This window comes from Clostridium puniceum (assembly GCF_002006345.1).
GTDB lineage: Bacteria > Bacillota > Clostridia > Clostridiales > Clostridiaceae > Clostridium > Clostridium puniceum.
In genome coordinates this window covers 1-57671 of the sequence record NZ_LZZM01000022.1, presented here as the reverse complement: position 1 = coordinate 57671, position 57671 = coordinate 1, and the positions used below count along the sequence as shown (strand labels likewise).

Sequence of the window (57671 nt, the reverse complement as noted above, 5' to 3'; positions counted from 1 at the left end):
AAAATACTTCATATTACAGGAGTATTTCCATCAATAACTAAAAACAATCAAGATATTATACTAGAAGCAGTAAAATTAGCGAAAAAACATAATTTAACCGTATCTTTTGATCCAAATATAAGATTAAAAATGTGGACTAAAGAAGAAGCAAAATCATATATAGAAAAAATATTACCAGATGTTAATGTTATTTTAATCGGTGATGAAGAAATAGAAATTTTACTGGGAGAAACAACTATAGAAGCTGCAATAGAAACCTTCCATGGCTATGGAATAGAAAAAGTTGTTGTTAAAAAAGGCGCTAAAGGAGCTTTAGGTTCAGATGGTAAAAATGTTTATGAAGTAGAGGCTATAAAACCAAAAGCTTTAGTAGATACAGTAGGTGCTGGAGATGGATTTGCTGCAGGCTTTTTAACTGAATTGGTTAAAGGTAAAAGTTTAGAAGAATGCGTTAGATTTGCAAATGCAGTTGGTTCATTAGTAGTTGGTGTTGAAGGTGATAATGAAGGATTACCTTATTATGATGATGTTTTGGTACATTTAGGACAAGCTAAAAAAGTAGAGCGTTAAAATTGCACATATATATAAAAAGCATGAAGTGAAAGTAAAATATTTTCACATATAAAAAGTGAGAAGCGTTATAAGAAACTTATTAAGCACAACTAAAAACTTTTGAACATTCAAAATCCAAATTATTTATTCATTTGTGATAAAATAGGAGGCTGGATGAAAATTAAGTTATTAAAAAAATATATATAATAAATGAGGTTTAAAAATGTTTAAAAAAGTTTATGATATTTTAAAAAAAGAAAAAGCAGTAGCTGTTATTAGAACTAAAACCTATGAAGACGCAAGAGAAATCAGTATAGCAGCTATTGAAGGTGGAATGAATATTATAGAAGTAACTATGAGTGTTCCAAATGCACCAAAGTTAATAAAGGAATTAAAGAATGAATATAAAGATGCGTGTGTTGGAGCTGGAACTGTTTTAACCAGAGATGCTGTAGATGAATGTATTGAAAATAATGCTGACTTTATTGTTTCACCATGCATTGATGAAGAAATAATAAGTTATGCAAATCAAAGAAAAGCATTAATAATTCCAGGACTTATGACAATGTCAGAATTAAATAAAGTATATAAGATGGGGGTAAGGTTTATAAAAGTATTCCCAGGAAACGTTGTTGGAAAAGGATTTATAGGAGCTGCAAAATCTATATTCCCAGATATTAATATAATGCCTACAGGTGGAGTAAATAAAGATAATATAGGTGAATGGATACAAAATGGAGCTGATTGCAGCGGTATCGGCAGCGATTTAAATAAAGTGTATAAAAGTAATGGAACTGTAGGTGTAAAAGAATATTGCAGTGAAGTTATTAAAAATGTACACTTCTAAAAAAAGCGCGAAGCGCAATTAAGAACTTAAACACATATAAAAGAGTGCAAAACATAATATAGAACTTATTAACCACAACCAAGAATTTTAAAAATATAAAATATATAAGTTCTAATTATTTGCTATATTAAAAACTAAAGGAAATTAATGAATAAGTTAAAGTAGATATTTTAAATAATAATTCTTATTAAAATATACTTGATTTAAGAAATTAATAAATTTAGTTTTTTGTTATTTTAATGAATGGTAACTATGCACATTAAAAATATATATAAATATGGACGTAAATAAATATGTAGCTATGAACATTTAAATTTAAAGTATATAATATGGGAGTGTTAATAATATGAATAAATATAAAAAAATGAAATATCAATTAATAGCTAAAGAAATGGTAGAAGTATTAAGTGAAAAGGGTTATGTAAGTTATTATGCTGAAGATAAGGAAGAAGCCAAAAAGAAAATTTTAAGTTTAATACCAGAGGGAGCGAGCATATCTGTAGGTGGATCAGAAACTCTTGGAGCTATGAACATGACAGAAGAATTTAGAAGTGAAAAGTATAAATTTTTTGATAGATTTCAGCCTAAACCATATGAAGAGATTTATGAAATTTATAGGCAATCATTGCTCTCTGATTACTTTATCTCAAGTACTAATGCGATAACTAGGAAAGGACAGCTAGTTAATACAGATGCATCAGGAAATAGAGTTGCATCCATGATTATTGGTCCTAAAAAAGTAATTATAGTAGCAGGAGCTAATAAGATAGTTGATGATTTAGATGAAGCTTTTAAAAGAATAAAAAAAATTGCACCAATGAATGCCACAAGAGTTAGACATGAAACTCCGTGTGTTAAAACTGGAAGGTGTATGGAATGTGAAATAGAAGCTTCAGTATGCAATTACACAGGAATAATAGAAAATGGACGTAAAGAACCAGGAAGAATAACTATTATTATGGTTGCTGAGGAGTTAGGATTTTAAAAATATTATTTTATTATATATTATAATTTTGATTGTTAAACAAAATTAAAACACCTTAACTAATTTAATGAGAATTACTTTTTGCAATATAAATTCCAATAAATAAATTACATATATTTAGTTACTTTAAAGCAGTTTAATATAGCAAATTAATTAATACTTATATATTTACTATATGTAATTGATAATGCTTTATAAAAAAATACAGGAAATCATAAGAAAGTGTATGTTATTAAAAGAATTAAAGGTTTTATGAAAATGTTTACTTTAACATTAACAAAAAGTGAAGGAAATAAAAAGAAAGTCTATTTATATTAAATTGGTATTTGAATAGAATTAAATTGTAATGTAGCTTTTATTGAATATTATTATAAGAAGTAAAGGAAATTTTATTATAGTGATAAGATGAAGTTGAGCGTTATTATTTTTCTAAAAATTTAGGAGGGAGAAATATTTAACCATGAAAGAATATTTTCATAAAGAAATAAGACGGAACACTGTTAGAGCACCATTAATGGATCAAATTGAAGCTTATGTAAAGGTTATAATAAAGGGAAATATACCACAAGTGTCTTATAGTACTTATGTAGATTTTTATAAAAGTGGAAGCAGAAAAGAGTTTGAAGAGTCATATTTTGAAAGAAGAAAGCAATTAACTGCTTTAGGATTGTATTTACAATGGAATAATTCAAAAGATGCTATAGATTATTTTCAAGAACTTTTATGGACAATATCTAATGAATTCAGCTGGTGCTTGGCTGCACATTTACAATATGGAGAAGACACTTTTGGAGATAATCCAGCGAAGGTAATAGATCTATTTTCAGCAGAAACAGCACAAACTCTAAGTGAAATTATAATTATTCATAAAAATAAAATAGATTTATTATTATGCAATCATATTAAGAAACAAATTAAGGATAGAGTTATAAATCCTTTTATAAATAAAAATTGGGAATGGGAAAGCGCTACTCATAATTGGAGTGCAGTTTGTGGTGGATGTATTGGAATAACTGCTTTGCTTATGGAAAAGGAAGAAAAGCAAAAATTAATATTAAATAAGGTTGAAAGAGCCTTAGAATGCTATATTAGTGGTTTTGGTGATGATGGAGTAACTTTGGAGGGTATAGGCTACTGGTCTTATGGCTTTGGATATTATATATACTATAAAGCATTGAAAAATGAAATATATTTACAAGATAATAAAGAAGAAAGTAGTAAAACTGAAGCTATAGCAAATTTTCCACAGAGTATTCAAATTTCAGAAAAAGTATTTTTACCTTTTTCTGATGTGCCACCTAATATTACTTTACCATCTGGATTACTATCATATTTGCAGAATAAATTCAAGATAAAAGTGCCATTAATAGAAAAAATTAGTCCTTTTGACTTTGATCATTGTTATAGATGGGGCCATGTAAGCAGAAATTTATGGTGGACAAGTGGAGAAATATTAAATAAGGAATTAGAAAACTGTTCTATTTATTTTCAAGATGCTAAATGGATGGTTCATAGAAAAGATAAGTTGTTTTTTGCTATAAAGGGAGGCAGCAACCATGAACCTCATAATCATAATGATGTTGGAAGCTTTGTTGCAGCTATAGATGGAGAAATAATCTTAACGGATTTAGGGGCAGGAGCATATACAAAAGGATACTTTGGAAGTGAAAGATATACTTATAATCACACAAGATCATATTGGCATTCAGTACCATTTATAAATAATTGTGAGCAAGAAGAAGGCGCTATAGAAAGCACCATTGTAAAACAGGATATTAATAGTAATTATATAGAATTTAATTTAGAATTGTCTCAAGTCTACCCAGCTGCAAAAATAAAGAACTTTTATAGAAAAGCAAGATTTGAAAATAATAAAACAATGTTGACTATAGAAGATTCAATTTTTGGTAAAGCTACAACTAAAGTAAATGAAGGTTTTATAAGCTATATAAAACCAGAGCTTATTAAAAATGGAGAGATTATTTGGAAAGGAACAAAAGGAAATATAATAATCAAATATGACTGCAACATATTTGATTATTATATAGAAAAAGAAAAAGTAACTGATCATTATAATCAAGTTGTAATCATATATAGACTTGGATTAATAACAAATAAGGAAAATAAAGAATTGATTACGGAATTTAAATTTTATTATGAAATAAGATAGAAAGTTAATTATTTGAAGGTAGTTAATAATTGATTATTTAGGAGGTATTAAAATGTATAATAGCTGGAAAGAAGAAGCATGGGCATTTATAGAAGAAAAAACTAAATTAAATAATGAGAGAATAGGAAGTAACTTTCCTCATTCAGCACCAAATAAAAAATATCAATTAGAAAATGAACAGTGGTGGACAGCGGGATTTTGGCCAGGAATATTGTGGAGAGTTTATCTAGAAAATAAAGATGAAAAATTAAGAAAAAATGCAGAATCTTGCGAAGAAAAAATGAATCATTTGCTTAGTGATACTGAAGCAATAGACCATGATTTAGGGTTTATGTGGACATTATCAAGTTTAGCTAATTATAAAATAACCCAAAGTAAGCAGGCGAGAAAAAGAGCTTTACTTGCAGCTAATTTACTAATGGCAAGGTTTAATTCAAAGGGAAATTATATTCGTGCATGGAATGCTTGGAGTGGACGTAAAGATAATAGTGGAGTTGTAATTATTGATTGTTTAATGAATTTACCTATATTATATTGGGCATCAGAAGAAATTGGAGACGCTAGATTTAAGCAAGTTGCAGAAAAACATGTAGAAATGGTATTAAATCATTTTATAAGACCAGATGGTTCAGTACAACATATGGTAATATTTGATTCGTCTACAGGAGAAGTGATAGAAAAATGCGGTGGACAAGGGTTTGCTGAAAATAGCGCATGGGCAAGAGGTTGTGCATGGGCCGTTTATGGACTTACTCTTTCTTATAAATATACTAAAAATGAAGAAATATTAGATGCAGCTAAAAAAACAGCTCATTATTTTATAGCTAATGTTAAAGGTGAAAAGTATCCAGTATGGGATTTTAGAGTACCAGAGGATACAGAAGCTAAAAAATATAAATATCCAGATTCTTCAGCAGGTGCAATAGCTGCATGTGGATTATTACTTTTATCAGAATGTGTGAAAGATGTAGAAAAAGCTTTATATTTAAATGCAGGAGAAGGCATATTGAAAAATTTATATTTTGAATGTGGAACAATGAATAATATAGAGGAAGAAGGTTTAATTAAACATGGTACAGGACATTTTCCAGAGCAAAAGAATTTAGATGTACCACTAATATATGGAGATTATTTCTTTGTAGAAGGTATTTCAATATTAAAGGGTGAAAAGCTATTATTTTGGTAAGTGAGATAAGTGAGAGTCCAAATCTATGATTTGGGTCCTCGAACTTAGTTAAATTGCACATGCAATTTAACTTTATTCTTGCATTTCGTTCTTCGAACTTTCTCCTTGGAGCTTTTATATTTGGTTCATGGAACTTACTCAGCGAACAAAGTGAGTCGAGTTTCATTTTTTCATAGCTAAAAGTGATATAAAGATATTAATTACAATGAATATAGTTACATAAGGTGAAAAAGATTTTTGAAAAATAATGACAATTTTCAGTAGTCTAATTTAGAAATTGGGTATAAATGTGTTATAAAATAATTAATAAGGTTGTGAAAATGTATGACAAAGTATGAGTTTTTTAATCAAAAGAATAAGAAATTTTTTATTGATGATATAAAGAAGATTGCAGAATATGTAAAAGCAAATTGCTTAGAAGAAGCTGAAAAAATTATAAAAGTTGCCGATGATATTGTGAATCAAAAATTTTTATTTGAACTACGTTGGGATATGGAAAGAACTCATATTCCTGAAATATTTGAAGAAGAAATAAATTGGATGTATATACCAGCAGATGATCCAGAATGGATTTATCAATTTAATAGACACCGTTTTTGGATATGCCTTGGACAAGCTTATGCTTTAACTAGTGACGAGAAATATGCTGAAGCCTTTGTAGCTCAAATGACTCACTGGGTAAAAAATGTTAGGTTAGAAGATCCTAAAAATCAACTTGCTTGGCGTACTATTGAAGCAGGTTTACGTCTTGAATATTGGTTAAAAGCTTTTTGCTACTTTGAGGAAAGCCATGCACTTACAGATGAAGTTTGCGAAATCTTTGAAAAATCTATAATTGAACATGCTGAATATTTAATGGATATTTATGATACCTTTAGACTTGTAAGTAATTGGGGAGTTCTTCAAAACCATGGATTATTTATAGCTGGTGTTATGCTACCGGAAACAGCACGTACTATAGAATATTGCAATGAAGCGCTTAAGCGTTTGGAAGAAGAAATAACAATACAAGTTTATGGTGATGGAGTTCATTGGGAGCAGTCTCCTATGTATCACAATGAAGTTACTCATTGTTATTTAGATGTAAAGATTTTATCAGATAGAAATAATATAATTTTACCTAAAATAATCGATGAAAATCTTTATAAAATGTGTTATGCAAGTATGTATCACAAAAAACCAAATCATTTTGAACTTCTAATGGGAGACAGTGATGATATAGATGTAAGAGATATAATTTCAAAAGGTGCGTATTTATATAAAGATCCAGTTCTTAAATTTGGAGGATATGAAGCTTTTGATTTTGACTGTATATGGGATTTAGGCTTTAAGGCTAGTGAAGAATATTCTAATCTTGAAGCTGTGGAGCCACATAAAACTGCTATTGAATTAAAAGAAAGTGGTAATTATTATCTTCATTCAGATTGGAGTGAAAAACAAAACTTTTTCCATTTCCATTGTGGAACGCTGGGAGCAGGACATGGACACTCTGATAAGCTTCATATTGATTTATTTTCTAATGGGGAGGATATATTAGTTGATGCAGGAAGGTATACCTATGTAGATAAACCGGAGAGATACGAATTTAAAGATCCATCAGCACATAATACAATAACAGTTGATGATAAAGATTTTATTGTCTGCAAGGATTCTTGGGAATGTAGTAAGCTTGCAAGAGGTATAAATCAAAAAATGATATCAAGTGAAGAATATGATTATTTAGAGGGGGGAAATTTAGGTTATTATGATATAGACATGGGAAGTGTCTATATAAATCGTCGTATTTTATATATTAAACCAGATATTTATATAATAGTTGATGAATTCTATGGAAATTCAGCTCACAAATATAATCAATATTTCCACTTTAATAATGAAGGCAAGGTTGATGAAGAAAAAGATGGAAAAGTAACGTATACAAGTGATAAAAATAAAGTAGAACTTTGCTTCATATCAGATGGTTTAACAAAAGAAATTGTTGCTTCAAAATATTCAAAACATTACAATGAATTTGAGGAAAATAAAGCAATAAAAACTGAGCTTTCAGCAAATGGTTTTGCAGCAGTAATAACAGTCATATCAACAAATGAATTAGATAAAACAGAAAGCATTAATATAGAAAAAGTACCAGTATATTCTAATTTTAAAAATATAATTTTTGAAGATAAATTAATTGAAGCTATTAAAATTACAAAGGGAGAAAGAAGTTATACGGCAGTATTTGCTCATCAAGATTATGCATCTCCAACAGATAGTTTTAAAGCCAATAACTGCATAGGTTTTGGACAAGTGGTTGTATTTAACAATGGAAAAGGTGAGAAGAGAATAGGAAAAGTCCTTGTATGGTAATTTAATATTTAATATAATAAATGTTAGCATTGCTGCAGATTAAAAATTTTTTAGCAGCAATGCTAAGAAATTTTAGTGAAAGTAAAGGTATACAATGGGTGATATGAAGAGATTTTTTCCAAAGACAATAAAAACTCGTATGACTATAATCATAATGACATCAACAATTATGACAACCATATTAATATCTTATTTTTGTTTTTCTACCTTTCAATATTTATTACGAAAAAATCTAATCCAATCAACAGGTTCTAATCTTCAATTAGTTATGAAAAATATTGAAAATAATATAGATAATATTGAAAATTTAGCTAAGTGGTGTAGCACTAATACTCAAATTTCTTCTTATGTTTCAAATGCACCCAATCATATTTCCAGTACTGAAACACTAAATACATATTATAGACTTCAAGAAGAACTGCTTAATTCAAGAGCTAGTAATTTTGTTGGACGATTAATAATAAGCAATCCTAAAAATGCTTTATTGCAAAACTTAGATGGTTCCAGTGAAGGGTTTCTTACAGATGGGAAAACAAGCAGACAGTTACCTTATTTTGAGGAATTAATACAAGCTAAAGATTTTAAATGGATTGGTTTAAAAAAAGATCCATTTCAATCTAAAGGTAATTCACTTATAATACCAATTATTCGACCTGTATATAGTTCCTTTGATTCCTCTGTGGATGGATGGGTATATATTTCAGTGAATACAAGTATTATAACAAATTATTTGGAAAATTATATTCAAGAAGCAGATTCAGAGCTATACATTATAATTAATGATATTATTTATTTATATAAAAACAAAGAATTAAAAGAAATATCATCAAAATTCTCAATAATAAAAAGTGATACGGCTGAATATAATAACGATATTACATATTATACAATAAAAGATGAAAAAGGATTAACTAGAACAATTGTCTGTTACGCTTCTAATTTAAAAGGCTGGTATATTGCGCAAAGCCTATCTAGTGAGCAGCTTATATTTCAAAAAGAGGCATATTTTCCTTTATTTTTATTTATTATAGGATTACTGCTTTCACTTGGTTTTATATTAACATATACCTTTAATAGAATGATTAATAAACCTATTAGGAAAATTAATAAAAAAATTTTTGAGATTTCAGCTGGTGATTTTTCAAAAAATCCTTCAATAGAAAGTTCAGATGAAATTGGAGCTATAGGCAAAGGAATTAATATTTTATCACAAGATGTTTTAGATCTTATAGAATCAAGAGTTGCAGATGAAAAGCAAAAAAAGGAATTAGAGTTTAAAATGCTTCAAAGTCAAATAAATCCACATTTCCTCTACAACACTTTAAATTCAATTAAGTGGATGGCAACAATACAAAATGCATCTGGAATACCAGAAATGACAACGTCTCTTGCCAGATTATTAAGGAATATTGCTAAAGGAACTAGTCAATTAATTACAATAAAAGAGGAACTAGATTTACTAAAGGATTATATAACAATTCAACAATATAGGTATGGAGGAATTATTACTGTAAATTATAATATTAGGTCAGAAGATTTATATGATTGCCATATTATTAAATTTACACTACAGCCAATAGTTGAAAATGCAATCTTTCATGGAATTGAACCTAAGGCAATTGAAGGAATTATTGATATTAATATTAGCAGCACTCAGAAAAATATAATTAATATTGAAATTATAGATAATGGTGTTGGAATTAATGAAGATAAAATTAAAGAATTGCTTACTTCAAAGGAAACTACTAGTAAAACTTCTTTTAATAATATTGGCGTTAGTAATGTAAATGAAAGAATTAAATTAACCTTTGGAAATGAATATGGATTAAATATTAAGAGCGAAATTAATGAATATACAAATATGATAATTACAATTCCTTATCAATAGGAGTTAGGAGAGCAAAGGAACTACTTTACAAAAAGGAGATAATGTTTATGTATAAATTATTAATTGTTGACGATGAACCGTTAGTTCAAATTGGTGTAAAGTCTATGTTAAATTGGGTAGATTATGAAATTGAAGTCATTGGCTCTGCAGCTAATGGTAAACAAGCTCTTGATGTAATAGAAAGTAACATGCCTGACATTGTAATAACTGATATTAAAATGCCAATTATGGATGGATTAGAATTAACTAAGTACTGCATGGATAATTTTGAAAAACCTCCTATCTTTATAATTTTAACAAGTTATGAAGAATTTGAACTTGCTAAAAGAGCCATAAAGTATAATGTAATAGATTATTTAATTAAATTAGAATTAGATGCAAATCTTTTAAAAGAATCTATAGAAAAAGTATTAATTAAAGTTAAAAAGAACTATGAGCAAAAGGAAAATTTGCAGAATGTACCTAAAGGCGATTCTATGGCGCATATTTTTGAAGAAAAGTTTTTTGTAAAATTATTATATAATTTATTTGAAAACGAAGAACAGATAAATATGCAACTAAATGATTTAAAATTAGATTTGGCAGGAGATAGATTTTTAGCTTGTTTTTGTGAAATAAGCGGTAATAATGAAGATACCTTATCTAATGAACAAATTTTAAATCAATATATCTGTACATTAAATATGGTAAGAGAAATTGCAGTAAAGTATTTAAAATGTTTTATTATTTCTCTTGATTATAAGCACTTTGTAATTATTTGTTGCTTTGAAAAGGATCAAATAGAAAATATTAATAAAGTAGTATCTACATCACTTGAAAAAGTTTCTTTGATGATATGCAAGTATTTTAATGTACAAATAAAAATAGGAATAGGAAATTCTTATGATAAATTAAAATCTATAGATGCTTCCTTTGAGGAAGCAAGGCATTGCTTTAATTCAAGTGATAATGAAGAAAGGATATCCTTTTATTGTGATTTAAAGAAAACTAGTTATGTAGAAGAGACTTTTGATATATCATTTTTTAAGGAAGATCTAGTGAAAGCCTTTGAGGAATATGATACAGAAGAAATTTATAGAATATTTTCACAAATTATAAAGGTGTTTAATGAACAGCCTACTAAGTATTTACAAGCTATTGATTGTGCCTGTAACATTTTATATCTTTGCTTAAATTTATTACCATATGGGGAAAATTGTATTAGTGAAATATTTTCTAATGAAATAGATGGATATAAAAGTATATATGCAAAAAAGAATGTTGAACAAATAAATTGCTGGGTTGCATTACTTAGGGATAAGTTATGTGAATATTTAGAAGAACGCAAAAAGGATTATAAGCATAACATAATAAATCATGTTAAAAAATATATTAATGAGCATTTGGAAGATAAATTATCATTAAATGAAATTGCATCCTTATATAGTATTAGTCCAAGTTACTTAAGTGCATTATTTAAAAAATATTGTGATATAGGTTTTTCAGAGTACATTACACATATGAAAATTAATAAAGCAAAGGAGTTATTGTTAAAAGAAAATTATAAAGTATATGAGGTTTCAGATATGCTTGGTTTTGAAAGTGCCTTTTATTTTAGTAAAGTATTTAAAAAAGTTACAGGATATTCACCTAAGGAGTATACACAAAAACAAGCTTGATTTATTTATTATTTAAATAGCTGCAAATTCTATTATGTAGTAATAGAGCTGCAGCTTTTATATTTAAAGAAAACCTGTGTTTTTTAACTTTAATAATCTATTGAAAAATGTAAATTTAGACTACAAAGTCTAAGAAACAAATTTTATTGTAAAATAGTTATTAAAATAATAAAAAAGTATATGTTTTTTCATAAAGAAAATACACTATGAAAAGGTTATCAAAAAAGTGAATGAAATAGAAAAAAAGTCTATTTTTATACAGGTGAGTGTTAGATATAATAAGTTTGTAAACAAATACATGACTTATTTAAAAGCAAGGGGAAATGAAAAATGAAAATGAAAAAATTGATTAGTATGGTTTTAGCCTTTACATTAACTGCAACAGTTTTAATTGGATGTGGAAATAGTTCTTCAGATAATAAGGCTCAAGGAGGAACTGATTCTTCTGGAAAAGTCACTTTAAAAATGGCAGTATGGGATAAAGATAAAACAGCATATTTAAAACCTGTAATTGATGAATATAAAGCTAAAAATTCTAATGTTGATATTGAATTATTGGATATTTCATCAGCAGAATATCAAGATAAACTTTCAGTTATGCTATCAGGAGGATCAGATGATATCGATATTATTACAGTAAAAGATACTCCAGGGTATTCATCTATGGTAAATAAAAATCAATTAGAGCCACTTGATTCTTATATTTCAAAAGACAGCGTAAAGTTAGATTCATATTCTGGAACAGCAGAACAGTTGAAGGTTAAGGATAAATTATACGCACTACCATTTAGAAGTGATTTTTGGCTTTTATATTACAACAAGGATGTTTTTGATAAAGCAAAGATAGCATATCCTACCAATGATATGACTTGGGCTCAATATGAAGAACTTGCTAAAAAAATTGCATCAGGAGATGGAACAAATAGAATTTATGGTACTCACGATCATACTTGGAGATCAACAGTTCAATTACCAGCTGTATTAGATGGTAAAAATCAAATAATTCAAAAAGATTATTCATTCCTAAAACCATATTATGAAATGGCTTTAAGGATGCAAAAGGATAAGATAATGATGGACTATGCATCTTTAAAAACAGGAAGCATACATTATTCAGGAGTATTTGAAAATAATCAAACTGCAATGTTACCGATGGGTTCATGGTTTATGGGACAACTTATGGCCGATAAAGAAAAAGGTACAGCTAATATGAATTGGGGAGTTGTAAAATACCCTCATGCAGATGATGTTAAACCGGGAACTACAATAGGTACTATTACATCCCTTGCAATTAATTCAAAATCTTCAAAGAAGGATAAAGCTTGGGATTTTGTTAAATTTTTCACTGGAGAACAAGGGGCTGCTATAATAGCTAAAGCTGGAACTATACCTGCAATTAAAAGTGATGATGTTATAAAAACAATTACATCACAAAAAGGATTTCCAACAGATGAAGAGAGTAAAAAAGCTTTAGAAACTGTAAAGACTTATCTTGAAATGCCTGTAAATGCAAAGAGTGCAGCAATTGAAGTTATATTAAATGAAGAACATGACCTTATTATGACAGGAAGTATTAATGTTGATGACGGATTAAAAGAAATGGGCAAACGTGTTTCAGAAGAATTAGAAAAATAGAATATACTATACAAATATAAAATAGAGGGGTCAAAAATCATGGCCCCTTAATTAAAAACAAAGATGATATTATACTTTTAAAAATTAACTGAGATTTTTCTTATTAAAGGAACTTAATTTTAAACAAAAGACATATTACACAAAAAAGGGGGGATATGCTTAGCTTAAGCTAAGCTAATTGTTATGGAAATAAAAGCTGATATAGATATAAAAGAAAAAAAAACATTTACTAAAATGTCAAAAAAAGAATTGAAAAAAAATCTGATTGCATATTCCTTTATACTTCCTAATTTCCTGGGATTTGCAATTTTTACATTAATACCTATGATTTTTGCACTTGCATTAGCTTTCCTTAATTGGGACGGTTCAAATGCTATCACCTTTGCTGGATTAGATAATTTTAAGCATTTATTTAAAGATTCAACCTTTCAAATTTCAATAGTAAATACAATATATTATTCTATTGGAACTGTGCCACTTACACTAGTAGCATCCCTTGGAATTGCGATATTACTAAATAAAAAGATTTTTGCAAGAAATTTCTTTAGAACAGTTTTCTTTTTCCCGTACGTAGCATCATTAGTAGCTGTAGCTGTAGTATGGAATATGATTTTTAATCCAACAATGGGTATTGTAAATAGTTTTTTAACATCAATAGGGGTTGTGAATCCTCCAGGATGGACATCTTCTACAACATGGGCAATGCCAGTAATTATATTCGTAAGTGTTTGGAAAAACATGGGGTATTATATGGTTATATATTTAGCTGCTCTTCAAGGGATTCCAACAGATTTATATGAAGCAGCAAGTTTAGATGGAGCAAGTGCATGGCAAAAATTTAAAAATGTTACTTTACCTATGTTAACACCAACAACCTTCTTTGTTAGTATTATGCTTACAATTTCTTGTTTTAAAGTATTTGATCTGGTTTATATGATGACTCAAGGCGGACCAGGACGTTCTACAATGGTTTTAGTAACACACATCTATAACACTGCTTTTAAAGAATTTGCCTATGGATATTCTAGTGCAATTTCTATGGTATTATTTGCAATTGTATTAATAATTACTATATTCCAATTTAGAGCAGAGAAAAAATGGGTTAGTTATATGTAATAAAATTATAGAAGAACAGGAGGCCAGCTTATAATGAATAAAAAGAAAAAAGAATTGATCTCAAAAATTTTAGTATATATAATGCTCATAGCACTTACTATACTAATGTTAGTACCTTTTGTATGGATGTTATCTGCGTCATTACAATTAAATAAAGATGTTTTTAAATACCCTTTTGAATGGATACCAAGTAAGCCAGTTTGGCAGAACTATGTGGACATATGGACTAAGATTCCATTGGCAACTTTCATTTTTAATACTACAAAATTAACCGTTATTATTACCTTTTTACAATTGTTTACTAGTAGTTTTGCGGCATATGCATTTTCAAAATTAGACTTTAAATTTAAGGATGTTTTATTCTTATCTTATATTGCAACTATAGCTATACCTTGGCAAGTATATATGGTACCACAATTTATAATGATGAGAGGATTACACTTAAATGATACCCATTTATCATTAATTTTACTGCAAGCTTTTTCAGCTTTTGGTGTATTCTTAATAAGGCAATTTTATATGTCAATACCAAATTCATTAATTGAAGCAGCTAGAATTGACGGGTATAGTGAATATAAAATTTATAGAAGCATAATGTTACCACTTGCAAAACCAGCATTATCTACATTAACAATATTTACATTTGTAGGTGTATGGAACGATTTTATGGGGCCATTAATTTATATTAATTCTGAAAAATTGAAAACTATACAAATTGGACTTAGAATGTTTATTTCTCAATATTCAGCAGAATATTCATTAATAATGGCAGCTTCATTATTAGCATTGATTCCAGTACTTATCATATTTTTATCATTACAAAGATTCTTTGTAGAAGGTGTTGCAGCAACAGGAATAAAAGGTTAGTGGTAAAGCTACATAAGTTTTACCCTATCCTAAACAAAGACAAAAAGGGAGGCTTACTTTAATATGAATAGATTATTTAATGTAGATAATTTATTATTCCGCTTTATGGGGAGAATTTCAGATTTAATGATTTTAAACTTTCTTTGGATAATTTGCAGTCTTCCAATTATAACTATTGGAGCTTCAACGACTGCTTTATATGAAGTAACCTTAAAACTTGTTAATGAAGAAGAAGGTTATTTATTTAAGGGATTCTTTAAAGCCTTTAAAGAAAATTTAAAAAAAGCAACAATTATTTGGATTATTATTTTATTTGTGTTTTTTATAATTGGAGTAAATCTAACCTTTTGGATAAAATATAAATCTATTGCAGGCTATATTCCAATGAGTATTATTTTATTTATTTTGTTTCTATTTTTACCCACTGAAATTTATATTTTTCCTATTTTGTCAAATTTTAAGAAAACAATTAAAGAATCAATTAAATATGCTTTTATAATTTCTATTAAATATTTACCTTATAGTTTAATGATTATATTAATTAGCTTAATATTTATATTTGTAACTGTAGTGTTCCCTTTTACAATTTTATTTATGATCTTTGTTGGATTTGCTTTTTTTGCATATATTAATTCATATTTATTTAAAATAATATTTAAGAAATGTACCCCTTATTTAGAAGAAGTATGAATAAGTAAATGAAAATTAGAATTTTATTAATAGATTTCTTAAAAATAAAATAAATTTCATAAAAATACATGAAAATTACTTGGATATTGTGGCTAGAAAAGGAGCGATAAAATGAAATTAAGAAAATGTTTTAAAATGAAAATTTACGATGGTTTTGAAGATGAATATAAAAAGAGACATGAAAATCTATGGGAAGAAATGAAAAATATGATTCATGAGTATGGAGGAAGCAATTATTCAATCTATTTAGATAAAGAAACTAAATATTTATATGGATTTATAGAATTGGAAGATGAAACTTTATGGAATAAAAGCTCAGAAACTGAAATTTGTAAAAGATGGTGGAAGTATATGGCCGATATAATGGAAACTAATGAAGATAATAGTCCAGTTTCAATTGATTTGGATCCTATGTTTTATTTGAAATAAGAAAATTTAAAACTAATTAAAAAGTGGAAACTAAATTTAAAATTCTAATCTTTTGGTTTCAATTTTTTATGGAATAGCTGAGGAATTTAAATGTCTAATTATTAACAATGAAGACCATAATAGCTCAGTATATGAAAGAATTTATAATATTTTTTTTAAAAATAAGAAAATTAATACGTTTACAGAAAGAGGGAAAAAACGTTAATAGATGCTATATTTGTATAAAAAATATAATAGAAAAGTTCCTAATTTAACCAGTAGTTGCTTGAATTAGGAACTTCTTTATTATATGGAAAGTTATAGAATTTTTTGAAAAGTGAAAACCTTATCAAATAACATTGTTAAAAAAATAGCTATCCTTTAAAACCAAAGATTAGAAGTTTATAATAGAAGAGAAGTACTAAATACGACCTTAACTTGTAATATCTTACAGTAACTATTCTATACAAGTGGAATAAGTTTAAGAATGGTTTTAAGGAGATTGATAAAAATGAAAACAGAACAAGGTATAGTGATTGAGGCAAGTGATAATGTCGCTAAAATCAAAGTAGGCAGACATAATGACTGCAGTAACTGTGGTGCTTGTCCAGGTAATGACAGTGTTATTATAAGCGCAAATAATAAAATTGGAGCAATAGTAGGACAGCGTGTAGTTTTTGATGTTAAGGAGGTGAATGTTTTAAGAGGTGCTTTTGTTGTTTTTATTCTACCATTAATTGCTATATTTGTTGGTGTGTTGGTAGGGGGTGAGATAGGCAGATATATTGGAGCTGACACACATATTTTTCAAATAGCAGGTGGAATAATTACTTTCTTATTATCTATAATATTTGTAAAATTATTCGATAAAGCAGCTACTGCAAGTGAAAAATCAAAGCCGGAAATTATTCGTATTTTATAGTAATTACAGTTTATTTTAGAGTAATTGCTAGTATTTTTTATGTACAAATTCTAATTTATGAAATTTATTATTTAAAGAAAAGTTATTTATAATTAATAAAAGTCAAAATCAAACTTATAGGACTCAATTTTTTAGAATGGTTACATAGTTAATTAAATTATTTATATATTTTTATAAACTTAAGAGGTGATTGTAATGTTAAAACATTTTCTCGGAGGGATTCATCCTAAAGACAGCAAAGGGTATACCTCTAGTCAAGCAATTGAAATTCCACCATTGCCTTCCACTGTAATTATTCCAGTGAGCCAGCATATAGGAGCTCATTGTGAAACTATAGTTAAGGTTGGTGACAAGGTAAAAAAGGGACAAATTATAGCTAAAAGTGAAGCGTTTATGCATAGTCCAATACATGCGTCAATTTCTGGAGAGGTTGTTAGTATTACAGAAATGCCACATGCTTCATTAGTTAAATGCTTATCCGTTGTTATTAAAAATGATGGATTAGATGAATGGGTTGAAGGGCTTCCAGTAAATCGTGAATGGCAAAATTTAAATGCAGATGAAATTAGAAATATTATTAAAGAAGCAGGGATAGTTGGACTTGGCGGGGCTACTTTTCCTACTCATATTAAGCTGTCTCCTAATAAGGATAAAAAAATTGATACTTTTATTGTAAATGCGGCAGAGTGTGAGCCTTACTTAACAGCAGATTATAGAATGATGCTTGAGTATACTGAACGTATGGTTACTGGAGTTAAAATAGTAATGAAATTACTTGGTGTTAATAAATGCTTTGTAGGAATAGAAGATAATAAACCAGAAGCTGTAAAAGTAATGACAGAGGCTTTTAAAGGAACTTCTGTTGAAGTAGTAGCTTTACCTACAAAATATCCTCAAGGTGCAGAAAAAATGCTGATAAAAGTACTTACTGATCGCGAAGTTCCATCGGGTGGACTACCTATGGACGTTGGGGTTGTAGTGCAAAATGTTGGTACTACAATTGCAATTTATGATGCTGTAGTTAAAGGAATTCCATTAATAGAAAGAGTTACTACAGTTTCAGGAGATGCAATTAAGGAACCTAAAAATTTATTGTTAAGAATTGGAACAAGCTTCAAGGAAGCAATAGATTATTGTGGAGGGTTTAGTAAAACTCCTGAAAAAATAATTATGGGAGGGCCAATGATGGGATTTGCTCAATTTACCTTAGACGTACCTATAATGAAAGGTGTATCTGGTATATTGGGTTTAAGTAGCGAGGTTGTAAATTCAGGTGAAGAAGGTCCTTGCATTAGATGTGGAAGATGTGTTAATGCATGTCCTATGGGGTTAGTACCAAGTATGTTAAGCATATTAGGAGAACGTCATAGATATAAGGAAGCTAAAGAAGAATACGATTTATTAAGTTGTATAGAATGCGGAAGCTGTGTTTATACGTGTCCAGCAAAACGTAATATTGTACAATATATAAAATATTCAAAAGCACAAAATGCAAAATTAGCAAAGAAATAGGAGAGAAGGGATAAAAATGAGTTCTGAAAATATAATACAGGAAAACAAAGTCCAAGACAGCAAAGTACAAAACATTAAATCTAAGGGAATTGATGTTAACCAAAGTACTTTTACTGTTTCAGCCTCACCACATATCCGCTGTGATGAATCAATTTCAAAGATAATGTGGAATGTAAATATAGCACTAGCGCCAGCAGCTATTTTTTCTATATTTTATTTTGGTTTTCCTGCTTTAATAAATATAGTATTAGGCGTAGTATCAGCAGTTGGAGCGGAATATTTAGTTCAAAAGGTTCAGAAAAAAAAGATTACAGCATTTGATGGAAGTGCATTTTTAACAGGTCTTTTATTAGCCATGTCAGTTTCACCAAGCCTTCCACCTTATATGATAGTAATTGGTTCATTTATAGCAATTGTAATAGCTAAACATTCTATGGGAGGACTTGGATTTAACATTTTTAATCCTGCTCATATTGGAAGAGCAGCATTAATGGTGTCTTGGCCAGTTGCCATGACAACTTGGACAAGCTTAAAAACCTCAGTAGACGTTGTGACTAGTGCAACACCATTAAACATATTAAAGCAGCAAGGGTATGAAAAATTAGTTGAGACTTTTGGAAGTAATGTAGAAATGTACAAGGCAATGTTTATTGGAACAAGAAATGGGAGTTTAGGAGAAACTTCAACTATATTACTTATTATTGGAGGAGCATATCTTTTATATAAGAGATATATAAATTGGCAGATTCCTGTTTTAATGATTGGAACAGTAGGAGTACTTACTTGGATTTTTGGACCAGCAGGTTTATTTAGTGGAGATCCATTATTTCATATGATGGCTGGTGGTTTAATACTTGGAGCCTTTTTTATGGCAACAGATATGGTAACAATTCCTATAACAATGAAAGGGCAAGTAATTTTCGCAGTAGGAGCTGGAATAATAACTGTAATAATTAGATTAAAAGGTGGATATCCAGAAGGTGTTTGTTATTCAATTTTATTAATGAATGCTGTAACACCACTAATAGACCGTCTAATAAAACCAAAGAGATTTGGGGCAAGGGGGTAATAAAATGTCAGATACACATGCACACGTTAATAAAGAGGAATCTATTTTTAAAGTAGCAGTAAATTTAATATTAGCTTGTTTAGTTTCTGGAGTAATAATAGGACTAGTATATTTTGTGACAGCACCTATTGCAGTAGAAAAAAATGAAATGACAAAACAACAAGCGATGAAGGAATTAGTAACTGATGCAGAATCATTTAAAGAGGTACAAGGTAAATCAGAGTGGTTTGCAGCGGAAAAAGGCGGTAAAGTGATAGCTTATGTAGTTCCTAGTGAAACTAAGGGATATGGTGGAGCCATTAAAATGCTTGTAGCTGCTACACCAGATGGAAAGATAATTGATTATAATATATTATCTGCTAATGAGACGCCAGGTCTTGGAGATAATGCTGCAAAGGAACCTTTTAAAAGCCAATTTAAAGGGAAAAAGATAGATGATTTAATAGTAGTAAAAGACCCTTCAAATAAAGAAAATATTCAAGCAATGACAGGAGCAACTATTTCATCTAGAGCTGTAACCAAAGGTATTAAAGAAGCAGCAGAAACAGTAGTGCAGTTTACAGGAGGTAAATAATATGAAGGAATTATGGAAAATTTTTTATAAAGGTTTATTTGATGAAAATCCAATATTTATATTATCTTTAAGTCTTTGTCCAGCTTTAGCTGTTACAACCTCAGTTAAAACTGCATTAACCATGGGTTTATCAGTATTATTTGTTATTACAGCTAATAATGTAGTTGTATCTTTAACTAGAAAGCTTGTAAATGAGAAGGTTAGAGTACCAGTTTATATAACTTCAATTGCAACTATAGTAACAGTTGTAGAGCTTGTATTAAAAGCTTTTGCACCAGCGTTATATAAAGAGTTAGGGTTATATTTATCATTAATAGTAGTATTTGCAATAATACTAGCAAGAGCAGAAGTATTTGCATCAAAGAACAAGATTGTTCCATCATTTTTTGATGGACTTGGTATGGGATGTGGCTTTACTATAGCTATGGTTTCTATAGGTCTTATAAGAGAAATCCTTGGTAACGGAACAATTTTAGGATTTCAAGTATTAGGCAGTTGGTATAACCCAGCCTTAATTATGATTTTGCCTCCAGGTGCATTTATTTTAATTGGCTATATGATGGGAGCTATTAAACTTTATAATACGCGTAAGGAAGGTAAACAATTAGAAAGGAGTGAATCATAATGACTGGAATTCAAGAATATTTAACACTGTTTATAGGTTCGGTAATCGTAAATAACTTTGTATTAACAAGATTTTTAGGTCTTTGCATATTTTTTGGAGTCTCTAAAAGTCTAAATGCATCTTTAGGAATGGGGATGGCAGTTACTTCTGTTATAACACTTAGTTCAATACTTGCATGGGTAGTATATTATTTTATACTTGTGCCATTTGGATTGACATTCTTAAAAACAATAGTTTTTGTAGTTCTTATAGCAAGTTTTGTGCAGTTATTGGAGCTTATAATAAAGAAACAAGCACCTGCATTATATAATATGTGGGGAATATATCTTGTTTTAATTGCAACAAATTGTATAGTATTATCAGTTCCGATCTTAAGCGTGGAATCTAATTATCCATTTGGAATGAGTATAGTTTTTGCAATAGGGTCTGGTATGGGATTTGCACTTGCTTTAATACTTATGGCAAGTTTAAGAGAAAAATTAGCATATGCCAATGTACCTAAGGCTTTACAAGGAACTGGAGTGGCATTTATTGTAGCAGGGATGTTATCATTAGCATTTCTTGGATTTTCAGGAATGATATAATAAGTGATGTTTTAATTTAGAATGATAAGTTTTAGGCTCATTAAAAATTAAAAATGTCAAATATGGAGCATAGGAGTTTTATTTTGAATATGCTTAATTAAGGAGATGGATTAAATTATGTATACCGCGATAATGATTTTGGTGGTAATGGCAGGAATTGGAACAGTTTTTGGCTTTATTCTTGCATATGCAAATAAAAAGTTTTCAATAGAAGTAAATCCACTTATCCATGTTGTTGAGGATGTTCTTCCTAAGGGACAATGTGGTGCTTGTGGTTATGCAGGATGTGCAGCTTATGCAGAAGCTGTAGTTTTAAATCCAGAAGTTCCACCTAATTTATGTGTGCCTGGTAAAGATGCTATTGCAAAAGCAGTGGCAGAAATTACAGGAAAAGTAGCAGAGCAGGTAGAACCAAGAATAGCTCATGTTAGATGTAAAGGATCAATAGATAAAGCTGTTTTAAGTTATGAGTACAAGGGAATAAAAGATTGTACAGCAGCAAGTTTGATTCAAGGTGGTCCTAAAGGCTGTAAAAATGGATGTGTTGGTTTTGGTAATTGTGTAAATGTCTGTAATTTTGGTGCCATGACTATGGGGGAAAATGGATTACCAATTGTTAATGAGAAAAAGTGTACTGGCTGTGGAGCCTGTGAAGGTGCATGTCCAAAGATGGTAATACAAATGATGCCAGCCAATGCAATGGTAAGAGTGAATTGTAATTCTAAAGATAAAGGAGCAATTGCAAGAAAACTTTGCACCGCAGCTTGCATAGGTTGTGGTATCTGTGGAAAGAATTGTTCTTATGGAGCTATTGAAATTAAAAATAATCTTGCAGTAGTGAATACAAAGATATGTAGTGAAAAATGTCATGAAGCAACATGTTTAGCAAAATGTCCAACAGGGGCAATTAAAATGGCTGCGCAGAAACAAGCTCATGGAAATGCAATTAATTTAAAGGCTACTGTTTAATGGACAGGATTTAAATTTATATATGTTGCAATTTTAATTCTTCAAAAAATCTAAACGACTATACTTAGTTTTTATGTAATTATTTTTGCAACATATATATTATTAAATTAATGGAAATTAGGTTGTAATTTTAAATATTTATAATAGGAAAATAATAAATCTAAAAGATTACTTACCCTAAGTAATTAGCGATTTAATAACTATATTACAGGGAAAATCTTTTAGATTTATTTTTTATTTCTAAAAGATTGGAGTGAACGTATGAAAAAGATTATTTATCTATTAATAGGGTGTATTTCAATTATTCTAATTTGCATTTCATGCACAAACAGTAAAAATCAATACTATGAAAAAACTAATATAGTAATGGATACGGCAGTAACATTAAATGCTTATGGAGAAAATTCAAAGGAAGCAGTAGAAGAGAGTTTCAAAAAATTAGATGAACTTGATGAGATGGCAAGTGCAAATATCAGCACTAGTGATGTTTTTAAAATAAATGATGCTTCAGGAAAGAGTTATGTAAAAGTTCATCCTGAAATTTTAAAGATGATAAAAGCTTCGATAGAGTATTCTAAAATAAGTAATGGAGCCTTTGATATTACCTTAGGTCCAATAATGAATTTATGGGGAATAGGTACAGAAAATGAAAGATTACCTTCAGATGAAGAAATTAAAGAGAAACTTCCACTCGTAGGATATGATAAAATTAGTGTTAATGAAAATGACAGTAGTATTATGCTTCAAAAGGAAGGTATGGCCATAGATTTAGGTGGAGTAGCTAAGGGGTTAGCTGCTGATGAAGTATTAAAAATTTATAAAAAGTATAAAATTGAAAATGGACTTATTAATTTAGGATCAAGTTCTATTTATGCTATTGGAAAAAATAAAGATAAGAATGATTGGGCAGTTGGAATTAAACATCCTAGAAATGAAGATCCTAATGAATATATGGGGATAATTAAGCTATCAAATGAATCATTATCTACCTCTGGTGATTATGAAAGATGCTTTATAAAAGACAATAAAAGATATCATCATATTATAGATCCAAAGACAGGTTATCCAGTAGACAATGGTGTTATGAGTGACACTATAGTAATAGATGGAGAACTTGAAGATAATGGAATGTTGGCGGATATTCTTACTACAACAGTTTTTACACTGGGACCAGAGAAGGGATTAAAATTAATCAATAGTATGTATAAAGTGTCTTGCGAAATTACAACAGCAGACCATAAGGTTTATACATCAGATGGTTTTAAGGATAGGATTACAAAACTAAATAAAGATTTTGATTTTGCAAATTAGAAGTACCTAGGAGAAATTTATACTTAGGTAATATTTATCTCTCGATAAGACTTGATTTAATATTTTTCGTAAATAAAACCTCGCTGTAAATTTAATTTATAGTGAGGTTTTAAATTATTTTGCATTATTTTTAAAGTTTAATTCACTTATATTTAAATTCCTAAAGTAATGTAATTTAGAAAGATGTCTAACTATAAAATTTGCTGTAATGCCAATAAAAATTCCTGTCCCGATACCTGCAATTGATAAGAGAGGTAAATAAAGCATTATAGCAATATTTTCAACCATAGCAGAAGCTATAATTAATTGTCCAACATTATGAAAGAAAGCACCAGCTGCACTTACGCCTATTATACTTACCTTATCTTTAAAAAGCTCCTTAACAAGTATCATTGCACAATAACTGAGAATTGCACCAGCAACACTGTACATAAAAGTAGAGAGGCTTCCACCTATCATAGTTGCTAAGAAAAGTCTTAGTATTATCACTAAAAAAACATCTTTTTTGTTATCTAGTGTATATAATGCTACAATTGTAATTAAATTTGCTAATCCAAGCTTTGCGCCAGGTGCAATAAATGGTACAGGAATCATACTTTCAACTGAATAAAGAGCTAAAGCTTGTGATACTAAAAGACCTATAAAGACTATTCGAAATGTTTTTTTCATTTAATTCACCTCAATGTACTGGAATAATATCAATATCTTTTTCATTATTGTTACTTTTAATTTCAATCACTAATTTATGTGGAAGACAAACTAAAAGGTCACCAGGTTTTGATATAAAGCCTGATTTTACACAAATTTCATCAGGGCAGTCTGAATCTATTATTCTAATGGAAGTATCTTTTAGCTCAATTGTATTATATCCATATTTTGTTTTAACTTCTATCTCTTCTTCTCCTCTATGCTCTGATAAGAGTATTTTTTTATAAGGTTTACCGTCCAAGGTTACTTCTGCATAAGTTCCATTGTAATTTTTGCCCATCATAACTCCAAAAACTAATTCAGGAGTAAAAGATAAACATATTAATGAAATGATTATAATTATATCCCACTTTTTAAACATATTAGTTCCTTCTTTTATCTTAATTTTTATACTATATATAAATTCTAATTAATTTGCTGCATCAAAGGTGTATACAGTAAATGGTATATGTAGTTTGTTTATTGAAAAAAAATATATATTATAATTTTAATAAATAAACAAAATTAAATGACAATAATAAGTTTTAAGGTAGACTATTTTTGCACATATATAATTAAATAGTATCATTACATAAAATTAAGCGCAATAAATATATACCAAAGAAATCCAAATTAATGATATAGACTAAAAAATATATATATTATACTATATAACTTTAATTTATAACTTTTATATATTAAAATTTGCAATGTTGTGATTTAATATAAATGAAATAAACAAATTAGTGATGTATTTACATATTAACGTTGTAAGAAAGAGGGGTAGAAATGAAAGGCATAGGAGTTTTTGATATTTTAGGACCTATTATGATAGGTCCGTCAAGTTCACATACAGCGGGAGCAGCAAGGCTTGGAAAAATTGCAGGGAGTATAGCGGGCGGAAACATAGTAGAGGTAACTTTTTTACTTCATGGTTCCTTTGCAAAAACATATAAGGGGCATGGAACAGATAGAGCTTTAGTAGCTGGAATTTTAGGCATGGAACCCAGCGATGAAAGATTAAGAGATTCTCTAGATATAGCAAAAAAATCGAATATTAAATTTTTGTTTAAGGAAGCTGATTTGGGAGATGTTCATCCTAATACTGTGAAATTTGTTATGAGAACAATAGATAACAAATATTGTGAGGTAATGGGTTCATCTATTGGCGGAGGGAGTATTCAAATTATAGAAGTTAATGATAATGAAGTTGATTTCACTGGAATATATGAAACTTTAATAGTAACTCATAAAGATGCTCCAGGTGTTATTAATAGTGTAACAAGTATTCTTTATAGTGAAAATATAAATGTAGCATTTATGAGAGTTTTTAGAAATCATAAAGGGCAAGAAGCTACAATGATTTTTGAAATGGATAATAAGGTTAATGATGAAATAATAGAAAATATTAAAAAATTAGGATTGGTATATAATGTGATTTCAATAAGTCCAGCTAAAATCAGTTAATAAGTGCAAAATATATTTATGGGTGGAAAGAACAGTTTTAACAGTTGAATTTGAATTGAGAATACTAATAAGTTAATTGTTAATCAATAAGAGTTAGGAAAGGTGGAATAGTGTTTATGTTAGCAAAAACTGGAGTAGAATTATTAGAAATATGTAAAAAACATAAAATTTCATTAAGTGAATATGCAATAAGATGTGAAGTAGAGGAAAAAGGCTTAACAAGAGATGAAGTTATAGAAAAGATGAAAAAAATTTTAAAAGTTATGATTTCAGCAGCAAATGAAGGAATGGAAAAAGAGGTTTATTCTGTTAGTGGATTAATAGGTGGAGATGCTTTTAAATTATATAATTATGCTAAAGAAGGAAAAACTCTAACAGGTGATGTAACAAACCTTGCGATGGCAATGGCACTTTCCTCATCAGAAGTTAATGCTTCTATGGGAAAGATAGTGGCATGTCCAACAGCTGGTTCATGTGGTATATTGCCAGCGGTCATTTTATCAGTTGGAAAAAAACTTGAATTAGATGAAGCTGGTCTTTTAAAGGGATTATTAGCAGCTTCAGCTGTTGGAATTATTATTGGGTTAAATGCTACATTATCTGGGGCAGAAGGTGGATGTCAGGCAGAATGTGGATCAGCTTCAGCCATGGGAGCAGCAGCAGCCGTTGAAATGATGGGAGGAACTCCTGAAATGAGTTTAGATGCAGCAGCAATAATACTTAAAAATGTTTTAGGCCTTGTATGCGACCCTGTTGCAGGACTTGTTGAAATACCTTGTGCTAAGAGAAATGCCCAAGGAGCTATAACTGCTCTTTGTGCAGTTGATATGGTAATGGCAGGTGTTGCATCTAAGATTCCATTTGATGATGCCGTAAGTGCAATGTATAAGGTAGGGAAATGCTTGCCACCATCACTTAGGGAAACAGCCTTAGGAGGAGTAGCAACAACCAAGGAAGGTTTAAAACTTAAGGAAAAGGTTTTTGGAAAATAAGAACTTTGATATTAAATATTATAGTTAGAATAAACGAGGTGCAAAAAAAAATATATGATAGATTTTTTAGAGGAGAAGCACATAGATCTAGGGAGCAGGGATGTTATGGATTAGGGCTTTCTATAGTAAAATCAATAATAGATAGTAATAGTGGTAAAATTCATGTAGAAAGTGAAGTGAATGTTGGAACAACATTTTTTCTATATCTAAAATTAGCAAAGTAATTTTTAGTAGAGATTATTTCAGTAAATGAGATGGTCTCTTTTAATTTTATCTATTTTCTCAGCAAATTCTAAGCTTAAGTTAAGGGTGTATTCAGAATCACTTGTTATAATTCAAACAGTGGATTTATAAGCATATATTTTTTGGAGGTGATTAATATAAGTGCTATAAGCATTCAATTATTAATAATCACAATTATAGTAGGAATGATTTTAATTTTTATATTTATTAGTGGAAAGCGTGAAAAAATAGAAGCTGCAAAAAGCAGTTATGTTTTAGGAACAGTAATAAATTTAAAGGCATTTGGAAATAAGGCTGAGAAGGCAATAAATAAAGCAATTGAAAGATTAAATAACATTGATAATAAAATGTCGGTATTTAAAGAGAAAAGTTATATATCAAAAATAAATTCTAAGGCAGGATTTGGTATAGAATCTGTAAGTAAAGATACTTATTTTGTAGTAAAAAAGGCAGTTGAATATAGCAGAATATTAGAGGGAGCTTTTGACCCAACAATAAGACCTTTAGTAAAGCTTTGGAATATAGGTGCTAATAAAGAAATAGTTCCTGAGAAACTTAAAATAGAAGAAGCTTTAAGGTATGTAAATTATAATGATGTTATTTTGGATGAAAGTAATCATAAAATAATGCTAAAAAATAAAAATCAGGCATTGGATGTTGGAGGAATAGCTAAAGGATTTGCAGCTGATGAAGTAAGAGATATTTTCTATAAATATAATATAAAAAGTGCTCTAATTGATCTTGGTGGTAATATTTTTGCTCTTGGAAGTAAGGAAGATGGAACTCCTTGGAGAATTGGCATTCAAAATCCATTTGAATCTAGAGGAGAATTCGTTGGAATATTAAGTGTAAAAAATAAATCAGTAGTTACATCAGGAAATTATGAAAGATATTTTATTAAAGATGGAGAAAGATTTCACCATATAATAGATCCTCAAACAGGATATCCATCACAAAGTAAAATTATAAGTGCAACTATTATATCAGATAATTCAATTGATGGAGATGGATTATCAACAGGAGCATATATTCTTGACATAGATAAATCCTTGAAAATTATAGAAGAAATAGAAGGAATAGATGCAATATTTATAACTGAAGATAAAAATGTATATACAACATCAGGGATTGATAAAAATATTTTTACATTAACAGATGAGGAATTCACTTCAGTTAACAGTTAAGATATTAAGGCAGAAGCTGAATATTATATAAGGATAAAGTCTTACTTTCACATAGATTAGTTAAGCTTTGGAAAACAAATATGATGTTTATATTCCGTCCGACATACGAATTTTTATTTTAAGATTTTTTATAATTTAACGATTAAAAAGGAGCAATAAAGATGAATAAGAAAATAAAAAAATCACAGGTTTTGAGGCATGTTATACAATTTATTTTGTTTTTAACATTACCTGGATTATATGCAATGACTTTTAGTGAAGTAAAAACAGTTTATCAAATTATCATTAAAGGGAATTTTAACTTTATTCAGGCATTTCCAAGTTTAGTGGAATTTACAGCAGTTATGGTTTTAACAATAGTAATGGGAAGATGGTTTTGTGGATGGTTATGTGCATTTGGAGCATATAATGATTTAGTGTATTTTATATCAAAAAAAATATTTAAGAGCAAATTCAAAGTAGATGAAAAAGTTGACTCAATATTAAAATATGCAAAATATGTAATATTAGTACTTATAATAATTATTTCTTGGACAATAGGAAGCAGTATTTTAGAGAGTACAAGTCCATGGGATGCTTTTGGACAAATAACTGATATATCTAATATTTTTTCTAGTTTGCTTATTGGATTAATACTTTTAGTTTTAATTACTATAGGAGCTGCTTTCATTGAAAGATTTTTCTGTAGATATTTATGTCCTTTAGGAGCAATATTTTCTATAATTTCAAAGATTGGAATAGTAAAAATTAATAAGCCTAAAGCTGATTGTGGAAAATGTAGAGCTTGTACAATAAATTGTTCAATGGGATTAAACCTATATAAAGTAGATGAAGTTCGTGGTGGAGATTGTATAAACTGTTTAAAATGTACAGAAGTATGTCCTAGAAGTAATGCTAATGTAAATATACTTGGACAAGATGTAAATCAAAATCTAGCAGGTTCTGTAGCAATGGCTACAATACTTGGAGTTTATGGATTATCAAATTTTGGTGCAAATGCTTTAACTAATTCAGGTGTAATTTCAAACCAAACTGGCATTTCTAGCAGTACAGCTCTAAACAGTGCAGCAGAGTATAAAGATGGAACCTATACAGGAAGCGGTATAGGGTTTAAAGGAAGAACAACAAAAGTTTCAGTTACTATAGCTGATGGAAAAATAATTAAGATAGAAACTTTATCATATGGAGATGATCGTCAATATTATGAAAAAGCAGGAGATGGTGTAACAAAAAGCATAATTTCAAAACAATCAACATTAGTGGATACAGTTTCAGGAGCTACTTATAGTTCAAAGGGAATAATGAGTGCAGTAGCAAATGCTTTAAATCAAGCAAAATAATAAAACTCTTTAAGATAATCACTTTACAATGAGATAGATTCATTGAAAGTGGTTGTTTTTTATACCTTAAATTAAATTAAAGTAATTTAAAGAGAACATTTGTAGAATTTGTTAATATAATAATTTAAAGATTTATAATATTACAGGAGTATGAGATAAATGCCAAGCAAAAATAAAACTAGAAGTAAAGCTAATTCAAATTATAAGACAACAATAATTCCGGTAAAGAGAGTTAAAGCAAAGAAAGATAATATTTTAATCGAAGTTGCTAAAGATCAAATCATAGGAGAATTTATTAATGGTTTTCAAGTAATAAAACCTGTCAAAAGATATGGTAAATATTATGTGTTAGTGAAAAATAAGTAGAAAATACAATTTTAATAAAATGCGTATAAGTTAGAATCTTAAGTTAAAAAGTAAGGAATAAGTAAAAAAAGGTGAATTTTATATTTTTTTACACATTGAAATTATTATTACAAAAATATATAATAATTGAATCATATAAAATATATAACAGAGGTGTAAAATGAATAAAATCACGAGTAATTTAAAGTTTAGAATGAACAAATTAACATTATTTTTAGTTTGTATGGTGTTATATTTAGGAATTATACCTACAATATATGCATATGCATATGAAACTAAGCTTATAAAAACACATAATGGAATCATAAATACTAGACAAATTGGAGAAAATGGACCTTCAGTAGTTTTTGAAACTGGATATGAAGATGCACTTGTATCAGAGGAAAATCAGGATACTTGGAATGGCATTCAAGATGCAGCTGCTAAGTATGCAACAACAATCGCATATGATAGATTCGGTCTTGGGAAAAGTAGTGATATAGGAAATATGCCAAGCTTAACTAAGGAACAGGAGCAGACAGTTCTTGATGGAGGTAATATAAAATATAATCAAAACTGTTTTAATGGACAATATAAAACTCCTAGAGACAAAGCAATAAATTTACATGATCTATTAAGAGAAGCTAAATTTAAAAAGCCTTATGTATTAGTAGCACATTCTGTAGGTAGTTTCACAGCAATAGAATTTGCAAAAATGTATAAGGCGGAGTTAGCTGGAATTATAATGTTAGATGGAACATTTCCAGCGTTAAATAGAGAGTTATATAAGTGGGAAAAAGATAACATGCCAGATTTAGCAAAAAACTATACGGATCAATTTAGTGACCCTGATGGGAATGCAGATGAAATATTAATTGGTGGATTACAATGTGAAAAAGATTTGAAAAGTTTAAATAATATTCCAATTTTATATTTGCAAGCTTCTGAAACAGAAATGGGCAAAGAAGTTGATCAAATATGGGAAAATGGTGTTATTAATATGATTTCTAATAGTAAATTTTCCCAAAGAGTTGTTGTTCCAAATTCAACACATTATGTTTACAGAAGTAATCCTGAATTTGTAAATAATCAAATTAAGAATTTTATTAATAAAATCAATATAAAGTAGTTAATCAAATTATGAAATTATATTTTAATTAAAATTATGTTATCCTTGACGGTTTAAAATTAATGTTATATTCTTAATATTATAAAAGATAAATTTAAAATTGAATAACTAGGGGAGCTAATATTTTGGCTGAGATTGGAAAGATTGATTTCCTAGACTCTTATAACCTGATTTGGTTAATACCAACGTAGGGAAGTATATTAATATCGTTTTATTGTTTATGCATGATTTATTGATGTATCCCTTAGGGATACATTTTTTTGCGTAAAAATAATTTAATTTTAACTTTTTAAACCTAGTCAGGTTATAATTTCGCAAGTCAAGGCAGTAGTTATTCTATTAATTTTAAGGGGGAAGACTTTAAATGAAAGAGAAAAGTAAAGCACAAAAAATCGCACTAAGCGGTGTATTAATTGGTATTGCAGTTATTTTTGGAACATTTTCAATACCAATTGGAGGAGCAAAAATATCACCAATACAACATTTTGTGAATGTAGTAGGGGCAATAACACTTGGACCAGTCTATGCAGTTTTAAATGCATTAGCTACATCAATTATAAGAAATATTATGGGAACAGGAAGTTTATTAGCATTTCCAGGAAGTATGGCAGGTGCACTTGTGGCAGGAATTCTTTATAGGAAAATTAGAAAGCCAATAATAGCTGTATTAGGTGAAGTGATTGGAACAGGGGTACTTGGAGCATTACTGGCTTATCCAGTAGCAACACTACTTTTAGGTAAAGAAGTAGCATTTGTTGCATACATAATTCCATTTACAATGAGTTGCAGTTTTGGAGCCGTTATAGCATATTTCTTTGTGAAAATTCCTATAATAACGAAGACATTAATAAATAATGAGTCGCCTATTAATGATAAAGATTCTAAAAATACTAACACAATTTAAATATGAAGATTGGATTATATATTATTAAGAAATAAGCAAACTATATGTATTCAAATGTAAAAATAATAATACATAATAACGAGAACTACCAGAAACTATTAATAAATATATTTATATATTAAAGATTAAATTTTATTGTATATATGTTGCAATTAGAAATTTAGATGGACTTAAGTACTTTGGTAAAAAATTTATGAAAGTATAATTTTGCAACATATATGTTAGGAAGAAAGGATGATTTTATGTTTAGAGCATTAACTATCGCAGGATCAGATACTTGTGGGGGTGCGGGAATCCAAGCTGATTTAAAGTCTTTTTCAGCTAATGGAGTTTATGGAATGAGTGTTATCACAGCTGTAACGGTTCAAAATACTATTGGAGTTTTTGGAATTCAAGATATAAATCCAGAAATAATTGAGGGACAAATTGATGTTATTTTTGAAGATATTAGAGTTGATGCTATTAAAATAGGCATGGTATCACAAATTTCATCTATTAAAGCAATAGCAAAAGCTTTAAAAAAAGTTGAAAAACTGCCTCAAATAGTTTTAGATCCAGTTATGATCTCAAAAAGTGGATTTAATTTATTATCAAAGGATGCAAAGGATACTTTAGTGAATGAATTATTTCCTTTAGCGACATTAATCACTCCTAATTTACCAGAAGCAGAAGAAATCTTAGGAATAGAAATAAAAACTCTAGAGGAAATGAAAGAGGCTTCATTAAAGCTTAAAGATCTTGGTCCCAAGGCTGTTTTAATTAAAGGTGGTCATTTAGAGGGCGAAGCTACAGATTTATTGTTTGATGGTAAAGAATTTATAGTATTACCACAAGAAAGAATTAATACAACTCATACTCATGGAACAGGATGTACTTTATCATCTGCTATAGCAGCTAATCTTGCTAAAAATATGAGTATGGAAGAAGCGGTGAGAGAGGGGAAGAGATATATAACTATTGCGATTGAACATGGTTTTAATCTTGGAAAAGGTGTTGGACCTACTAATCATTTTTATGAGCTTTATAAGAAAGCAGGAATTTAAAATAGTTAACAATTAAGAATTAAAGCAAAAAAAGCAAGGCTTTTCTTAAAAAAAGATGTTTTTGAAAAATATCTAGTGATAAGAGAAAAATCTAATTTTATATTTTGATACAAAAATGGGGGAAGAAAGAAATGAATTATAAAACACAAATAGAAGCAGCTAAAAAAGGTGTAGTTACTAAAGAAATGAAAGTAGTAGCTAAGAAAGAAAATATTTCAGAAGAAAAATTAATGAAACTTGTAGCAGAAGGTAAGGTAGTTATTCCAGCCAATATTAATCATAAATCACTTAGTCCAGAAGGTATTGGTGATGGACTTAAAACAAAGATAAATGTAAACTTAGGTATTTCAGGAGATTCTGTTGACTATTGCAGAGAAATGGAAAAAGTAAAAATGGCAATTGATTTTGGGGCTGAGGCCATAATGGATTTAAGTAATTATGGAAAGACTCAAGAGTTTAGAGAAAAGCTTATAGAATATTCTCCAGCTATTATAGGTACGGTTCCAATGTATGATGCAATAGGGTATCTTGAAAAAGATCTTTTAAATATAAAGGCAGAAGACTTTCTTGATGTGGTTAGAGCTCATGCTAAAGTTGGAGTTGATTTTGTCACTATTCATGCTGGAATAAATAAAAGAACAGTTGAATTATTTAAAGAAGATAAGAGAAGATTAAATATTGTATCTCGTGGAGGATCGTTATTATTTGCATGGATGGAAATGACAGGAAATGAAAATCCATTTTATGAATATTATGATGAATTACTTGAAATCCTAAGAGAATGCGATGTGACAATAAGTCTTGGAGATGCAATGAGACCAGGTTGTATTGATGATTCAACTGATGCGGGTCAAATTACAGAACTTATAGAATTAGGTTTACTCACAAAGAGGGCTTGGGCAAAGGATGTTCAAGTTATGATTGAAGGACCTGGACATATGGCTATGAATGAAATTGCTGCTAACATGCAAATTGAAAAAAGATTATGCCATGGTGCGCCATTTTATGTATTAGGACCTTTAGTTACTGACATTGCTCCAGGATATGATCATATTACCTCAGCTATTGGTGGAGCTATTGCAGCAACACATGGAGCAAATTTCCTTTGTTATGTAACACCAGCTGAACATTTAAGACTTCCAGATTTATCAGATGTTAAAGAAGGGATTATAGCATCAAAGATTGCAGCACATGCAGCAGATATAGCTAATGGACTTCCAGGAGCAAGAGATAGAGACAATGCTATGGCAGATGCTCGTCAAAAACTTGATTGGGAAGAAATGTTCAACATTGCTATTGATGGTAAGAAAGCTAGAGAATATTTTGAAAGTATACCACCAGAAGATCAACATAGCTGTTCTATGTGTGGAAAAATGTGTGCAGTAAGAACAACTAATAGAATATTAAAAGGTGAAAAAGTAGAGTTATTGGAACAAGAAGTAAAAGAAGGTTTATTTTAAAATGCTTAGAAAGTAATCAAAGAAATGTCTATAGCTTTTCAAAAAATAGAAAGCTATAAGCTTTCAACTTTATATTGTAAAGTGTAAAATTTTCAATCTTGGAGATTTTACATCTAAAGAAAGGAATGGATATAATTATGGAAAAGGAAATAGTTATAAAGATAAGCAATTTACTAAATGAGGTTAGGAATAAGAAGCCACTTGTACATAATATAACAAATTATGTTACTGTTAATGATTGCGCAAATATATTACTTGCTTTAGGAGCATCACCAATTATGGCTGATGATATTAAGGAAGCAGCAGATATTACTAAAATTTCATCTGCTCTTGTAATAAATATTGGTACTTTAAATGAAAGAACAATTGAATCTATGATTGCATCAGGAAAGATGGCAAATGAATTAAACCTTCCAGTTGTATTTGATCCAGTAGGAGCAGGAGCATCAGAGTTTAGAAATGCAACTACTAAAAGGATATTAGAAGAAGTTAAAATAAATGTTTTACGCGGAAATATGTCTGAAATTAAATTTATAAGTGGTTTAGAAGTTTCAACTAAAGGAGTTGATGCATCTGAAAGTGATCTTAAAAGTGGAAATGATGAAGGTATTAAAATATGCAAAAACTTAGCTGATAAGCTTAAGTGTACAGTTGCAATTACTGGTGCAACTGATATTGTTTCAGATGGAAAAAGGGTAGCTATACTTGAAAATGGAACTAAGATGCTTGCAAATGTTACAGGAACAGGGTGTATGACAACCTCCTTAATAGCAGCATTTTGTGGTGCGGGATTGGATTATTTTATAGGAGCAGTTTCTGGCATTACTGCTATGGGTGTTTCTGGGGAAATTGCTTTTGAAAAAGCAGGAGAAATAGGAACAGGAAGTTTTCATATAGCAATTATAGATGCTATAAGTAATTTGAATTCTGAGATAATTAAAAATATGGCTAAGGTTCAATTTTACAGCTAATTTGAGGAGGAAAATTTAATGAAGGTTAAAATAGATTATAGTATCTATCTTGTAACAGATAGAGATTTAATGAGTACTAAAACTTTAGAAGAAGCTGTAGAACAAGCACTAATTGGAGGCTGTACTTTAGTCCAATTAAGAGAAAAAGATTGTTCATCTCTTGATTTTTATAATACTGCAGTAAAGGTGAAAAAAATAACAGATAAATATGATGTACCATTATTAATAAATGATAGATTAGATATTGCTCTTGCAGTTGATGCGGCTGGAGTTCATGTAGGTCAAAGTGATCTTCCGGTTCCAGTAGTTAGAAAAATCATTGGAGAAGATAAGATTATTGGAATTTCAACAGGGACTCTTGAAGAAGCTCTTCAGGGACAAAAAGATGGAGCTGATTATTTAGGCGTTGGTGCAATGTATGCAACTGGGACTAAAAAGGATGCCAATCTAACTTCAATAGAAGAGTTAAAAAAAATAAGAGAAAATATATCTTTGCCTATAGTTGTAATAGGAGGAATCAATAAAGAAAGAATTAAGGATTTTGAAGGCTCTGGTATTGATGGACTTGCAATAGTTTCTGCTATTATTGCTCAAAAGGATATTGTTGAAGCTGCAAGGGAATTTAAAACCATATTTACGAGTATGTATAAGAATATTCACATTGAAGATTAATTGTGTTAGAATAGGGATAGCAAACAGGAAGTATAGCAATATGTTTATACTTCTTTTATTTTAAGTGATTTGCTATTTTCTTTCATATACCTTATGCATTAAATAGTTATTATTTAATTGTATTAGGATAATTTAATTGTGAAATAATTTACATAGTATAAAGATTGGCGCACAAAAGTGTGCGTTTAAGGAGGAAATATATTAATGAATAAAATTTCAGATGATATTTTATTTAAGGTAGAGAAGCCAAGTAGATATACTGGAGGGGAATTAAATGAAATAGTTAAAAACCTAAGTGAAGTTAACATAAGATTTGCATTTTGTTTTCCAGATGTTTATGAGGTAGGAATGTCTCATTTAGGAAGCAGAATACTTTATCATACTATAAATCAAAGATTAGATACATATTGTGAAAGAGCATTTGCACCATGGCCAGATATGGAAGAACAGCTTAGAAAAAATAATATTCCATTATTTACGTTAGAAACTAAGGATTCCTTGAAGGAATTTGATATTTTAGGGTTCACGCTTCAATATGAAATGAGTTTTACTAATATTTTAAATATGCTGGATATGTCTGGTATTACTATAAGGGCATCAGAAAGAGGCGAAGATGAACCTATAGTTATGGCAGGTGGGCCTTGTGCATATAATCCAGAACCTTTATATGATATAGTAGATTTCTTTGAAATTGGTGAAGGCGAAGAAATGATGAATGATGTTTTGGATGTTTATAAAAAGTATAAGGGTAAAGGAAAGAAAAAAGAATTTTTAAGAGAAATATCTAAAATTCAAGGAATATACGTGCCTTCATTGTATGATGTTATTTATAATGAAGATAATACTATAAAGGAATTTAAACCAAAGTATGATGATGTTCCGAGTACTATTAAAAAGAGAATAATTAATAATTTTACAAAAGTTGATTTTCCCAAGGACATAATTGTTCCTTATTCAGAAATTGTTCATGACAGAATTGTTTTAGAATTATTTAGAGGATGTACAAATGGATGTAGATTCTGTCAGGCAGGAATGCTTTATAGACCAGTTAGGGAAAAGAAAAAAGAAGATCTTTTAGAATTAGCTAGAGAATTAGTTAAAAGCACTGGATATGAAGAAATTTCTCTTTCATCATTAAGTACCTGTGATTATTCTGATATAAAGGGCTTGATTACAGATTTAATTGAAGAACATGAAGAAGATAGAGTTGGAATAGCACTTCCTTCAATTAGAGTTGATGCTTTTTCAGTTGATTTGCTTAAGGATATTCAAAAGGTTAGAAAGACTGGATTAACCTTTGCGCCAGAAGCTGGTTCTCAAAGAATGAGAGATATAATAAATAAAGGTCTTACTGAAGAGAGAATTTTAGATGCAGCCACAAGTGCTTTTGAAGCAGGCTGGAAGACTTTAAAGCTTTACTTTATGGTTGGTCTTCCTTATGAAGAATTAGAGGATTGCGAAGGCATTGGTCAATTAGCTGAAAAAATTGTATATAGATATAAGCAAGTGCCTAATAAAATAAATAATAATAAGGGGTTAAGACTTACAGTAAGTACATCAATACTTATACCTAAGCCATTTACACCATTTCAATGGGCACCAATGGCAAAGTTTGAAGATGTTACAGAAAAAATTAAAGCTGTTAAATCGTCGATTAAATCTAAATGTATAGTTTATAATTATCACGAACAAAAAACGTCTGTAATGGAATCTATTTTTGCAAGAGGAGATAGAAGATTATGTGATGTTTTAATTAAAGCCTTTGAAAAAGGTGCTAGATTTGACGGATGGGATCAACATTTTAAATTTGATGTATGGATGAAAGCTATGGAAGAGTGCAATTTACCTGTAGATTTTTATGCATATAGAGAAAGAAGCTATGACGAAGTGTTACCTTGGGACTTTATTGATATTGGAGTAAATAGAAAATATTTAGAAATAGAAAATGAAAAAGCTAAAAAGGCTGAATTAACACAAAACTGTAGAGAAGGATGTACAGGGTGTGGAGTTGATGTAAACTTTAAAGATGGGGAGTGTTTTGAAGGTGCGATACTTAACTAAATTTACTAAAGAAGAAAATATTAAATTCATTTCTCATTTGGATGTACTTAAAACTATTCAAAAAAATATTAGAAGAGCTGGACTTCCAATAGAATTTTCACAAGGGTTTAATCCTCATATGAATACTTCAATAGCACAGCCTTTATCTGTTGGAGTATATTCAAGTGGAGAATATATGGATATGGTGTTAACAACTGAAGTGGATGAGCAAGAAATTGTGGATAAATTAAATGCAACTGCACCAAGTGGAATAAAATATATAAATGCAACAGCAGTTCCTTATACACAAGGTGAAAAGAAAGTGCCTCAAGCTATGGCATTAATTGATGCTGCAAGATATACTATAAAAGTTAAATATTCTGATGTTTCAGCTTTAGAAGAAGAGATGAATAAGCTTTTAGAAGTGAAAGAATGGAATACTATAAAGAAAAGCAAAAAAGGTGAGAAGGAAGTTAATTTAAGAACCTTCGTAAAAGAATTTAGCTTTTGGATTAAAGATAAATATTTAGTGCTGAATGTATTAATAAGTACAGGGAGCAGAGAACATTTAAGTGCAGATTTATTAGTAAGCTATATTCAAGAAAAAACTTCGAATTCAGTTTTAGATGCTTTTGTTAATATAAAAAGAGAAGAAATGTATTTTTATAAAAATCAAAAACTTGTACCACTATATAAATGTATATAACAATTGACAAGGAATAATTGGAAGTTAAAGGAGAAAAGCAAATAGATTTTCCTAAATTATAGAAATCTCTTTTGGAGATTTCATACAGCTAATTAAAAATATAAGATTAGTTATATAAAATTTAATAAATTATGAAGTGATTTCATCCAAAACTGTTAACTGCTCATTGGCAATTGTTAACTGAACAAGAGGTGTTTATATGAAAGAGATTTTTATTGAGAGAAGAGAAAAGCTTTTAAGAATTGCTGTGAAATATAATAATGAATTAATGGAAAGCATTGTAGAAGAGCAAAAAAATGAGCCAATAATAGGAGAAATTTATAAGGGAAGGATTAAAAATATTCTTCCTTCAATAAATTCTATATTTGTTGATTTAGGTTTAGATAAAGAAGGTTACATGTACTACAGTGATGAACTAAAGGAAAAGGGCATAAAAAAAGGTGAAGAAATATTAGTGGAAGTTATAAAAGAGCCTATTAATGATAAAGGGGCGAAATTATCTGCTAAGGTTTCTATTCCAGGAAAATATATTGTATTAAATTGCTATGAAGAAGGTATTGAATTCTCTAAAAGAATAGAGGATAAGTTAAAAAAGAAAGAAATATTAGAAAATATCGATCCTTTAAAGGAGGTAGCTATAACAGTAAGAACAGAAGCTGCTGACGTAAGCTTAGAAGTACTTAAAAATGAAATAAATAAACTTTATGAGGAATTTAAGACTATAGATAAAAAGATGAAACATTCCTTAGGTTTAAAGAAGCTTTATGGAGAAGATTTAAGTTTAACTAAGCTTTTAATAAATTCTAACTACGAAGAAGTAACAAAAATTTATGTGGATAATGAAATGGATCTTGAGAAAATATCAAATTTCATTAAAGGTGAAGAGAATTTTAAATTAGAGAAATATGAGGGATATAGAAACCTTTTTGATTTCTATGGTTTGGAAAAGGAATTATTAAAACTAAGACACAATAAAGTTAAGCTTCCATGTGGAGGTTATATAGTAATAGATAAAACAGAAGCAATGTATGTTATTGATGTTAATAGCGGAAAAAATATAAAAGAAAACAGCTTTAATAAAACTATTTTAGAGACTAATTTAGAAGCAGCAAAAGAAATTGGAAAACAAATAAGACTTAGAAATTTAAGTGGAATTATAGTTATAGATTTTATAGATATGAGAGACAAGAATCAAAAAGAAATTGTGATGAACGCACTTAAAGAAAGCTTAAAACTAGATAAAGGTAATGTGAGGATTTTTCCATTCACTCAATTGGATTTAGTCCAAATTGCAAGGAAAAGACAAGGCAAGAGCATATATGAGTATATGGAGGAAGATTGTAGCCTATGCAAAGGCAGGGGAATAATTTTAAAGCTGTCATATATTGAAGGACTCATTAAAAATGAAATAATAAGAATGGGAGAAGAAAATTCAATAAACTGCTTTCATATACAGATTGATAGTGTTTATAAAGAAAGGATTAAAGAAGATATTTTTGATTTTATAAAACAAATTAACGGATTAGATAAAGAAATATATTTAAATTATGTGGAGGGAATAGAAGGCTATAAAATTGAACCTCTTATATTCCAAGGGCAAAAAGATAATTTAAAGGATTATAAGGTTACGGTTATAGAAAAAATTTAATTAAAGAAATTAAAACTCAAAATTATATTTGGATAAGTCCATTTATAATTTTGAGTTTTCTTAATTATATATCTAAATTTATTACATTTTTTTATTATAGTATTTATATGCAATTACATAAGTTAATAAAAATATACAAACTATAAAAGAAAGAACATTAAATAATATTGGATAAAATATGCCACCAATAAGCCCAACAATATATAGGGAAATAATCATTACGTAAGTAGCTATGCTAAGTGCCTTATGTGAAATTTCTTGATTTCTTTCATCAGTATTATTTAAGCGGCTTTCTCTTAATTTTTCTTCATTATTAAGAATTAATTTATTTTTAATCCATAAAACTAAACCAGCTGCGAAAAGGCTTGAACCAAGACCAGTATATACACCTAAGGTTTTATCACTAAGCGGTGCTTTAAAATAAAATTCTCCTAAAAGACCAGCTAATGCTGTAATAATACCAATTACCATAAATATTACCATAATTTTCATGCGATTTTTTATAACATTTTTATATTCTTCATTAGTCTTTGCTGTAGTTGTACAGAAAATATTTTTCATAGATTTTCCTCCTCTAAATTAAAAATAAATACTTCTTCAATGGTTGTATTAAAGAACTGTGCAATTTTATGTGCTAATATCAATGAGGCATTGTATTTTCCGTTTTCGAGAGAAATAATTGTCTGCCTTGTTACATCAACAGCATTTGCAAGTTCGCTTTGAGTTATTTTTTTTACTTTACGCAAATCTTGAATTCTATTTTGCAAATTTTCACGACCTTTCAATAAGTACAGTTCACTTTACATTTTTAGTATAGTATACTTTACATTTGCTGTCAAGCATGCTTTACATTATTGATTTTAAAATAATAAACATATAGATTGAAATTACTATTTAATCTTATTTATTACTTTTTATCTAATCAACAACATCTAATTCGAATATTTACCAATTTAAATTAGAACTTATATATTTAGATTTTCTAATTTGGAAAACTAACTATAATATATACAAACTTTAATTAACACAAAAAATTAAATTTTATTGCTGATAAATGAAGAAGGTGCTTTACAAACTACAAAAAATATGATAAACTGGCTTTTGTAAACCGCGCACGTAAGGTTTTGTAAAACAAAGTTAAATCTTTGTACCAAAAGTGGCGAGACCGTTATGAGGAGGTGTTTTAATGTACGCAGTATTAGCAACAGGTGGGAAGCAATACAGAGTTCAAGAAGGAGACGTAATATACGTTGAAAAACTTATCGCTGATGTTGATTCAACAGTTGAATTAAACGAAGTTTTAGCTGTAGGAACTGAAGATGGTATCAAAGTTGGTACTCCAGTAGTTGAAGGAGCTAAAGTTGTAGCTAAGGTTGCAGCACAAGGTAAGGCAAAGAAGGTTATAGTTTTCAAATATAAGTCTAAAAAAGACTATAGAAGAAAAAATGGACACAGACAACCTTACACTAAGCTAGTAATCGAAAAGATCGAAGCTTAATAAATTATGGTTAAAGTAAAAATCAAACAACATAATGAAAATATTGTTGGATTTGTAATGAGTGGTCATGCATTGAGTGATGACAGAGATTTTTCAAGTGAACCTGCACTTGTAGGAGAAGCTTTTGATTTAATTTGTAATTCTGTTTCAGTATTAGCTCAAAGTGTAATCATTGGACTGGATGAAGTTTTAAAACTTAATTCAACTTACGAAATCAATGATGGATACTTAAAATTAGATCTTCAAGATTTTAATCAAGAAGAACTAAGTCAGGCTCAAGTTTTATTAAAAACTTTTGAAAAGAGCTTGGAAAGTGTAATTTTAGGATTTGATCAAATTGTTGGCAAAAAGAAATGTAGAGAATATATAACATTAATAAAAGAGGAGGTGTAGTCACATGCTAATCATGAACCTTCAATTATTCGCTCACAAAAAGGGAGTTGGTAGTTCTAAGAATGGTAGAGATTCAGCTGCACAAAGATTAGGAGCTAAATCTGCTGACGGAGAATTTGTTCTTGCTGGAAACATTCTTTATAGACAAAGAGGAACTAAGATCCACCCAGGTGAAAATGTTGGAAGAGGTAAAGATGACACTTTATATGCTAAGATCGATGGAATCGTTAGATTCGAAAGACTTGGTAGAGATAAGAAGAAAGCAAGTGTTTACCCAGTAAACGTTGAAGCAATAGCTGAATAATTACTTTAGAAATAAAGCACTCTTAGTTTAAGAGTGCTTTTTTAAGGCATTGGAAGAAAATAAAGAGTCAAGGATCAATTGATATTTACTGGCTTGTTATTTTTTGAATGTGCCTAATGTATGCAAAATAAGGCATATTCAAAAACTAATAAGTCGCTATATATTGAATTTAAACCATAGAATAAATAGTATATATAATAAAGCAAGATTTTTTAGGGAAGAATAGTTTATATTGTAACTTTATAAAGTATACTAAAAATAAAAATACACAAGGAAAGGTGATTATATGTTTATAGATAAAGCGAAGATCTTCGTTAAATCTGGTAATGGTGGTGATGGTGCTATTACTTTTAGAAGAGAAAAGTATGTACCATTAGGTGGACCAGATGGAGGAGATGGTGGAAAAGGTGGAAGCATTATTTTCCAAGTAGAAACAGGTATAACTACTTTGTTAGATTTTAAATATAAAAAGAGATTTATTGCAGAAGCTGGTGGTAACGGTAGTGGAGCTAAGTGTTATGGAAAAGATGGTCAAAATCTTGTTATAAAAGTACCTATGGGAACAATTATAAGAGAAGCAGTAAGTAACAAAATAGTTGCAGACCTTTCACATAAAGGGCAAGAATTAGTATTATTAAAAGGTGGAAAAGGTGGGAAGGGTAATGTAAAATTTGCTACTGCTACAAAACAAGCACCTCATTATGCTGAACCAGGAATGCCAGGAGATGAATTAAATTTAATACTAGAATTAAAATTACTTGCAGATGTTGGATTATTAGGATTCCCTAATGTAGGAAAATCAACATTACTTTCTATGACAACAAAGGCAAAACCAAAGATTGCAAATTATCATTTTACTACTTTAAAACCTAATTTAGGTGTTGTTGCAGTAGATGGGATTGAACCATTTGTTATGGCAGACATTCCAGGAATAATTGAAGGTGCAGCTGAAGGTGTTGGTCTGGGAATACAATTTTTAAGACATATTGAAAGAACTAGACTTTTAATTCACATAGTAGATATTTCAGGTGTTGAAGGTAGAGAGCCTTTTGAAGATTTTGTTAAAATCAATGAAGAATTAAAGAAATATTCTGTTAAGCTTTGGGATAGACCGCAAATTGTAGTAGCTAACAAAACTGATATGCTTTATGATGATAGCATTTTTGAAGATTTCAAGAAAAAAGTTCAAGAAATGGGCTTTGATAAGGTATTTAAAATGTCAGCAGCTACTAATGATGGTGTTGATGCTGTAATGAAGGAAGCAGCAAGAATGCTTAAGGAAATTCCTATTACAGAATTAGAAATTTCAGAAGACGAAATGTATATACCAGAAGAAAAGAAATTTACTTATGAAATTAAGGTTGAACATAATAAAGATGAAGAAGAAGAATATGATGTTTACATTGTTGAAGGTACATTTGTAGATAGATTATTAAGTGCTGTTAATGTAAATGATGCAGATTCTTTAAGATATTTCCATAAGGTTCTTAGAAACAAAGGTATCTTTGATGAAATTAGAGAAATGGGAATTAAAGATGGAGACATGGTAAGATTAAACGACTTTGAATTTGAATATGTTCTTTAGGAGGAAAATAAAATGATAACAGGAAAACAAAGAGCTTATTTAAGAGGCTTAGCTAATAATCTTTCGCCAATATTCCAAATTGGCAAAAATGGTGTTGAAGAAAACTTTTTAATACAAGTTTCACAAGCTTTAGAAGCTAGAGAATTAATTAAAATAAAAGTCTTAGAAAACAGTGGTTTAGAATCAAGAGAAACTTCAGACGTGATATGTAAGGCACTTAAATGTGAAGGCGTTCAAGCAATTGGAAATAAAATAGTTTTATACAAACAATCAAAGAATCTTAAAAAGAGAAAAATAGAATTACCTACTAAATAGAAATTAAAAATTATATAAATTAAAATGAATTTGTAGTTAATGAGACAATTTAAAAATTACCCTGTAGGAATAAACACAAAAATAAAGTGTATATTTACAGGGTATTTTTATGTTTGAAATAAGTTTTATTTATAAAAAGTTAATGTATATGTAAGAGAAGGATTTGAATTATAAGGAAGATAAGAGTTTTAACTTACAATAATTTAAAAAATGGGTATATGAGATAAAATGGTGAAGGAAATTAATATTCTTAAGACGAAATTATATAAAGTAAGGTAATTTTAATTTCTTTTATCAAAAATTAAGATATTTAAAATAATATTTAATATCACTTCGTGATATAATATTTAAATAACTATTTTACTTTGGAGGAAAGCTTATGAAACGTTATGGTATAATAGGAGGGACATTTGACCCTATTCATTATGCACATTTATATATAGCCTATGAAGCTAAGGAACAATTAAATTTAGATGAAGTTATATTTATGCCAGCTGGCAAGCAGCCATTTAAGGTTAATAAGGAAGTGACAGAGTCTAAATTGAGATATGATATGGTAAAAACTGCAATAGAATCTTATGCTGAATTTTCTGTTTCAAATTATGAAATAGAAAAAGGTGGGCTTAGTTTTACATATGAAACTTTAGAATATTTTAAAAATAAAAGCACTGAAGATATGGAGTTGTTTTTTATAACAGGTGCAGATTGTTTAATAACTTTAGAACAATGGCAAGGAATTGAAAAGATTTTTTCATTAGCTACACTTGTAGTATTCCCTAGAGAGGGAATAAATAATAAACAAATGATAGAAAAAAAGCAAGAAATAGAAGAAAAATATAATGGGAAGATTATTGTTTTGGATTTAAAGAAACTTGAAATATCTTCAACATATATAAGAGAGAGAGTAAATAGAAAACAAAGAATAGATTTCTTTGTACCACAAATGGTTATAGATATTATATATAAGAATGGATTATATATTGATAAATAAAAAATATTCTTATAAAATTTTAAATATAAAATTATCGTGGTTAAACTGTTAAATCTTGATTGTTAACTGATTAAAAGGGAGGAAAGAATTTTGTTATCTATAGAAGAGATTGATTTATATCTTAAAGAAAATCTAATGGAAAACCGTTATATTCATACATTAGGTGTTGCAGAAACAGCTAAAAAGTTAGCTAAAATAAATGGTATTTCACAAGAAAAAGCTGAAATTGCAGGACTTGCACATGATGTGGCTAAAAATTTATCTAAAGATAAAATGAAAGAAATAATGGAAGAAAACAATATTAAGATTTCAGCATTAGAAGAGAATAATTCTAATTTGTGGCATAGTATTATTGCACCTATAGAAGCTAAGGCGAAACTTGGAATTGAGGACGAAGAAATATTAGATTCAATAAGATGGCATACTACAGGGAAAGAAAATATGTCTATTTTAACAAAGATTATTTATATTGCAGATATGATAGAGCCAAGCAGAAATTTTAATGGAATTGAAGACATAAGAAAAGTTACTTTTGATAATTTAGATGCAGGAGTATACTCAGGATTAACTCATAATATAGAATTTTTATTGACTAAAAATTTACTTATTGATGAAAATACTATAAAAGCTAGAAATTACTTTTTGTTTGATTCTAAATTTAAGAGATAATTTTTATTGAGATTATATAATTTGATATGTCTCAAAATACAAGAGGTGGATATATGGGGAGACGAGCAGAGAAAAAAAAGAAGAGCAAAATATTTTCACGAATTTTTAGGCGAAACGATAATTCCACTACAATACTTGAAAAATTGATTTTAGGAGCAATTGCATTTGTATTGACATTTATTGTAGTTTCAACTATATATGGAGTTTCTGCTTTAATGAAGATTGGAAGTAAATCAATGATAACCGGTATTGATGTATCTTCAAATGAACCAGTAAATATACTAGTGCTTGGAATGGATATTGGAGATCCGAAACAAGTAGACAATCAATCAATTAAAAGAACAGATACAATAATGGTGTTAAATTATAATCCTTCAAATAAGAAGTTTACAGTTGTATCGATTCCAAGGGATACCTTAATAAATGTTAATGATAGAAATGTTAAAATAAATTCAGCTTATGCAATTGGTGGATATCCTAAAATAAAATCAGAAACTGAAAGTTTATTAAATATAAAAATAAATTATATAGTTAAAATTGATTATAATGCATTTAGAGAAATCATTGATGCTTTAGGTGGAATTGAAATGAAGATTGAAAGAAATATGATTTATGATGATGAAGGTCAAAATCTTCATATTAATTTCAAAGCTGGAGAAACAGTAACTTTAGATGGTAAAAAAGCTGAAGAATTTTTTAGATGGAGAAAAAATAATGATGGAAGTGGATTTGCAAATGGTGATTTAGACAGAATTGAAAATCAACAAAAATTCATATCAAAGGTTGTTGATAAATGTACAAGTCCTCTTATATTATTTAGAATTTCTAAGATAATGTCAGCTTTAGGTGAGAACATAGAAACAAATATGTCAGCTACTAAAATTTTAAGCTACGGATTAAAATTTATGAATTCCAAAAAGGAAAATATGACAATGGCAATAGCAGCAGGAATACCTAAAACTATAAATGGAGAGTCATTTTTAGTTTTTGATAAAAATGCAAATAAGGATGTAATATCATCACTTAGTTCAGCAGCAGTTTCTAAAAGTTTGCCAGTAAATATGTCAAAAAATGATATTAAAATTAAAGTATTAAATGGAACTAAAATTAATGGATTAGCAGCTAAAGCAATGAAACAGTTAAAGGATGCTGGATATTCAAAAATTGATACAGGAAATGCTGAAGTTACTGAAAAAAGTATAATCCTTTCTAATGATGAGGATAAACTAAAAACTGTTAATCAAGATTTAAATATTAAAAATAATGATAAAAAAGATAGTAGAACAGAATATAAAGATTTTGATGTGATCATAATTTTAGGTAAGGATTTTGCTAGTTTTGGTGAATAATTTGTGGATAAGATTGGAACGTATACCAAAAAAATTTTGGGGTTTTATATGTTCTTAATTAAGTTATATGAGGAGTAGATTAATCACATGAGTATTTTAGAAAAAAATGTTACTAATATAGAAGAAGGTACTAAAATCAGGGAATATCTAAAAACAGAACTTGGACTATCAACAAGATTAATAAGAAGTGCCTCTATCAATAAAAAAATATTTGTTAATGGTCAAGTAGTTAAAATGAATAGGGTACTGACTTTGGGGGAGATTATAAAAATTGATTTAGAAAAAGATGAAAGTCAGGATATAGCTCCAGAAAAGATGGATATAGATGTAGTTTATGAAGATGAGGATATATTAGTAGTTAATAAGAAACCTTTTATGGTAGTTCATCCAACTAAAAGTTATCAAAGCGGTACTCTTGCTAACGGCGTAATAAATTATTTTATGGAAAGCAAGCAAAATTGTATTGTAAGATTAGTTTCAAGATTAGATATGAATACTTCCGGGCTTATTATAATTGCTAAAAACCAATTTTCACATGGAATGTTATCAAAAGAAATGAGTGAAAATAAGGTTGAAAAAAGATATTTAGCAATAGTTCATGGAATTATGGAAGAAAAACAGGGAACTATTGATTTGCCAATATATAAACCAGAAGGTGTTGAAAATGGAACTAAGAGAATAATAGATGAAAGAGGCCAAAGAAGTATAACTCATTATAAAGTTGTGGAAGAATTTAATGAAGCAAGTTTAGTAGAATGTAAATTAGAAACTGGGAGAACTCATCAAATAAGAGTACACTTAAATCATTTAGGACATCCGATATATGGGGACACCTTATATGGTAATGGAGAAGAGGAAGAAGAGTTAATAAAGAGGCAAGCACTTCATGCTTATGGCTTAAATTTTAAATCTCCAAGAACGGGGGAAGAACTTGCACTTAGAGCAGAACTTCCAGAGGATATGAAGGAATTGATAAATAAATTAAAATAACTGAATTAAGATTTAAGATATAAAAGTTCAAGTAATTGGGTTGAAGTTGCTAAATTAAAATCAGTTAATAAGAATAATTTATAGGCTAGGGAGTTTTTTTGATTTCCTTAGCCTTATTTATGATTATGTGCTATTTTCAAGGAGATTCATTGTTCATTTTAAATATTCCATAAATTTTCTTGATAATTTAAGGAATTCTCTAAGTGCAGGAGAAATCCATTTATCCTTATGATAAAGCACTTGAGATATTATTTGAAAATCAGGACCAGCCCAATTTAAAGGAATAAGTTTTCCGCTGCTTATTTCATCTTCTACAGCAACTTTTGGAAGTAGCGTTATTCCAAGACCACTCATAGTAAATTGCTGGAAGAAGATTATGCAAAGCATGAAACACCTGTTATTTCTAATAATTCAGCAAATAGAAATGTAGAAGATGTGCCAGTTTTAATTCCTGAAATAAATGGAGTTCATGCACAAATTATTGAAAGTCAAAAGAAACGATTAGGAACTAAAAGAGGATTTATAGTAGTAAAGCCTAACTGCTCAATTCAAAGTTATGTACCACCTATAAATGCTCTTATGGAATATGAACCACAAACTATATTAGCGTGTACTTATCAAGCTATTTCAGGATCTGGTAAGACTTTTTCTGAATGTCCAGAGATTCTTGATAATGTTATCCCATTTATAGAAGGAGAAGAAGAAAAAAGTGAAAATGAACCATTGAAAATATGGGGAAAAATAGAGCGTGGTAAAATTGTAAATGCTAAAAATCCTATTATTACAACTCAATGTATAAGAGTACCTGTAACAAATGGACATTTAGCAGCAGTTTATGTGAACTTTAAGAATAAGTCTTCAAAAGAAGAAATAATAAATTTATGGGAGAATTTTAAAGCACCAGAAATAGTTTTGAACTTGCCAAGTGCACCAAAGAAATTTTTACAATATTTCAAAGAAGATAATAGACCACAGACTAATTTAGATAGAGATTATGAAAATGGAATGGGAATATCTATGGGAAGGTTAAGAGAAGATAAAGTATTTGATTATAAATTTGTATGCCTTTCTCATAATACCTTAAGAGGGGCAGCAGGTGGAGGTGTTTTATCTGCTGAATATTTAACAGCAAAATAGTATAATAACTTTATATATTAAGTAAGAACTGTGTGATAAATTTAAAATATACAATATTTAAATTTTAAAGAGCACTTATTATAATGCATTTTGAAAAATACATTATAATAAGTGCTCTTTATATAATAGTCTTATCATATATTCTTTTTGAATTTGTTTTTAATGAATTTTTTTAAACCAAATCCTCCAGCTAAAAGTGCAACACCAGCGGCTCCAGCATAAATTGGAAAGTTAGGTGTTTTAGATAAGGCTTTAACAGCTGAAATTGGAGATTCATAATGTCTAGAAGTTCCAGCAACCAAATCAATCGTTAAATATTCTTTACCATTAACATAGATTGTTCCTTTTAAGATATTTTCATCTCTATTAAAGGATTTTTTACTCAAATCTTTGTTTTCCACTTTAAGTTCTGAAGAAATTGAATGCTCACTTCCTTTAGGAACAACATAATCTATATCTTTTTTTACTTCAAGTGGTACTGTAAGTTCATCGTTTATTTTATATTCTGAAACTTGTGTATCTTTTTTATAAAGATGTACCAGTGAATAATTATCAAAGCCATAGTTAAAAACAGTCTGCATATCATAAAAATTTTGATCCTTGTCTAATGCATTTAAAAAAGCAGCTATAAGTACATGTCCATCTTTCTCGGCAGAAGCTACATAAGTATGATTTGATTTTGTTGTATATCCATTTTTGCCACAGATGGCAAAAGGATAGTAATATTTAGAGTTTTTATTAATCATATAGTTTTTATTATTTATTACAATGCTCTTTGAAGGATTGTTTTTTAAGGTTATTGTATAGAAAGGAGTTTTAGAAATTTCCATATAATCCTCATTGTTTATAGCTTCTTTTAAAAATAATACCAAATCATGTGCAGTTGTTGTATGTTCAGGATCAGGGAGTCCGCTTGGATTTTTAAAGTTTGTATGCAGAGCACCAAGTTCTTTTGCTTTAGTATTCATAAGTTTAGCAAATTCAGTTGTATTTTCTGAAATGTGATCAGCTAAAGCATTTGCACAATCGTTCCCAGACTCTAGAATAAGTCCTAGTAGCAAATCTTTTACAGTTACTACATCACCTTTTAAAAGTCCAATAGCAGTTCCATCTATTTTAGTAAAATCTTCTTTAACAGTGACTAAATCATCTAATTTACATTTTTCTAAAGTTATAAGTGCAGTCATAACCTTCGTAGTTGAAGCGGGTTCCAAAACTTTTTCTTCATTTTTTCCATACAATATTTGCCCTGTGGAGGCATCAATTAAGATGCTGGCATCAGCATTAATTTGTGGCTGAGCAGGCTCGGCCTGTGCACTAGTATATGTAAAGCAAAATAAAAACAAAAATACTATGTTAAATATTTTTAAAATTCTTTTCATAAAATTCTCCATGTTATATATTTTGAAATATAAAATTTAAACTAAAAATAAAAAAGCCTAAAATCTTTATTTATTTTTAGTCATACTTCCAATATATTTTACCAAAAAAATTAGAATTATGCTATATAAAGTTTAGAATGCTTCCAATTAATGGTCTAAACTACAAATAATGTGGAAATGATATACATAAGATAAGATTTATAAAAAAGCAAGTAAGGAGAGAAAAGTATGATACAAGAATTCCTAAAAGATAAGAAAAAAGTGGGGATATTAATTATATTATCTATTGTATTAATTTCATTTGGATTTTTGTATGTAAAGTCTGGATTTAAAGAATTAAAGAAAAATGATACAGAAAGTATTTTTGTAGATGATTCGGAAAATAATGAAGCAATAAATGAAAATAAAAGTAGTAATAATAAAAATAGTAATAGTAATAGCAAAATTAGTAGTACTAAAAAGGACAATAGTGACATACTGAATAAAGCAGCAACTGTTTCAGCACAAGATAAAACCATAATTGTAGAAATTAAAGGAGAAGTAAAAAAACCAGATGTGTATACATTAAATGAAAATGCCATAGTAAAGGAGCTTATAGAAGTAGCGGGAGGTCTTACTGAAAATGCAGAATTAAGTAATATAAATAGAGCAAAAAAGCTGCAAAATCACGAATTAGTTTATATTGCAAATAAAAATGATGTAAATAAAGAAGGTAAAAATACAAATTCTCAGATAGCTACTAGTCAAAATCAAGGGCAAGGAGTATCTAATAAGAAGGTAAATATAAATAGTGCAGTTTTAGAAGATTTAAAAACATTAAATGGAATAGGAGATTCGAAGGCTAAGAGTATAATTGAATATAGAGAGCAAAATGGAGGTTTTAAATCAATAGAAGATATAAAAAATGTAACTGGAATTGGAGAAAAGATGTTTGAAAGAATTAAAGACCAAATTGAAATTTAAAAATTTTAATTTAGATAAATTAAAATTTTATTAAAAAAAGATAACGAAAAACCATAACAGTTTGCACGTAAGCACAAAAGAATATATAATAGACATGCATATTAAATTAAAATTAGTTATGAAAAGGTTCTAATTTAATTTGTAAAATAAATAATAAATTTATAAAAAACCAAAAAAAGTATAATATTGACACAAAATTGTAATACAAAGATGATAAAATTGTATTATTGATTTGCCTTGAGTAATTGCTCAAGGAATTTAATTGTTTTATATAAGATTGAACTGAAATTAAACATCTATTAGTTATTATTAAGCAATTAATATTTTAATTATTATACTTAAAAATACATGATAAACAAATGTTTAGGTAAAATAAGGAGGAGAAATTCTTGTCTAAGAAAATTATAAGTGTAATAATGAGTTTAATAGTAGTTACTTCATTAATAGGATGCCAAAATTCAGATGGCACTACAGAAAAGAAAGCTGAAAAGACAATAGCAACAGAAGATAAAGCAAGTGACGAGGATGAAAATTTAGAAGGTAAGTGGGCTGAAAAATATACCTTAGAAGAAACACAAAAGCTTTTTAAAGAAGAATTGGCTAAGATGGAAACTGTAACAAAAGAATTAGGTATAAAATACAGCAAAGATGAAAAAATAAAAGAAGAAAATAAAGTATCTGTAAATGATAATTCAATATACTATGATAATGAAAAACCAGAAGCAAATAAAATTGAAAGTATGTATTTTGGAATGAAGACATATGGAGAAAATTTAGAATCTGGTGATATAAGCCTAAAATTAAGTTTAAATTTTGATGGTGAAAAGGCTATAAAAGATAATAATTTTGATTTAGGAAAAACATCTTTTAAGAAGTACATAGAAGCATTTACGGGAAAAGAGAATAGAGATTATTCAGACATAAATAAACAATTAATTGAAAAATTAAAAAATGGAGAGACAGTTGAGATAAATAACACAATAGATGGCTTGAAAGAAGAAATTAGAGCTACTAAAACGTGTATTATATATAAATTATCTACGAAAAAGTACAAATTTGCTGATGCAGAAATGAGCATGAAGTAGATTATAAGGGGGAAACTTTGTTGGAAAATGACAATATGAAAGAAAATGAAATTATGAATGAAGTAGAAGAAAATGAAGTGAGAGCTTCAAATGTAGAAACTACTGAAACAAAAGCAAAAAATGAAAAAGTTATGGAGGAAAATGTAAATACTGAAATTCATAACTTAGTTAATGAAAATACGAAAAAAAATGAAAAATCATGCAGTAAGGGTATTTTAGCCAATATTATTGATCAAGCATTATTAATTGCATCTTCTGCAGTACTAGTAATCTTATGTGATCAAATATTAAAATTATTTGGATATATGTTTGTAAAAGGAACAGGAGCAATAATATTAGCAGCGGGAATCATATATTTCATTTTAAATTGCCTTTATGCTCCAATAATGGAAAAGAGTAAGGCGAAAGCTACTATTGCAAGCAAGATATTAAGTATAAACTAATTTTTAATGAACTCATTTGGAAGAGGATAGAATATAAAAATATTTTTATATCGTTCTCTTTCTTATTGTGTAGTAAAAAATATATATGTTTCAGCAAATAAACTACATATACTTAATTTATTGTATATGGTCTTAATAGAGCAAATTAATTAGAATTTATATAAAATATTATAAACGTATAGCCTGTAAATAATATTGATTACAGGCTATAATAGTACTAGAGAAAAAATTAATAGATAATATAATATAGGAGTAAACAATGAGAAGAGGAAGCGATCTAAGCGTTAAAATAGAAAAATCACAATTTCCGTCAACAGGAATAGGATATTCAGAAGGAAAAACAATATATGTTAAAAATGCTTTTCCAGGTCAAACGATAACAGGAAGAGTGAAAAAGAAAAGGGAAGATCATGCAGATCTTAAATTGCTAAGTGTAGATGAAAAAGCAGATTACGAAATTGAAGCAAAATGTTCTCATTTTGGTGTTTGTGGAGGCTGTTCATCACAAAGTATACCTTACGAAAAACAACTAGAATTTTTAAGTGAAGAAGTTAAAGCTTTATTTGAAGAAGTTGGTGTTACAACAGGAGAATATTTGGGAATTCAAGGAAGCGCAGAACAATGGGAATACAGAAATAAGATGGAGTTTACTTTTGGTGATGAGGCTAAAGGTGCACCACTTTCTATTGGAATGCATATGAGAGGAAAATCTTTTGGAATATTAACAGTAGACAACTGCAACCTTGTTGATGAAGATTATAGAACAATTATTAGATTAACTGCAGATTACTTTGACAAGCAAGATTTACCGTACTATAGAATAATGAAGGCAGAAGGATACTTAAGACATTTAGTTATCAGAAAAGCTCAAAATACAGGAGAAATATTAGTAAATTTAGTTACTACGACTCAAGTAGATTTTGACTTAAGCGAATATGTTAAGTTATTAAGAAGCCAAAATTATAAAGGGAATTTAGTATCAATAATACATACAGAAAATGATTCATTATCTGATGCAGTAATACCTGAAAAGGTTAATATATTATTTGGGAAAGATTATATTAGAGAAACACTGCTTGGACTACAATTTAATATATCACCATTTTCATTCTTCCAAACTAATACAAAAGGTGCTGAAAGTCTTTATACAATAGTTAAAGAATTTATGGGTGATAGTAATGACAAGGTCGTATTTGATTTATATTGTGGTACAGGAACAATAGGTCAAATAGTAGCTGGAAATGCAAAAAAAGTTGTGGGAATAGAACTTATAGAAGAAGCAGTTGAAGCAGCAAAAGAAAATGCTAAATTAAATGGATTAAATAACTGTGAGTTCCTAGCTGGTGACGTAGCCGAAATAATAAAAAACGTCAAAGATAAACCAGACATAATAATTCTAGATCCACCAAGAAGCGGAGTGCATCCTAAAGCTTTAGATTACGTGATTAAATTCAATGCACTTGAAATAATATATGTTTCTTGTAATCCTAAAACATTAGTTACTGATCTTAAGGTACTTGTGGATAGAGGATATGAGGTGGTTCAAACTAAGGTTAAGGATATGTTCCCGATGACGCCTCATGTGGAGACTTGCGTGTTGCTACAACGGAAAACTATATAGAAATCCTTAATTTTAGGCACTTCTTCAACCATTTTGTTTTTACAAATGAGGGGGATAATATCCGCAATAAACAGCTAAAAAAATATATTAACGTTTCTGTGGTTATTGATATGGAGTGTGGGAACACAACCGAGTAGATTTATAAAAAAGAGATACTGTGAAGAATATCAACGGCTCTGATAAGAAGTGAAAAAATTAAAAATACACTTGTTATTTATTGATTTATAATTACTTTGGCATAATATTATTAAGTCACGTTTGTTTTCTTAATTCGACTTATGAAAGATGTAAAGCACTCAATAAAATAGTAACTTGTTAATTTAAAATGATTGAAATCTACAAACTAATTTGATTGTAGATTTTTTTATGTTTAGTTAAAAAGTATACTAAATTTAAATGGAAATATTACAATTTGTAGAATAATTGTATAGGAGGGTGTAATGTATAACACAGTTATTATGCTTATTAGGTATGGTATCTTTAGGAACGCTAAAATTAACATTGTTCATATACCCATTGGCTAATAATGGGAAGTTAAAGTATACAGAGAGCTATTTAAAGAAATGTTGTCAATGTAAATTAATACGAATGAATCTATATAAAGAATATTGAAATAGATTTTAATGCTTTTTTTATTGACTAGGACGCAAAAAAAATGTTATTATTATGTCCAAGGATGAAAAAACAGGAGGGCATATGTCAAATTCAAAATTGTTACTTTCCCAATTTGCAGAGCTTTATGAGAAGCAAGATATATTAACAAAACTGACTTCTAGAGAATTTCTTCATGGCTATGGCTACTCAGAAATTCATTGTATTGACCTTATAGGTAAACTAGAAAATCCTAATGTTACAAAACTAGCATCAAAGTTGGCTATGACGACAAGTGCTATTAGTAAAATATTAAAAAAATTATTAGCTAATGAGGACATTACAAGATATCAATGTGATGAGAATAAAAAAGAAATCTATTATAAGTTAACAGAAAAAGGTAAAGCTTTATTTGATGAACATTTCAAGCGGCATTCTTCTTGGGAAAAAAGAGACGAAAAGTTCTTTGAACAAATTAATGCTAAAGATTTGAAGACAGTAAGTAAATTTTTAACTGAATTTAATAAATACTTAGAAGCACAAATAAGTGAATTAAAATAAGGAGTGATAATATGTTAATTGATTTAAGCGTAAAGGTTACTAAGACATCTAATAAAGATGCTTTGGATAATGAAAAAATGGTTTCTTTTGGTCATTTGGGTACTCACTTTGATGTAATGAATAAGGAATTTCCATTAGAGTTTACCAAAAGAAAAGGCATTGTATTTGATGTAAGTAAGATAATTGACAGAGATATTGATGTATCAGATATTGATATTGGTGTGGTTAAGGAGGATATGTTTATTGCTATTTATACAGGTTTCATTGAAAAGGAAGAGTATGGGACAAAGGCTTATTTTACAACACATCCACAATTATCAGATAAGTTGATTGACCAGTTGCTTGAATGCAGAGTTTCAATTATTGGTATTGACTGTGCAGGAGTAAGACGTGGCCGTGAGCATACACCAAAAGACCAATATTGTGCTGATAGAGGTGTATTTATTATTGAGAATCTTTGTAACTTGGGTATTGTTTTAAATGAAGAAACTATAATGAAATTCACAGCGAATACTTATCCAATTAATTTTGAAGGAATGACTGGTTTGCCTTGTAGAGTAATAGCAGAGATTGAATAAATTTATATATTACTTCACAATCCTCTGTGAAGTAAAGATTATTTATAAATCAGCAGACAAATAGTAATTTAGCGAGGAAATGAAATGGATTTTATTTATGAATTATTGAATGATGAAGAATACAATTATGTATGGAGATGTGTTTATAGAAATTTGAATTTTAAGCCAAATATAGAGAAAAATGTAGTAGTATTTAAAATTGATAATCCATGTGCCATTTATGATATTTCTCAAGTTAAAGAAGATAATATTGACAATTTAGAAGTATTACTTCAGAAGGCTTTTTTTATTCTCTAGACCAGTTATACAAAAAAATAAAAAATTTTAAAATTATTTTTTTAAAAAAAGGTATGCTTAATAAACCATTATTATTTTACGAATAATGGACAAGATTAAGGTGAAAATTATACACTAAATTACTATTTGTAAATGTCTTTCTAAATATAGCTTTTTATGAGTTTCAGGTAG

56 protein-coding genes, 3 pseudogenes and 1 riboswitch (1 of these 60 running past the window's edge) are annotated in these 57671 nt (G+C 28.8%); of the genes and pseudogenes, 53 read left to right on the top strand and 6 right to left on the bottom strand.

The genetic code is table 11. The features are described 5' to 3' along the window. From CLPUN_RS01965 to CLPUN_RS01865, 21 genes are all read left to right on the top strand, one after another. Positions 1-570 carry the 3' portion of a PfkB family carbohydrate kinase gene (locus CLPUN_RS01965; protein WP_077845743.1) on the top strand. The gene continues 378 nt to the left of window position 1, outside the view, so the window shows 570 of its 948 coding nt (coding positions 379-948); its start codon lies beyond the left edge, outside the window; the stop codon is at positions 568-570. Between the two features lie 205 nt (positions 571-775). Continuing rightward, positions 776-1399, top strand: coding sequence for a bifunctional 4-hydroxy-2-oxoglutarate aldolase/2-dehydro-3-deoxy-phosphogluconate aldolase (locus tag CLPUN_RS01960; protein WP_077845696.1), 624 nt, complete (start codon positions 776-778; stop codon positions 1397-1399). Positions 1400-1745: 346 nt separating this feature from the next. After that, complete coding sequence (locus CLPUN_RS01955) at positions 1746-2384, top strand: lactate utilization protein (protein WP_077845695.1); 639 nt, start codon at positions 1746-1748, stop codon at positions 2382-2384. A gap of 460 nt (positions 2385-2844) precedes the next feature. Further along, complete coding sequence (locus CLPUN_RS01950; protein WP_077845694.1) at positions 2845-4554, top strand: heparinase II/III domain-containing protein; 1710 nt, start codon at positions 2845-2847, stop codon at positions 4552-4554. A 52-nt stretch (positions 4555-4606) separates the two neighbouring features. Next, the gene (locus CLPUN_RS01945; protein WP_077845693.1) at positions 4607-5740 is read left to right on the top strand and encodes a glycoside hydrolase family 88 protein; all 1134 of its coding nucleotides are present in this window, start codon (positions 4607-4609) and stop codon (positions 5738-5740) included. A 324-nt stretch (positions 5741-6064) separates the two neighbouring features. After that, the gene (locus tag CLPUN_RS01940; RefSeq protein ID WP_077845692.1) at positions 6065-8089 is read left to right on the top strand and encodes an alginate lyase family protein; all 2025 of its coding nucleotides are present in this window, start codon (positions 6065-6067) and stop codon (positions 8087-8089) included. Positions 8090-8192: 103 nt separating this feature from the next. Further along, positions 8193-9977, top strand: a complete 1785-nt coding sequence (locus CLPUN_RS01935; RefSeq protein ID WP_158078673.1) for a sensor histidine kinase — start codon at positions 8193-8195, stop codon at positions 9975-9977. A 47-nt stretch (positions 9978-10024) separates the two neighbouring features. Further along, the gene (locus CLPUN_RS01930; protein ID WP_077845690.1) at positions 10025-11635 is read left to right on the top strand and encodes an AraC family transcriptional regulator; all 1611 of its coding nucleotides are present in this window, start codon (positions 10025-10027) and stop codon (positions 11633-11635) included. 330 nt (positions 11636-11965) lie between these two features. Next, entirely contained in the window at positions 11966-13270 is a 1305-nt protein-coding gene (locus CLPUN_RS01925; RefSeq protein WP_077845689.1) for an ABC transporter substrate-binding protein, read from the top strand. A 183-nt stretch (positions 13271-13453) separates the two neighbouring features. Further along, entirely contained in the window at positions 13454-14386 is a 933-nt protein-coding gene (locus CLPUN_RS01920) for a carbohydrate ABC transporter permease (protein WP_077845688.1), read from the top strand. A gap of 33 nt (positions 14387-14419) precedes the next feature. Further along, positions 14420-15253, top strand: a complete 834-nt coding sequence (locus CLPUN_RS01915) for a carbohydrate ABC transporter permease (protein ID WP_077845687.1) — start codon at positions 14420-14422, stop codon at positions 15251-15253. Between the two features lie 63 nt (positions 15254-15316). Further along, positions 15317-15943 carry a YesL family protein gene (locus tag CLPUN_RS01910; protein ID WP_077845686.1) on the top strand — a complete coding sequence of 209 codons (627 nt, stop codon included), beginning with the start codon at positions 15317-15319 and terminating at the stop codon, positions 15941-15943. A gap of 111 nt (positions 15944-16054) precedes the next feature. Next, complete coding sequence (gene rhaM / locus CLPUN_RS01905) at positions 16055-16372, top strand: L-rhamnose mutarotase (RefSeq protein WP_077845685.1); 318 nt, start codon at positions 16055-16057, stop codon at positions 16370-16372. Positions 16373-16862: 490 nt separating this feature from the next. Continuing rightward, the gene (locus tag CLPUN_RS01900; protein WP_077845684.1) at positions 16863-17273 is read left to right on the top strand and encodes a SoxR reducing system RseC family protein; all 411 of its coding nucleotides are present in this window, start codon (positions 16863-16865) and stop codon (positions 17271-17273) included. A 195-nt stretch (positions 17274-17468) separates the two neighbouring features. Continuing rightward, positions 17469-18785, top strand: a complete 1317-nt coding sequence (gene rsxC, locus CLPUN_RS01895) for an electron transport complex subunit RsxC (protein ID WP_077845683.1) — start codon at positions 17469-17471, stop codon at positions 18783-18785. Positions 18786-18801: 16 nt separating this feature from the next. Further along, a complete protein-coding gene (locus CLPUN_RS01890; RefSeq protein ID WP_077845682.1) occupies positions 18802-19854 on the top strand; it encodes an RnfABCDGE type electron transport complex subunit D in 1053 nt (350 codons plus the stop codon). 4 nt (positions 19855-19858) lie between these two features. Next, positions 19859-20428: an RnfABCDGE type electron transport complex subunit G gene (locus tag CLPUN_RS01885; protein WP_077845681.1), complete on the top strand. Its 570-nt coding sequence runs from the start codon at positions 19859-19861 to the stop codon at positions 20426-20428. A 1-nt stretch (position 20429) separates the two neighbouring features. Then, entirely contained in the window at positions 20430-21053 is a 624-nt protein-coding gene (gene rsxE, locus CLPUN_RS01880; RefSeq protein WP_077845680.1) for an electron transport complex subunit RsxE, read from the top strand. Positions 21054-21061: 8 nt separating this feature from the next. Further along, complete coding sequence (locus CLPUN_RS01875) at positions 21062-21637, top strand: electron transport complex protein RnfA (RefSeq protein WP_077845742.1); 576 nt, start codon at positions 21062-21064, stop codon at positions 21635-21637. A 117-nt stretch (positions 21638-21754) separates the two neighbouring features. Next, positions 21755-22606 (top strand): RnfABCDGE type electron transport complex subunit B, encoded by an 852-nt coding sequence (gene rnfB / locus CLPUN_RS01870; protein WP_077845679.1) that lies wholly within the window; start codon positions 21755-21757, stop codon positions 22604-22606. A 261-nt stretch (positions 22607-22867) separates the two neighbouring features. Beyond that, complete coding sequence (locus CLPUN_RS01865; protein ID WP_077845678.1) at positions 22868-23917, top strand: FAD:protein FMN transferase; 1050 nt, start codon at positions 22868-22870, stop codon at positions 23915-23917. A 114-nt stretch (positions 23918-24031) separates the two neighbouring features. Here the strand turns inward: CLPUN_RS01865 and CLPUN_RS01860 are convergent, their stop codons facing one another. Both CLPUN_RS01860 and CLPUN_RS01855 read right to left on the bottom strand, forming a co-directional pair. Then, positions 24032-24586: a Gx transporter family protein gene (locus CLPUN_RS01860; protein WP_077845677.1), complete on the bottom strand. Its 555-nt coding sequence runs from the start codon at positions 24584-24586 to the stop codon at positions 24032-24034. A gap of 10 nt (positions 24587-24596) precedes the next feature. After that, positions 24597-24986, bottom strand: a complete 390-nt coding sequence (locus CLPUN_RS01855; RefSeq protein WP_077845676.1) for a NusG domain II-containing protein — start codon at positions 24984-24986, stop codon at positions 24597-24599. 407 nt (positions 24987-25393) lie between these two features. On the opposite strand from CLPUN_RS01855, the gene sdaAB reads away from it, so the two are divergent. The 15 genes and pseudogenes from sdaAB to CLPUN_RS01780 all read left to right on the top strand — a co-directional run bounded on the left by sdaAB (position 25394) and on the right by CLPUN_RS01780 (position 40748). Beyond that, positions 25394-26071 (top strand): L-serine ammonia-lyase, iron-sulfur-dependent subunit beta, encoded by a 678-nt coding sequence (gene sdaAB, locus CLPUN_RS01850; RefSeq protein ID WP_077845675.1) that lies wholly within the window; start codon positions 25394-25396, stop codon positions 26069-26071. A 116-nt stretch (positions 26072-26187) separates the two neighbouring features. Then, positions 26188-27063 (top strand): L-serine ammonia-lyase, iron-sulfur-dependent, subunit alpha, encoded by an 876-nt coding sequence (gene sdaAA, locus CLPUN_RS01845; RefSeq protein ID WP_077845674.1) that lies wholly within the window; start codon positions 26188-26190, stop codon positions 27061-27063. 47 nt (positions 27064-27110) lie between these two features. Continuing rightward, positions 27111-27287: pseudogene (locus tag CLPUN_RS01840) on the top strand (ATP-binding protein); the annotation flags it as partial. 147 nt (positions 27288-27434) lie between these two features. After that, a complete protein-coding gene (locus CLPUN_RS01835; RefSeq protein WP_077845741.1) occupies positions 27435-28490 on the top strand; it encodes an FAD:protein FMN transferase in 1056 nt (351 codons plus the stop codon). Positions 28491-28651: 161 nt separating this feature from the next. Continuing rightward, positions 28652-29830 (top strand): 4Fe-4S binding protein, encoded by a 1179-nt coding sequence (locus tag CLPUN_RS01830; protein ID WP_077845673.1) that lies wholly within the window; start codon positions 28652-28654, stop codon positions 29828-29830. A 159-nt stretch (positions 29831-29989) separates the two neighbouring features. Further along, complete coding sequence (locus CLPUN_RS01825) at positions 29990-30196, top strand: hypothetical protein (RefSeq protein ID WP_077845672.1); 207 nt, start codon at positions 29990-29992, stop codon at positions 30194-30196. Positions 30197-30356: 160 nt separating this feature from the next. Continuing rightward, on the top strand, positions 30357-31304 hold the full coding sequence (locus tag CLPUN_RS01820) for an alpha/beta fold hydrolase (protein WP_077845671.1): 948 nt from the start codon (positions 30357-30359) through the stop codon (positions 31302-31304). Between the two features lie 100 nt (positions 31305-31404). Beyond that, positions 31405-31515, top strand: a riboswitch (TPP riboswitch). Positions 31516-31668: 153 nt separating this feature from the next. Beyond that, positions 31669-32208 carry an energy coupling factor transporter S component ThiW gene (gene thiW / locus CLPUN_RS01815; protein WP_077845670.1) on the top strand — a complete coding sequence of 180 codons (540 nt, stop codon included), beginning with the start codon at positions 31669-31671 and terminating at the stop codon, positions 32206-32208. 242 nt (positions 32209-32450) lie between these two features. After that, positions 32451-33251 (top strand): bifunctional hydroxymethylpyrimidine kinase/phosphomethylpyrimidine kinase, encoded by an 801-nt coding sequence (thiD, locus tag CLPUN_RS01810; protein ID WP_077845669.1) that lies wholly within the window; start codon positions 32451-32453, stop codon positions 33249-33251. 131 nt (positions 33252-33382) lie between these two features. Continuing rightward, entirely contained in the window at positions 33383-34711 is a 1329-nt protein-coding gene (thiC, locus tag CLPUN_RS01805; RefSeq protein WP_077845668.1) for a phosphomethylpyrimidine synthase ThiC, read from the top strand. Between the two features lie 137 nt (positions 34712-34848). Further along, positions 34849-35682 carry a hydroxyethylthiazole kinase gene (thiM, locus tag CLPUN_RS01800; RefSeq protein WP_077845740.1) on the top strand — a complete coding sequence of 278 codons (834 nt, stop codon included), beginning with the start codon at positions 34849-34851 and terminating at the stop codon, positions 35680-35682. An 18-nt stretch (positions 35683-35700) separates the two neighbouring features. Continuing rightward, complete coding sequence (thiE, locus tag CLPUN_RS01795) at positions 35701-36354, top strand: thiamine phosphate synthase (RefSeq protein WP_077845667.1); 654 nt, start codon at positions 35701-35703, stop codon at positions 36352-36354. 204 nt (positions 36355-36558) lie between these two features. Further along, positions 36559-38415, top strand: coding sequence for a TIGR03960 family B12-binding radical SAM protein (locus CLPUN_RS01790; protein WP_077845666.1), 1857 nt, complete (start codon positions 36559-36561; stop codon positions 38413-38415). Next, positions 38399-39100, top strand: coding sequence for a TIGR03936 family radical SAM-associated protein (locus tag CLPUN_RS01785; protein ID WP_077845665.1), 702 nt, complete (start codon positions 38399-38401; stop codon positions 39098-39100). The genes CLPUN_RS01790 and CLPUN_RS01785 overlap by 17 nt, the downstream gene beginning before the upstream one ends. A 199-nt stretch (positions 39101-39299) precedes the next feature. Beyond that, on the top strand, positions 39300-40748 hold the full coding sequence (locus CLPUN_RS01780; protein ID WP_077845664.1) for an Rne/Rng family ribonuclease: 1449 nt from the start codon (positions 39300-39302) through the stop codon (positions 40746-40748). Positions 40749-40829: 81 nt separating this feature from the next. On the opposite strand, the gene CLPUN_RS01775 is transcribed toward CLPUN_RS01780, so the two are convergent. Together CLPUN_RS01775 and CLPUN_RS01770 are read right to left on the bottom strand one after the other, a co-directional pair. Beyond that, positions 40830-41309: a DUF2178 domain-containing protein gene (locus CLPUN_RS01775; protein ID WP_077845663.1), complete on the bottom strand. Its 480-nt coding sequence runs from the start codon at positions 41307-41309 to the stop codon at positions 40830-40832. Continuing rightward, positions 41306-41515 carry a helix-turn-helix transcriptional regulator gene (locus CLPUN_RS01770; protein ID WP_077845739.1) on the bottom strand — a complete coding sequence of 70 codons (210 nt, stop codon included), beginning with the start codon at positions 41513-41515 and terminating at the stop codon, positions 41306-41308. The genes CLPUN_RS01775 and CLPUN_RS01770 overlap by 4 nt, the downstream gene beginning before the upstream one ends. A gap of 419 nt (positions 41516-41934) precedes the next feature. Between CLPUN_RS01770 and rplU the strand changes: the two genes are divergently transcribed. From rplU to CLPUN_RS01725, 9 genes are all read left to right on the top strand, one after another. Next, positions 41935-42246, top strand: coding sequence for a 50S ribosomal protein L21 (gene rplU, locus CLPUN_RS01765; RefSeq protein WP_077845662.1), 312 nt, complete (start codon positions 41935-41937; stop codon positions 42244-42246). Positions 42247-42252: 6 nt separating this feature from the next. Next, positions 42253-42639, top strand: a complete 387-nt coding sequence (locus CLPUN_RS01760; protein WP_077845661.1) for a ribosomal-processing cysteine protease Prp — start codon at positions 42253-42255, stop codon at positions 42637-42639. A 4-nt stretch (positions 42640-42643) separates the two neighbouring features. After that, positions 42644-42943 carry a 50S ribosomal protein L27 gene (gene rpmA / locus CLPUN_RS01755; protein WP_077845660.1) on the top strand — a complete coding sequence of 100 codons (300 nt, stop codon included), beginning with the start codon at positions 42644-42646 and terminating at the stop codon, positions 42941-42943. Between the two features lie 286 nt (positions 42944-43229). Next, positions 43230-44528, top strand: a complete 1299-nt coding sequence (obgE, locus tag CLPUN_RS01750) for a GTPase ObgE (RefSeq protein WP_077845659.1) — start codon at positions 43230-43232, stop codon at positions 44526-44528. A 12-nt stretch (positions 44529-44540) separates the two neighbouring features. Then, positions 44541-44843, top strand: coding sequence for a ribosome assembly RNA-binding protein YhbY (gene yhbY, locus CLPUN_RS01745; protein WP_077845658.1), 303 nt, complete (start codon positions 44541-44543; stop codon positions 44841-44843). A gap of 379 nt (positions 44844-45222) precedes the next feature. Further along, complete coding sequence (nadD, locus tag CLPUN_RS01740; protein WP_077845657.1) at positions 45223-45834, top strand: nicotinate-nucleotide adenylyltransferase; 612 nt, start codon at positions 45223-45225, stop codon at positions 45832-45834. Positions 45835-45924: 90 nt separating this feature from the next. Then, the gene (gene yqeK / locus CLPUN_RS01735) at positions 45925-46503 is read left to right on the top strand and encodes a bis(5'-nucleosyl)-tetraphosphatase (symmetrical) YqeK (protein ID WP_077845656.1); all 579 of its coding nucleotides are present in this window, start codon (positions 45925-45927) and stop codon (positions 46501-46503) included. Positions 46504-46556: 53 nt separating this feature from the next. Beyond that, positions 46557-47852 (top strand): LCP family protein, encoded by a 1296-nt coding sequence (locus tag CLPUN_RS01730; protein ID WP_077845655.1) that lies wholly within the window; start codon positions 46557-46559, stop codon positions 47850-47852. Positions 47853-47939: 87 nt separating this feature from the next. Then, complete coding sequence (locus tag CLPUN_RS01725; protein ID WP_077845654.1) at positions 47940-48842, top strand: RluA family pseudouridine synthase; 903 nt, start codon at positions 47940-47942, stop codon at positions 48840-48842. Positions 48843-48995: 153 nt separating this feature from the next. On the opposite strand, the pseudogene CLPUN_RS01720 reads toward CLPUN_RS01725, so the two are convergent. After that, positions 48996-49208: pseudogene (locus tag CLPUN_RS01720) on the bottom strand (LysR substrate-binding domain-containing protein); the annotation flags it as partial. Here CLPUN_RS01720 and CLPUN_RS01715 point away from each other — a divergent pair. Then, positions 49197-49979 (top strand): annotated as a pseudogene (locus tag CLPUN_RS01715) (aspartate-semialdehyde dehydrogenase); the annotation flags it as partial. The pseudogenes CLPUN_RS01720 and CLPUN_RS01715 overlap by 12 nt on opposite strands. A 134-nt stretch (positions 49980-50113) precedes the next feature. Here the strand turns inward: CLPUN_RS01715 and CLPUN_RS01710 are convergent. Next, complete coding sequence (locus CLPUN_RS01710; protein WP_077845653.1) at positions 50114-51361, bottom strand: D-alanyl-D-alanine carboxypeptidase family protein; 1248 nt, start codon at positions 51359-51361, stop codon at positions 50114-50116. 228 nt (positions 51362-51589) lie between these two features. On the opposite strand from CLPUN_RS01710, the gene CLPUN_RS01705 reads away from it, so the two are divergent. From CLPUN_RS01705 to CLPUN_RS01675, 7 genes are all read left to right on the top strand, one after another. Further along, positions 51590-52324: a helix-hairpin-helix domain-containing protein gene (locus tag CLPUN_RS01705; RefSeq protein WP_077845652.1), complete on the top strand. Its 735-nt coding sequence runs from the start codon at positions 51590-51592 to the stop codon at positions 52322-52324. 389 nt (positions 52325-52713) lie between these two features. After that, complete coding sequence (locus CLPUN_RS01700) at positions 52714-53409, top strand: hypothetical protein (protein WP_077845651.1); 696 nt, start codon at positions 52714-52716, stop codon at positions 53407-53409. 20 nt (positions 53410-53429) lie between these two features. Continuing rightward, positions 53430-53852, top strand: coding sequence for an RDD family protein (locus CLPUN_RS01695; RefSeq protein WP_077845650.1), 423 nt, complete (start codon positions 53430-53432; stop codon positions 53850-53852). A 259-nt stretch (positions 53853-54111) separates the two neighbouring features. Continuing rightward, complete coding sequence (gene rlmD, locus CLPUN_RS01690) at positions 54112-55473, top strand: 23S rRNA (uracil(1939)-C(5))-methyltransferase RlmD (RefSeq protein ID WP_077845649.1); 1362 nt, start codon at positions 54112-54114, stop codon at positions 55471-55473. A gap of 696 nt (positions 55474-56169) precedes the next feature. Beyond that, positions 56170-56625: a MarR family transcriptional regulator gene (locus CLPUN_RS01685; protein ID WP_077845648.1), complete on the top strand. Its 456-nt coding sequence runs from the start codon at positions 56170-56172 to the stop codon at positions 56623-56625. Between the two features lie 11 nt (positions 56626-56636). Beyond that, on the top strand, positions 56637-57203 hold the full coding sequence (locus CLPUN_RS01680) for a cyclase family protein (protein ID WP_077845647.1): 567 nt from the start codon (positions 56637-56639) through the stop codon (positions 57201-57203). Positions 57204-57287: 84 nt separating this feature from the next. Then, positions 57288-57500 (top strand): DUF2716 domain-containing protein, encoded by a 213-nt coding sequence (locus CLPUN_RS01675; RefSeq protein WP_077845646.1) that lies wholly within the window; start codon positions 57288-57290, stop codon positions 57498-57500. Positions 57501-57671 lie beyond the last annotated feature (171 nt).

Coding starts and splice junctions, on each gene's coding strand:
- CLPUN_RS01960 (WP_077845696.1), top strand. CDS start 776: ATGTTTAAAAAAGTTTATGATATTTTAAAAAAAGAAAAAGCAGTAGCT.
- CLPUN_RS01955 (WP_077845695.1), top strand. CDS start 1,746: ATGAATAAATATAAAAAAATGAAATATCAATTAATAGCTAAAGAAATG.
- CLPUN_RS01950 (WP_077845694.1), top strand. CDS start 2,845: ATGAAAGAATATTTTCATAAAGAAATAAGACGGAACACTGTTAGAGCA.
- CLPUN_RS01945 (WP_077845693.1), top strand. CDS start 4,607: ATGTATAATAGCTGGAAAGAAGAAGCATGGGCATTTATAGAAGAAAAA.
- CLPUN_RS01940 (WP_077845692.1), top strand. CDS start 6,065: ATGACAAAGTATGAGTTTTTTAATCAAAAGAATAAGAAATTTTTTATT.
- CLPUN_RS01935 (WP_158078673.1), top strand. CDS start 8,193: ATGAAGAGATTTTTTCCAAAGACAATAAAAACTCGTATGACTATAATC.
- CLPUN_RS01930 (WP_077845690.1), top strand. CDS start 10,025: ATGTATAAATTATTAATTGTTGACGATGAACCGTTAGTTCAAATTGGT.
- CLPUN_RS01925 (WP_077845689.1), top strand. CDS start 11,966: ATGAAAATGAAAAAATTGATTAGTATGGTTTTAGCCTTTACATTAACT.
- CLPUN_RS01920 (WP_077845688.1), top strand. CDS start 13,454: ATGGAAATAAAAGCTGATATAGATATAAAAGAAAAAAAAACATTTACT.
- CLPUN_RS01915 (WP_077845687.1), top strand. CDS start 14,420: ATGAATAAAAAGAAAAAAGAATTGATCTCAAAAATTTTAGTATATATA.
- CLPUN_RS01910 (WP_077845686.1), top strand. CDS start 15,317: ATGAATAGATTATTTAATGTAGATAATTTATTATTCCGCTTTATGGGG.
- rhaM (WP_077845685.1), top strand. CDS start 16,055: ATGAAATTAAGAAAATGTTTTAAAATGAAAATTTACGATGGTTTTGAA.
- CLPUN_RS01900 (WP_077845684.1), top strand. CDS start 16,863: ATGAAAACAGAACAAGGTATAGTGATTGAGGCAAGTGATAATGTCGCT.
- rsxC (WP_077845683.1), top strand. CDS start 17,469: ATGTTAAAACATTTTCTCGGAGGGATTCATCCTAAAGACAGCAAAGGG.
- CLPUN_RS01890 (WP_077845682.1), top strand. CDS start 18,802: ATGAGTTCTGAAAATATAATACAGGAAAACAAAGTCCAAGACAGCAAA.
- CLPUN_RS01885 (WP_077845681.1), top strand. CDS start 19,859: ATGTCAGATACACATGCACACGTTAATAAAGAGGAATCTATTTTTAAA.
- rsxE (WP_077845680.1), top strand. CDS start 20,430: ATGAAGGAATTATGGAAAATTTTTTATAAAGGTTTATTTGATGAAAAT.
- rnfB (WP_077845679.1), top strand. CDS start 21,755: ATGTATACCGCGATAATGATTTTGGTGGTAATGGCAGGAATTGGAACA.
- CLPUN_RS01865 (WP_077845678.1), top strand. CDS start 22,868: ATGAAAAAGATTATTTATCTATTAATAGGGTGTATTTCAATTATTCTA.
- CLPUN_RS01860 (WP_077845677.1), bottom strand. CDS start 24,586: ATGAAAAAAACATTTCGAATAGTCTTTATAGGTCTTTTAGTATCACAA.
- CLPUN_RS01855 (WP_077845676.1), bottom strand. CDS start 24,986: ATGTTTAAAAAGTGGGATATAATTATAATCATTTCATTAATATGTTTA.
- sdaAB (WP_077845675.1), top strand. CDS start 25,394: ATGAAAGGCATAGGAGTTTTTGATATTTTAGGACCTATTATGATAGGT.
- sdaAA (WP_077845674.1), top strand. CDS start 26,188: ATGTTAGCAAAAACTGGAGTAGAATTATTAGAAATATGTAAAAAACAT.
- CLPUN_RS01830 (WP_077845673.1), top strand. CDS start 28,652: ATGAATAAGAAAATAAAAAAATCACAGGTTTTGAGGCATGTTATACAA.
- CLPUN_RS01825 (WP_077845672.1), top strand. CDS start 29,990: ATGCCAAGCAAAAATAAAACTAGAAGTAAAGCTAATTCAAATTATAAG.
- CLPUN_RS01820 (WP_077845671.1), top strand. CDS start 30,357: ATGAATAAAATCACGAGTAATTTAAAGTTTAGAATGAACAAATTAACA.
- thiW (WP_077845670.1), top strand. CDS start 31,669: ATGAAAGAGAAAAGTAAAGCACAAAAAATCGCACTAAGCGGTGTATTA.
- thiD (WP_077845669.1), top strand. CDS start 32,451: ATGTTTAGAGCATTAACTATCGCAGGATCAGATACTTGTGGGGGTGCG.
- thiC (WP_077845668.1), top strand. CDS start 33,383: ATGAATTATAAAACACAAATAGAAGCAGCTAAAAAAGGTGTAGTTACT.
- thiM (WP_077845740.1), top strand. CDS start 34,849: ATGGAAAAGGAAATAGTTATAAAGATAAGCAATTTACTAAATGAGGTT.
- thiE (WP_077845667.1), top strand. CDS start 35,701: ATGAAGGTTAAAATAGATTATAGTATCTATCTTGTAACAGATAGAGAT.
- CLPUN_RS01790 (WP_077845666.1), top strand. CDS start 36,559: ATGAATAAAATTTCAGATGATATTTTATTTAAGGTAGAGAAGCCAAGT.
- CLPUN_RS01780 (WP_077845664.1), top strand. CDS start 39,300: ATGAAAGAGATTTTTATTGAGAGAAGAGAAAAGCTTTTAAGAATTGCT.
- CLPUN_RS01775 (WP_077845663.1), bottom strand. CDS start 41,309: ATGAAAAATATTTTCTGTACAACTACAGCAAAGACTAATGAAGAATAT.
- rplU (WP_077845662.1), top strand. CDS start 41,935: ATGTACGCAGTATTAGCAACAGGTGGGAAGCAATACAGAGTTCAAGAA.
- CLPUN_RS01760 (WP_077845661.1), top strand. CDS start 42,253: ATGGTTAAAGTAAAAATCAAACAACATAATGAAAATATTGTTGGATTT.
- rpmA (WP_077845660.1), top strand. CDS start 42,644: ATGCTAATCATGAACCTTCAATTATTCGCTCACAAAAAGGGAGTTGGT.
- obgE (WP_077845659.1), top strand. CDS start 43,230: ATGTTTATAGATAAAGCGAAGATCTTCGTTAAATCTGGTAATGGTGGT.
- yhbY (WP_077845658.1), top strand. CDS start 44,541: ATGATAACAGGAAAACAAAGAGCTTATTTAAGAGGCTTAGCTAATAAT.
- nadD (WP_077845657.1), top strand. CDS start 45,223: ATGAAACGTTATGGTATAATAGGAGGGACATTTGACCCTATTCATTAT.
- CLPUN_RS01730 (WP_077845655.1), top strand. CDS start 46,557: ATGGGGAGACGAGCAGAGAAAAAAAAGAAGAGCAAAATATTTTCACGA.
- CLPUN_RS01725 (WP_077845654.1), top strand. CDS start 47,940: ATGAGTATTTTAGAAAAAAATGTTACTAATATAGAAGAAGGTACTAAA.
- CLPUN_RS01710 (WP_077845653.1), bottom strand. CDS start 51,361: ATGAAAAGAATTTTAAAAATATTTAACATAGTATTTTTGTTTTTATTT.
- CLPUN_RS01705 (WP_077845652.1), top strand. CDS start 51,590: ATGATACAAGAATTCCTAAAAGATAAGAAAAAAGTGGGGATATTAATT.
- rlmD (WP_077845649.1), top strand. CDS start 54,112: ATGAGAAGAGGAAGCGATCTAAGCGTTAAAATAGAAAAATCACAATTT.
- CLPUN_RS01685 (WP_077845648.1), top strand. CDS start 56,170: ATGTCAAATTCAAAATTGTTACTTTCCCAATTTGCAGAGCTTTATGAG.
- CLPUN_RS01680 (WP_077845647.1), top strand. CDS start 56,637: ATGTTAATTGATTTAAGCGTAAAGGTTACTAAGACATCTAATAAAGAT.
- CLPUN_RS01675 (WP_077845646.1), top strand. CDS start 57,288: ATGGATTTTATTTATGAATTATTGAATGATGAAGAATACAATTATGTA.